Source organism: Vibrio sp. E150_011 (genome assembly GCF_053544015.1).
Map to the genome: position 1 here is coordinate 1 of NZ_JBHFOL010000021.1, position 57,671 is coordinate 57,671.

At 44.1% G+C, this 57,671-nt stretch carries 45 protein-coding genes (1 of these 45 running past the window's edge); 19 read left to right on the forward strand and 26 right to left on the reverse strand.

The genetic code is table 11. The features are described from left to right. Nucleotides 1-260 precede the first annotated feature (260 nt). The 3 genes from ACE1OE_RS21420 to ACE1OE_RS21430 form a co-directional block, all read right to left on the reverse strand. Nucleotides 261-2,273 carry an alkyl/aryl-sulfatase gene (locus ACE1OE_RS21420; protein WP_372061703.1) on the reverse strand — a complete coding sequence of 671 codons (2,013 nt, stop codon included), beginning with the start codon at nt 2,271-2,273 and terminating at the stop codon, nt 261-263. 202 nt (nt 2,274-2,475) lie between these two features. Then, nucleotides 2,476-3,504 (reverse strand): hypothetical protein, encoded by a 1,029-nt coding sequence (locus ACE1OE_RS21425; protein ID WP_449212221.1) that lies wholly within the window; start codon nt 3,502-3,504, stop codon nt 2,476-2,478. Beyond that, the gene (locus ACE1OE_RS21430; RefSeq protein WP_449212222.1) at nt 3,501-4,550 is read right to left on the reverse strand and encodes an HlyD family secretion protein; all 1,050 of its coding nucleotides are present in this window, start codon (nt 4,548-4,550) and stop codon (nt 3,501-3,503) included. The genes ACE1OE_RS21425 and ACE1OE_RS21430 overlap by 4 nt, the downstream gene beginning before the upstream one ends. Before the next feature lie 348 nt (nt 4,551-4,898). On the opposite strand from ACE1OE_RS21430, the gene ACE1OE_RS21435 reads away from it, so the two are divergent. Genes ACE1OE_RS21435 through ACE1OE_RS21445 form a run of 3 tightly spaced genes read left to right on the forward strand, consistent with a single transcriptional unit; the run spans nt 4,899 to nt 6,633 of the window. Continuing rightward, the gene (locus ACE1OE_RS21435) at nt 4,899-5,303 is read left to right on the forward strand and encodes a glycine zipper family protein (RefSeq protein WP_372061706.1); all 405 of its coding nucleotides are present in this window, start codon (nt 4,899-4,901) and stop codon (nt 5,301-5,303) included. A gap of 11 nt (nt 5,304-5,314) precedes the next feature. Then, nucleotides 5,315-5,638 (forward strand): DUF3302 domain-containing protein, encoded by a 324-nt coding sequence (locus ACE1OE_RS21440; RefSeq protein WP_102470341.1) that lies wholly within the window; start codon nt 5,315-5,317, stop codon nt 5,636-5,638. Further along, nucleotides 5,638-6,633, forward strand: a complete 996-nt coding sequence (locus ACE1OE_RS21445; protein ID WP_102470342.1) for an HlyD family secretion protein — start codon at nt 5,638-5,640, stop codon at nt 6,631-6,633. Before ACE1OE_RS21440 ends, ACE1OE_RS21445 begins: the two co-directional genes overlap by 1 nt. A 104-nt stretch (nt 6,634-6,737) precedes the next feature. On the opposite strand, the gene ACE1OE_RS21450 is transcribed toward ACE1OE_RS21445, so the two are convergent. From ACE1OE_RS21450 to ACE1OE_RS21490, 9 genes are all read right to left on the reverse strand, one after another. Continuing rightward, nucleotides 6,738-7,640: a LysR family transcriptional regulator gene (locus ACE1OE_RS21450; RefSeq protein WP_102470343.1), complete on the reverse strand. Its 903-nt coding sequence runs from the start codon at nt 7,638-7,640 to the stop codon at nt 6,738-6,740. A gap of 338 nt (nt 7,641-7,978) precedes the next feature. Beyond that, nucleotides 7,979-8,914, reverse strand: coding sequence for an AEC family transporter (locus ACE1OE_RS21455; protein ID WP_449212223.1), 936 nt, complete (start codon nt 8,912-8,914; stop codon nt 7,979-7,981). A gap of 64 nt (nt 8,915-8,978) precedes the next feature. Further along, nucleotides 8,979-9,752, reverse strand: a complete 774-nt coding sequence (locus ACE1OE_RS21460) for a DeoR/GlpR family DNA-binding transcription regulator (protein ID WP_449212224.1) — start codon at nt 9,750-9,752, stop codon at nt 8,979-8,981. Nucleotides 9,753-9,879: 127 nt separating this feature from the next. Continuing rightward, entirely contained in the window at nt 9,880-10,902 is a 1,023-nt protein-coding gene (locus tag ACE1OE_RS21465) for an aldo/keto reductase (RefSeq protein WP_449212225.1), read from the reverse strand. Nucleotides 10,903-10,947: 45 nt separating this feature from the next. Then, nucleotides 10,948-12,936: an ABC transporter permease subunit gene (locus ACE1OE_RS21470; RefSeq protein WP_449212226.1), complete on the reverse strand. Its 1,989-nt coding sequence runs from the start codon at nt 12,934-12,936 to the stop codon at nt 10,948-10,950. Beyond that, nucleotides 12,936-14,459 (reverse strand): sugar ABC transporter ATP-binding protein, encoded by a 1,524-nt coding sequence (locus ACE1OE_RS21475; protein ID WP_449212227.1) that lies wholly within the window; start codon nt 14,457-14,459, stop codon nt 12,936-12,938. The genes ACE1OE_RS21470 and ACE1OE_RS21475 overlap by 1 nt, the downstream gene beginning before the upstream one ends. A gap of 9 nt (nt 14,460-14,468) precedes the next feature. Next, nucleotides 14,469-14,891, reverse strand: coding sequence for an L-fucose mutarotase (fucU, locus tag ACE1OE_RS21480; RefSeq protein WP_449212228.1), 423 nt, complete (start codon nt 14,889-14,891; stop codon nt 14,469-14,471). A 12-nt stretch (nt 14,892-14,903) separates the two neighbouring features. Next, nucleotides 14,904-15,758 carry a tagatose-bisphosphate aldolase subunit GatY gene (gene gatY / locus ACE1OE_RS21485; RefSeq protein WP_449212229.1) on the reverse strand — a complete coding sequence of 285 codons (855 nt, stop codon included), beginning with the start codon at nt 15,756-15,758 and terminating at the stop codon, nt 14,904-14,906. Continuing rightward, a complete protein-coding gene (locus ACE1OE_RS21490) occupies nt 15,758-16,810 on the reverse strand; it encodes an alcohol dehydrogenase catalytic domain-containing protein (protein ID WP_449212230.1) in 1,053 nt (350 codons plus the stop codon). Before ACE1OE_RS21490 ends, gatY begins: the two co-directional genes overlap by 1 nt. A gap of 159 nt (nt 16,811-16,969) precedes the next feature. Between ACE1OE_RS21490 and xylB the strand changes: the two genes are divergently transcribed. Further along, a complete protein-coding gene (gene xylB, locus ACE1OE_RS21495; protein WP_449212231.1) occupies nt 16,970-18,454 on the forward strand; it encodes a xylulokinase in 1,485 nt (494 codons plus the stop codon). 82 nt (nt 18,455-18,536) lie between these two features. Here the strand turns inward: xylB and gatZ are convergent, their stop codons facing one another. From gatZ to putA, 4 genes are all read right to left on the reverse strand, one after another. Then, nucleotides 18,537-19,811: a tagatose-bisphosphate aldolase subunit GatZ gene (gatZ, locus tag ACE1OE_RS21500; RefSeq protein ID WP_449212232.1), complete on the reverse strand. Its 1,275-nt coding sequence runs from the start codon at nt 19,809-19,811 to the stop codon at nt 18,537-18,539. A gap of 384 nt (nt 19,812-20,195) precedes the next feature. Next, complete coding sequence (gene putP, locus ACE1OE_RS21505) at nt 20,196-21,689, reverse strand: sodium/proline symporter PutP (protein ID WP_449212233.1); 1,494 nt, start codon at nt 21,687-21,689, stop codon at nt 20,196-20,198. 83 nt (nt 21,690-21,772) lie between these two features. Next, a complete protein-coding gene (locus ACE1OE_RS21510; RefSeq protein ID WP_102470344.1) occupies nt 21,773-22,462 on the reverse strand; it encodes a 1-pyrroline-5-carboxylate dehydrogenase in 690 nt (229 codons plus the stop codon). An 11-nt stretch (nt 22,463-22,473) separates the two neighbouring features. Then, nucleotides 22,474-25,599: a bifunctional proline dehydrogenase/L-glutamate gamma-semialdehyde dehydrogenase PutA gene (gene putA, locus ACE1OE_RS21515; protein WP_449212234.1), complete on the reverse strand. Its 3,126-nt coding sequence runs from the start codon at nt 25,597-25,599 to the stop codon at nt 22,474-22,476. Nucleotides 25,600-26,001: 402 nt separating this feature from the next. Between putA and ACE1OE_RS21520 the strand changes: the two genes are divergently transcribed. The 6 genes from ACE1OE_RS21520 (at nt 26,002) to ACE1OE_RS21545 (ending at nt 32,905) form a co-directional block, all read left to right on the forward strand. After that, on the forward strand, nt 26,002-26,460 hold the full coding sequence (locus ACE1OE_RS21520) for a hypothetical protein (RefSeq protein WP_449212235.1): 459 nt from the start codon (nt 26,002-26,004) through the stop codon (nt 26,458-26,460). A gap of 258 nt (nt 26,461-26,718) precedes the next feature. Next, a complete protein-coding gene (secD, locus tag ACE1OE_RS21525; protein WP_449212236.1) occupies nt 26,719-28,506 on the forward strand; it encodes a protein translocase subunit SecD in 1,788 nt (595 codons plus the stop codon). Between the two features lie 2 nt (nt 28,507-28,508). After that, nucleotides 28,509-29,411: a protein translocase subunit SecF gene (gene secF / locus ACE1OE_RS21530; protein WP_449212237.1), complete on the forward strand. Its 903-nt coding sequence runs from the start codon at nt 28,509-28,511 to the stop codon at nt 29,409-29,411. After that, on the forward strand, nt 29,408-30,499 hold the full coding sequence (locus tag ACE1OE_RS21535) for a calcium:proton antiporter (protein ID WP_449212256.1): 1,092 nt from the start codon (nt 29,408-29,410) through the stop codon (nt 30,497-30,499). Before secF ends, ACE1OE_RS21535 begins: the two co-directional genes overlap by 4 nt. 65 nt (nt 30,500-30,564) lie before the next feature. Further along, nucleotides 30,565-31,218 carry a DedA family protein gene (locus ACE1OE_RS21540; RefSeq protein ID WP_449212238.1) on the forward strand — a complete coding sequence of 218 codons (654 nt, stop codon included), beginning with the start codon at nt 30,565-30,567 and terminating at the stop codon, nt 31,216-31,218. 298 nt (nt 31,219-31,516) lie between these two features. Continuing rightward, on the forward strand, nt 31,517-32,905 hold the full coding sequence (locus ACE1OE_RS21545) for a hypothetical protein (RefSeq protein WP_449212239.1): 1,389 nt from the start codon (nt 31,517-31,519) through the stop codon (nt 32,903-32,905). A gap of 181 nt (nt 32,906-33,086) precedes the next feature. On the opposite strand, the gene ascB is transcribed toward ACE1OE_RS21545, so the two are convergent. Continuing rightward, a complete protein-coding gene (gene ascB / locus ACE1OE_RS21550) occupies nt 33,087-34,535 on the reverse strand; it encodes a 6-phospho-beta-glucosidase (protein ID WP_449212240.1) in 1,449 nt (482 codons plus the stop codon). Between the two features lie 432 nt (nt 34,536-34,967). Between ascB and ACE1OE_RS21555 the strand changes: the two genes are divergently transcribed. The 4 genes from ACE1OE_RS21555 (at nt 34,968) to ACE1OE_RS21570 (ending at nt 40,299) form a co-directional block, all read left to right on the forward strand. Further along, entirely contained in the window at nt 34,968-36,272 is a 1,305-nt protein-coding gene (locus ACE1OE_RS21555; RefSeq protein WP_449212241.1) for an MATE family efflux transporter, read from the forward strand. Nucleotides 36,273-36,599: 327 nt separating this feature from the next. Then, complete coding sequence (locus ACE1OE_RS21560) at nt 36,600-38,336, forward strand: hypothetical protein (RefSeq protein WP_449212242.1); 1,737 nt, start codon at nt 36,600-36,602, stop codon at nt 38,334-38,336. Nucleotides 38,337-38,414: 78 nt separating this feature from the next. Next, entirely contained in the window at nt 38,415-39,275 is an 861-nt protein-coding gene (locus ACE1OE_RS21565; RefSeq protein WP_449212243.1) for a polysaccharide lyase family 7 protein, read from the forward strand. 58 nt (nt 39,276-39,333) lie between these two features. Next, on the forward strand, nt 39,334-40,299 hold the full coding sequence (locus ACE1OE_RS21570; protein WP_449212244.1) for a hypothetical protein: 966 nt from the start codon (nt 39,334-39,336) through the stop codon (nt 40,297-40,299). A gap of 80 nt (nt 40,300-40,379) precedes the next feature. Here the strand turns inward: ACE1OE_RS21570 and ACE1OE_RS21575 are convergent, their stop codons facing one another. The 6 genes from ACE1OE_RS21575 to ACE1OE_RS21600 are packed head-to-tail and all read right to left on the reverse strand — an operon-like array spanning nt 40,380 to nt 45,650. Next, nucleotides 40,380-41,042 carry an HAD family hydrolase gene (locus ACE1OE_RS21575; RefSeq protein ID WP_449212245.1) on the reverse strand — a complete coding sequence of 221 codons (663 nt, stop codon included), beginning with the start codon at nt 41,040-41,042 and terminating at the stop codon, nt 40,380-40,382. Nucleotide 41,043: 1 nt separating this feature from the next. Beyond that, the gene (locus ACE1OE_RS21580; protein ID WP_449212246.1) at nt 41,044-42,063 is read right to left on the reverse strand and encodes an ABC transporter ATP-binding protein; all 1,020 of its coding nucleotides are present in this window, start codon (nt 42,061-42,063) and stop codon (nt 41,044-41,046) included. After that, nucleotides 42,060-42,881, reverse strand: coding sequence for an ABC transporter permease (locus tag ACE1OE_RS21585; protein WP_372061723.1), 822 nt, complete (start codon nt 42,879-42,881; stop codon nt 42,060-42,062). The genes ACE1OE_RS21580 and ACE1OE_RS21585 overlap by 4 nt, the downstream gene beginning before the upstream one ends. Beyond that, nucleotides 42,868-43,770 (reverse strand): ABC transporter permease, encoded by a 903-nt coding sequence (locus ACE1OE_RS21590; RefSeq protein ID WP_449212247.1) that lies wholly within the window; start codon nt 43,768-43,770, stop codon nt 42,868-42,870. The genes ACE1OE_RS21585 and ACE1OE_RS21590 overlap by 14 nt, the downstream gene beginning before the upstream one ends. Further along, nucleotides 43,767-44,573: an alkaline phosphatase family protein gene (locus ACE1OE_RS21595; RefSeq protein WP_449212248.1), complete on the reverse strand. Its 807-nt coding sequence runs from the start codon at nt 44,571-44,573 to the stop codon at nt 43,767-43,769. Before ACE1OE_RS21595 ends, ACE1OE_RS21590 begins: the two co-directional genes overlap by 4 nt. 9 nt (nt 44,574-44,582) lie before the next feature. Continuing rightward, nucleotides 44,583-45,650, reverse strand: a complete 1,068-nt coding sequence (locus ACE1OE_RS21600; RefSeq protein WP_372061726.1) for an ABC transporter substrate-binding protein — start codon at nt 45,648-45,650, stop codon at nt 44,583-44,585. A gap of 221 nt (nt 45,651-45,871) precedes the next feature. Here ACE1OE_RS21600 and ACE1OE_RS21605 point away from each other — a divergent pair, with 221 nt between their 5' ends. Next, nucleotides 45,872-46,579 carry a UTRA domain-containing protein gene (locus tag ACE1OE_RS21605; RefSeq protein ID WP_449212249.1) on the forward strand — a complete coding sequence of 236 codons (708 nt, stop codon included), beginning with the start codon at nt 45,872-45,874 and terminating at the stop codon, nt 46,577-46,579. Nucleotides 46,580-46,630: 51 nt separating this feature from the next. Here ACE1OE_RS21605 and ACE1OE_RS21610 read toward each other — a convergent pair whose 3' ends face one another. Both ACE1OE_RS21610 and pdxH read right to left on the reverse strand, forming a co-directional pair. Then, nucleotides 46,631-47,431: a helix-turn-helix domain-containing protein gene (locus ACE1OE_RS21610; protein WP_449212250.1), complete on the reverse strand. Its 801-nt coding sequence runs from the start codon at nt 47,429-47,431 to the stop codon at nt 46,631-46,633. Nucleotides 47,432-47,714: 283 nt separating this feature from the next. Next, entirely contained in the window at nt 47,715-48,353 is a 639-nt protein-coding gene (gene pdxH / locus ACE1OE_RS21615) for a pyridoxamine 5'-phosphate oxidase (protein WP_449212251.1), read from the reverse strand. A gap of 359 nt (nt 48,354-48,712) precedes the next feature. On the opposite strand from pdxH, the gene ACE1OE_RS21620 reads away from it, so the two are divergent. The 4 genes from ACE1OE_RS21620 (at nt 48,713) to ACE1OE_RS21635 (ending at nt 54,871) form a co-directional block, all read left to right on the forward strand. Next, nucleotides 48,713-50,104: an HlyD family type I secretion periplasmic adaptor subunit gene (locus ACE1OE_RS21620; RefSeq protein ID WP_449212252.1), complete on the forward strand. Its 1,392-nt coding sequence runs from the start codon at nt 48,713-48,715 to the stop codon at nt 50,102-50,104. A 93-nt stretch (nt 50,105-50,197) separates the two neighbouring features. Beyond that, on the forward strand, nt 50,198-50,824 hold the full coding sequence (locus ACE1OE_RS21625; RefSeq protein ID WP_449212257.1) for a transglutaminase-like cysteine peptidase: 627 nt from the start codon (nt 50,198-50,200) through the stop codon (nt 50,822-50,824). Nucleotides 50,825-50,830: 6 nt separating this feature from the next. Then, a complete protein-coding gene (locus ACE1OE_RS21630) occupies nt 50,831-52,741 on the forward strand; it encodes a bifunctional diguanylate cyclase/phosphodiesterase (protein ID WP_449212253.1) in 1,911 nt (636 codons plus the stop codon). 15 nt (nt 52,742-52,756) lie between these two features. Next, nucleotides 52,757-54,871 (forward strand): type I secretion system permease/ATPase, encoded by a 2,115-nt coding sequence (locus ACE1OE_RS21635; RefSeq protein ID WP_449212254.1) that lies wholly within the window; start codon nt 52,757-52,759, stop codon nt 54,869-54,871. Nucleotides 54,872-55,011: 140 nt separating this feature from the next. Here the strand turns inward: ACE1OE_RS21635 and ACE1OE_RS21640 are convergent, their stop codons facing one another. After that, nucleotides 55,012-57,671, reverse strand: partial view of a tandem-95 repeat protein gene (locus ACE1OE_RS21640; protein ID WP_449212255.1) — the end only. Its footprint extends 5,728 nt past the window's final position; the window shows 2,660 of its 8,388 coding nt (coding positions 5,729-8,388); its start codon lies off the right edge, out of view — the gene reads right to left on this strand; the stop codon is at nt 55,012-55,014.

Here is a 57,671-nt window from a genome sequence, read left to right on the forward strand (position 1 = left end):
TATTCTGCTTTTAATTCCTTCAATACCGCTACAGAGGCGATTTTTTTTATGTCTAACATGATGATGTCCACTAAATTGGTTTGTCGTTTTTATTTGCCGAGCATAGATTCGCTTCACCCTGCTCTGGCGTCTTAATAACGAATATATTAACGCTCCGTACGGAGAATAGATTGAACAAAAACGACAACTGCAACTACATAGATAAACAAAAGCCCACTGTATGCATACAGTGGGCTTTCTTCTCTTAATTTCTAGGTTACTTATTTATTCATGCGCGGTTGAATCAAGTTGAAACTCGCAGGGATATTGCTATCGAGCACGCCCATAAACTTACCTAGCACACTCTGATCGCCCGTGACTTTCAACGCGCCGCTTGCTAAGGCGTCTTTAACCGTCACTTTGTGTCCAATAATACCAAACAGTGTCATATTGTCGGCTTTCACTGTCGCCGCTGAATCTTCTGGATGAAAGTTCAGCGTCGAATTCATCACACCATTTTCAACCTCAACACCAAATGACTGTCCATTGAGTTCAAAATCAAAGGCAATACGACCAGCATCTAGCGACTTTTGCGGAACGATGCGTGTGGCAAACACATCCATCATGAGATCGGACGGTATCGCTTTAATCACATCAGGGCCTGCTGAGTTTACAACCTGTGGTAGCAAGTCGTTACTACGTAGCTCTTTTGCTGCCATTAGATACCAGTTCCGATTAAGAGCCGTTTCTTCTTGGAAGCCTAGCTGTTCAAACGCATCTGCCATTAAATAATTCGCTTGAGTATTATCTTTGTTATATGCCTCAATATTATTAAGGAGCTGAACCGTAAACGCATAATCACCTTGTTGATAATAATCTAACGCTTTTTCAATAACGATACTCTCGCCACCGAAACTTTCTACGTAACGTTTACCCGTATCCGCATCAGTATGACGCGCAATCTCGACGGGGTTTCCATCGAACCACCCTAGATTATTCACGTACGTCGCAATCACATTGTTTTCAAAGTTGCCGTAGTAGTCGCGGTTGTTCCATTGCTTCATGATTGGATCTGCAATCTCAATATTTTTCGCTATATCACGAGGACGATAACCGTAGTTTGCTAAGCGTGTCGTTTGATCGTTAATGGCTTTGTACAAGTCACGCTGACCTTTCATGTAATTGATCACATCTTCATTGCCCCATGTTGGCCATGTATGAGGACCAAATAGCACTTTGGCACTGTCATGCCACTCCACAATCGCATTGTTGATGTACTTCGCCCACTTTCCTGCGTCACGCGTTTTTGCACCGCGCATCGTGTAGATATTGTGCTGTAGATGATTGACATCCTCAGCCATTGACACGGCGCCCCATTTTGGAATTTCAAAGACCATTTCTGATGGCGCTTCTGATTCAGGAACAAGACGGAAATCAAACTGTAAACCATCGATAGTCACCGACTCTTTTTGTTGTGTGATCTCATGAACGGTGGTTGGTAACCCGTTTGCCCCCGCTGCCACCAATGGACCTAATGCAGCAGTCGTAACGCCCTTCTCATTTTTTGGTAGCAAGAAACCATATTGATAGACAGCTCGACGGCTCATGATGTTGCCAAATAGAACGTTTTCGCCTACCGCATGCTCGACAAAGCCTTGTGGAACATAAACGGGAATCTTGCCGCTAGCGATGTCTTCTTCTGTTGCTAGCCCTGATTTAATGACACCTTCAATACCGCCATAATGGTCTGTGTGTGAATGCGAAATGATAATCGCTTTTAAAGGTCTATTCCCTCTGTGTTTAGCGTAGAGCTCATACGCCGCTTTCATCGTTTCAGGTGAATACTCAATATCATAAAGAATGATGCCGTTGTCTGTTTCTATGACGGTTAAGTTCGACACATCATTACCACGGACTTGATAAATTTTGTTGGGCAACACCTCATACAAACCACCACGGTTGACAAGCTGAGAATGACGCCAAAGGCTTGGATTTACTGTATCAGGCGCCTCTTTACCTTGGACAAATTGCATAGCTGGGACATCGGCAATGCCTTTGATTAGCCCACCATTTTCAAGCGGTGCAATAAAACCACGGTCCACTTCTTCAAAGGCTTTTTTATTGTCAAAATCAAGCTGCTTATACACCTCTTGATTAGCACTAGCCGTATAGGAAGACGCTTCTTTAGAGTTCGATGAAAAATCGTAGCTATCTAGCGGTGCTGCACTGATAGTTTGAGCGACGACCATAGTCAAAGGAAGAAGAGTAAACAGTGTTTTTGTGGATTGTTTCATGTGAACCTCGTTTAATTGATTGCTTGATTAAGCTGACGAGGTGAATATTAGCGAGGTCGCCTAAGACAAACGATGGCGCTACTTTCAGATGTTAACTGAATATAATTCAGTTAACAATATTACTTATAAATACAGACACTTAAACATCGTAAGCTCTATAAAAATTATCGTTTACTGATAATAAGCGAGGTACAATTAATTATTACGATGGTGATTTAACTCGCTTATTTTTCCAGTTAACAAACTGAGTGATGGCCAAGATAACGAACCAGAGCAACACAAAGGTCACCGCCATATCAAGTGCTCGATGAGCAAACTGGTCAGCGTTTATGCTATCCGCATGGCTATATAAACTAATCGGGATAAGTGTGGCCATAAGCAGTGATATTTCAAAATTTGGAATTTCATGATCGCGCGCTTCCTCACTCATCATTTCATGAATCAGCCAACCAATAAGTACAAAAAGTAACGCTCCCCAAGAAAGCAACCACAGATCAGGGCCAGAAGCCAAGACGTTTACCGCCAGGCCTAATAGGCAACCCGTTATTTGAATGGGTAGAATGGTACGCAGACTCTGATGCATCTGCTCTAAGCTCAAGGAAGCCATCGCCCCAATAACCACAACAGCACAAAAAATAGCGGTGTTCACTTCGAAATAAAGATAAAAGCCCAAGACTAAAGTTAATACCAACGTAAAGACACTCGCCTTTGATGTCGTAATTTTGATGGGTTTCACTGTGCTTTCTTGAGGCAACGTAGAGGAGGCATGGCTGGGAATCCATTGATAAAATAGCCAAGCGATAGGCAGCATAATCACAGTAGCGGTCACTAACCCTCGGACTGAATTTTCACCTGGAATATCATACGTGGTATTCACGATCGCCATGAAATAATAAAAAATAGGAGAGGCGTATTGTGGCAGTTTGTGTTCATGTGTTGCTTTGAGCGTGATGAGATAGAAAAAAAAGGAGGACAAGATAATCAACGTCAATTGATGTTGGTAGAATATTTCGCCAACAATGACACCCGTAATAAGAAACTTAAATTGCCTCGTTATACTTTTAGTAATAGGCGCTAAGTTAAACGTTGGCGCCATAATGAGAGTTGGTGCCAAGAGTACAAAGAACACCGGACTTGGCACATCGAGTATAAATGCGATGAGTATTGACAGCGTGATAAACCCAGTGCGACGCAGCCATACTTTATCCTTTTCTAACAACAGAGGGTTCAATAGACATACCTAAATAAAGCTGTCGAATACATGGTAATATTTGAAAAATATTGCCAAAAAAGGCTATCTTCTCGGTACACCATCACCGTCGCTAGCGAACCCGCTACCAATTGTTCTGGCCACTCATTGAGGCTAATTCTAACTTGAATATTTTGGGTTTTTCTTATCCAGCGACTACTTTTACTCGTGTCAGCGAGCTCACCTTCTGTGACATTATTGAGCGCAACCGCCGCATCTATACTCGCAACCTGTCCTTTAAATACCTTGCCCGGTATCGCATCAAAGACAACTGAAACCGTTTCGTCTTGCAAGCGCCCTAGCCCTTTTTCATTGAAGTTTGCCACCAGCCAATGACCTTTTTTAGAGACAACCACTAACTTAGTTTGACCTGCAGACGCAAACTCACCTTTTTGTAACTGCAGATTGGTGACAACGCCAGAATGGTCAGTATAAACCTGTGTCCAATCTAAGTTCAATTTGGCACGTTTTTGCTGGGCAATGGCCACTTGAAGCGGCGCATAAATGCCATCCTCTCCCAGTTTGGCTTGGGTTTCTTCAACTTGTGTGAGTGCAATAACATAATTTTGCTTGGCAACCTCAAACGCTTCTAATGTACTTTCGAAATCATCTTGCCCAATTTCCTTGCGAGCAAATAATTGCTTATACCGTTCATAGTGCGAACGAGCACGAGCGAGTTGCGCTTCATTTGAAATCACATTCTCTTGTTGCGCTTTCAACTGGAATTGCAGTGAGGATAATGCCTGCTCCGCATTAAGAACGGACATAGTTGCAGTCTCGAAATCAGCCTGATAACCCTGTGAATTTATCGTAAATAAAGGACTGCCGACCTCAACAAACATACCATTAGTCACAGACACCGTTTCGATTGGCCCAGATACGCGTGGGGCAACATTAACGATTTCACCTTGCACTTGCGCACTTGTCGTGTAGGGCGCGTGGATATCAGAAAGGATGAGGAAGACGGCAACAAAACTAAGAGAAGCCACAACAAACCAACGAACCACTCGAGACTTTTTATAAACCAAAAACACACCCCAATATCAATTAAACCATAATCAGCCCTGCTTAAATGACCGCCATAAAACCGCTGATGTTGCTACCTATTAACATAGAGTGCCCAGCGCTTATTTTCAATGTAGCGATGTATACACATGAAAAAAAAGAAATTTCAACTTTTCCTATGACCACATACCCCGTCCAAAACATCCATATTGACCAGTGAGTCACGCCATTTAATGGACTATGCAATAAAACTAAAACCTCTTTTCAACATCAATCAATAGTCCTAAATCGTGCCAACACTTAATATTCCCTCATCGAAACGGAATCAAGTTACTCAAGGAACGTTCACTACTCTTTTTCTGAGGTCTACCATGAAAACAACACCTTTAATCGCTGCGCTCTTCACTGTGTTATATACGAGTGCAAGTTTTGCCAATGTCATCGTCGATACTAAAGGCGTCGATATGGAAAAATACAACGCTGATATGTATGAATGCCAACAGCTCTCCAGTCAGGTTCAGCAACAAGCTGTAGCAGGAGTAGGACAATCCGTCGTAGGCGGCGCAGCACGCACTGCCGCTCTAGGCGCAGCGGGTACGGCAATTGCTGGCGGCCATGGGTCACAAGGAGCGAAAGTAGGCGCTGGTGTTGGAGTGGTAGGAGGGTTTCTACATCACCGAGCAGATGTGAGCCATAGCGAAGCGCAATATTCACAAGATGTCGATCAGGTTATGAAGCAATGCATGACCGGTCGCGGCTATAACGTCCTGAACTAGGAAGTAATATTATGAATTTAGTCTTAGATTACGGCTCCCTTGCCATCTTATTTTTGGTGTTATTAATTTTGGTTTACGGACTGATAGTCGTGCATGATATTCCTTACGAGATAGCAAAAAAACGCCAACATCCTCACGCCGATGCCATACATGTGGCCGGATGGATCAGCTTGTTCTTCTTACATGTTCTTTGGCCACTACTTTGGATCTGGGCCACCATGTACGACGGCAATAACCAGCAATGGTTAGGGGAGAAGTCCTCCGTTTCAAAACAAAATTATGAAGACCTACTCATTCGAATCAACGAGCTTGAAAAATCAGGCGGGGAGAAATAATGGAAACGCTCATCATCCTAAGTTATGCCGCCCTTTGCGTGATCATATTCCGAGTATTCCGCGTTCCTCAAAACAAATGGACAATTACAACGGCTTCCGTGATTGGTATGTTTATCGTTGGGTGGATCTTTCTCTATATGGCGATGTATCAACCTGTGTCAAGAATGGCACGAGTGTACAGTGTAACCACCCCCATTACCTCGCAAGTCGAAGGCCTAGTGACGAAAGTCTTTGTGAAAGGGAATCAATCGGTAAAAGCTGGAGACCCGCTTTACCAAATTGACCCAACACCGTTCAAGGACAAAGTTGCACGCTCTGAAAGTGACGTAAAAAGAACACAATCCGCCATCGAGTTTTATGAAACAGAGCTAGTTCGATACCAAAAACTTGGGCGTAAAGGGTTTTCTTCGCAAGAGAATATTGACAACATCGAGACGGAACTTCTGGAACAACAAGCTAATAAAAACAAGTATCAAGCTCAACTTGAATTGGCACAATTCAACTTAAGCAAAACAACGGTTACTGCCCCAACAGATGGCTATGTCACTCAAGTTGCATTGCGACCTGGGATGAAAAGCAGAGTTATACCATTTCAAGGTAATTTGACCTTTGTGCACAAAGAAGACAAGCAGCTATTTGCGGCATTTAAACAAGCGCCCGCTCGCTACGTTAAAGTAGGTTATCCTGCTGAGGTCACATTTAACACAATTCCAGGACACGCCTACAAAGCGCATGTCGTACAAGTCAATGATATATTTGCACAAGGTGCTATTGCCCCATCAGGCACAATGACTTACGCAGAGAAGATACCAGCAGGTGGACGCATCCCAGTAAAAATAGTGCTTGATAACCCAGAGCTTTTGAATGGCATGCCAATTCCTTCAGGCACCGATGCCCACGTTGCGGTGTACTCACCAAAATGGGAGATGTTTAGTGTGGTTCGAAAAGTGATTCTAAGAATGCAAAGTTGGCAAAACTGGTTGTTCGAAGGATAAATACCAAAAAGGAGAACATCGCTGTTCTCCTTTTTTTGCTTGGCTCATCATTCACACATTCAACGTTGTCGTCAAACTTTCAACCTAGACTTCACATCTACCTGCTACACGACACCAACTAGCGCTTCTTTAATCGCTTTTCTAAACCATTCGTGGCCCGTGTCATTTTTTTGTGACTGGTGCCAAGTCATATAGACAGGCACATTTTTTACCTCAAAAGGAACAGGAAATACATTAATCCCAAACTTATCAGCGAGGTCTTTTGCATGCCATTCACTGGTCACCGCTAGCCATTCTGTTCTAGACACAAGCTGCAATGCCGTTAAAGTAGACCCCGTTGAGTAAGCAACTTTTCGAGTTGGCAATAACTCTTCCATCACTACGGAATCAAGCGCATTAGTATTCAGTCTTTGCGTCTTCCATGTGACATGCTCTTCTTGCATAAAGTCATCACGTGTTAACGTGTCCTGAATACGAGGGTGTGTTTTACTTGCTACCACCACGAGTTTCTGTTCAAACAATAATTCATTATGATAACCATGCTCACTGAGCGGAATGGTTGCCAAGATAACATCAACGCGCCTACGTCTTAAATCATCCTGACGGTCTTGCTCATTAAGATGTTCAATATCAGCTTGGATAGTCACATGTGGCGCGTTCTCTTTTTTATAATGAGTCAGTGCTGGCACCAAAATTAGGTCTATATCTTTATGGCTGGAAATTCGGAATGTTCTTTGGCTCTGGCTAGGCTCAAAATCATGACGAGACGTTGAACTATTAACCAGCAAACTCAAGGGTTCTTGTATTTCAGAGTGAAGTTCTATTGCGAAGTTAGTGGGTGTGATACCTCGCCCTTTGCGAATAAAAAGTGGATCTTGATATTGATCCCTCAAACGGTTAAGCGTATGACTCACCGCTGGTGCGGTAATATTTAAGACTTCAGCAGCCTCGTTAACACTCTTCGATTTCATCACTGCGTCGAAGGTTTTTAATAAATTCAGGTCCATATTCTTTCTCACTACTCGTCATCTTGTAACCATAGTACATGATGTTAGCAATGCCTCGAGCTTCTCGTGCAACGCGGATTTTTTCTGAAGAAGAAAACGAATACTTGAAAAGAAAATTCACTCTTCTAAATTCATTACGAATCATAACCTCATTATAAATGACACATCAAACCAACAAGCCGAAAATAATGCAATCAATCTAGTTCATTGGTGTATTCAAATAATACAAAGCAATGAACTCATGTAAATAGCACTTTTCTCTTCGGCTGGCTGGCTGGCTGGCTGGCTGGCTGGCTGGCTGGCTAATATTAAGAACAGACTTGAATGGCTTCACACAATCATAAAAATACCAAAGCTAACGGCAACACAACAAGCGCAATGATGAAGCTCATTAGCCAACACGTACTCGCCAACGTATTGTCCAAATTGTAAAGTACTGACGGCAATGTCGACATAAATCCTGTTGGCATTAACGCTAAGAGTAGACAGACACTTGCTAACAGTCCGTAATCAAATGACCACAAGCCCATCACGGACAGTAAGCCCACCACCACACATAGCGCAAATACAATCCGTAACAACGACGAAAAAACAGCAAGCCTCACCCATTCTCGCCCTCCTTTTAAACAGAATGTCATGCCAACAGCCGTAATCATCAATAAACTACTCAACGGCACCGTAACCGCGATAATGCTTGCGACAAAGTCCGGTCTTGGAATTGAAAACGCATTAAGCAATAAACCCAGAAAGACCGCCGCGAGCGCTAACAAAAATACTGGGTCTTTGAAACGCGAACGCTGCCCTGTGTCGACTGTATCTAACGAAACGCTAGTCGAGCGAGAAAACGGAAATACCCAGCCAAAATAAATCAACTCTTCCGTTAGTTTGAATAATGCTAAATACGCGACCGCATTCTCGCCATACAAGATAAACACAATTAAACTACCTAATGCACCCAAGTTATAAAAACTGGACACCGGTAACAACGCGCCAAACTGTTTTGGCTTCAAATCAAATACACGCTGACTGATAAAACCTACAGCAATACCAGACACAATAACGGCGAAACCAATCAATGGTAGAGAAAGAAGTTCTGGATTGATGCGTGGCAATTGCCACAAAGAACACAACACACTAAACGGAAGCAACGTATATAAAGACGTTCGAGTAAAAAACAGGCTAAGCTGTCGATGAGGGAAAACAGCAACGCGTTGAATTACATTACCAACAATAAAACCAAATAGGATTAAAGGTAGCATCCAGACAATATTCATGATCAGTTCTCACTCGAGTAACGAGCTATGGGGGAAACACGTAACTCGAGTACAGCTATAAACTCTATACGATCAGAACTTCAACGCCAGTCAATTCAAACTGACGCTTAAACTCCGGTGAAATTCCACTATCAATCACCAAGGTGTCAATACGAGAAATATCAAGTACCTTGTTAAACCCAATCCGGCCAAGTTTAGAAGAATCGACAACGGCAATAACGCGTTGAACACACTTAGCCATGACATCGGTAATCGCAAAACCTTCGTTGAACGTGGTAATGCCTTTTTCAGGATCGATGCCATCGGCACCGACAAACAAAACGTCAGCTTGTACGCCAGTCAAACATTGTTCAGCTTGATATCCATGTAAGGATTTCGTTTTTCCGCGATAAGTACCACCAACAATAACCAGGGTGGTATCTGGAGCCTCCATTAAAGCCGAGGAAGCCGGAAGGTTATTGGTAACAATGGTATAGCCCCCTTCATGAGCAAGCTGCTCTGCTATAAGGTGAGTGGTACTGCCGCTATCGATAATGATCGAATCACCCTTAGACACCAGTTCAGCGGCGGCCTTTGCGATACGGTTTTTTGAACCTTTGTTGATGTCATATCGACTATCTAACTGCACTTCATCGTCACTTTGTGTGAGTGGCAAAGAGTTCATCGACTGAGCTCCACCAAAAAAGCGCTTGAGTTTCCCTTGCTGCTCTAACATTTTAAGATCAGCACGAAGTGTGACTTCTGAGGTATTAAAAAGCGCTGAAAGCTCCTTCACTGATACCTGTTCTTTTGTTTTCAAAAGTTCGAGGATTTTTTCTTTTCGCTTTAATGGATTCATTTACCAACCTTACAATGACAAACAGATAACTTTCGTTTCATTTCGATTCTAAGTAATTGCAGTCAACTTGAACATGATTTAAAGCAAACTGCAATTTAATTAGGTAAATAGACATGAATCAGATAGGTTACTTGGCAATCACTCCATCTAAGTCCCACAAGTCTTCCCAGCCTTTCGAAGCTTCCCAAAGAAACACTTGACCTTTAATTAATCGATTATTTGCGTCTATTTTCGAAATAGCCAGCATTTCTTGTTCTGAAAGCGGATTTTCTGTCACACACCTCAAATTAGATACGAATTCATTTTCTCGAACAGAGAAAGGAATAGGGACGTGACCACGCTGAACTGCCCATTTGATACACACAATGGCGGGGTGAACATTGAGGCGTTTCGCCGCTTCCACAATCACAGGGTGTTCAATATCGACAAGATCATCCTCTGTTTTATCACGATCAGGGCGAGCTGGGGAACCAATTGGACAAAAACCAACAGGAACAATGTCATTATCTCTTAGATAGTCGTACATTTCTTGTTGCTGAAATAATGGATGACATTCCATCTCATTGACAGCAGGTTGAATGCGGGCATCACGTATCAATAACTTCATTTTAGGCACTGTCATGTTTGATGTGCCAATCGCTTTCACAAGCCCCATGTCTACGAGTTGTTCCATCTGACGCCAAGTTTTCATAAAGCTTTCATGAATATACGGTTTTGCATCGGGACTACGAGAATCGACATTACAACCGATCGGATGAAAGTTAGGAAATGGCCAATGAACCAAGTACAAATCCAAGTACTTAACGTTCAGATCTTTCAGTGTTTTCTTACATGACGCAATCACATCGTCATGCTGGTCATTCCAAACTTTAGAATTGACGAAGAAGGCTTCACGAGGCAAATCCAAATCTACCATTGCCTTAGAAAGAACTTTACCTATGTGATGCTCATTGCCATATATCGATGCGCAGTCAAGGAATCGATACCCTGCTTTAATTGCCCCCATGACAGCCTCAGAGACTTCCTCAGGCCCAAACCTATCTGACCCAAATGTACCAAGACCAATAGCAGGCATTTGTGCACCCGTCCTCAATGTCTTAGTAGGGATTTTGTTGATTTCGACGGTATTCTCAAGTGTTGATAATGACATTTTAAATCTCCATATGCCCCCTCACCGAAATGAGGGGGAGCTCCATTAGTAAAGGACCGCTTGTGCTTTCTTGCTATCGATGTTTTCTTGTGTGACGTATACAACACCAGTATCGATGTACGATTCAGTGTTATTGCCGGCAAGGATTTCTGCAACGGTGACGACGCCCATAAAGCCCATACCATATGAAGACTGAACAACGGCTCCGTTTAATACACCATCACGGATAAATTTCTGGATATCCGCATTACCATCAAAAGCTACCGCTACAATTTTACCCGCATAGCCACGTTGCTGAATGGCTCGAGCCATACCAACCGCCGTTGGCTCATTTGAACCAAAAATACCCACCAAGTCTTCGGTAGAGGCAATAACATCAACAGTCTGATTCATTGCTGTTACCATGTCTGCGTTAGAGTAAAAAGGACCAACAACTTCATAACCTTCCGCTTCTATCGCGTCTTTAAATCCACCATCTCGCTCCATCGCTGACCCAGAGCCTGCAGTGAAGCTCATCATGGCTATTTTTCCTTTCTTACCATCTAACGCTTTGATCATTTGTTCTGCTGCTAATTTACCTGCCGCACGATTATCGGTAGACAAGAATGCTTGATGGTACTTATCATCATCATTCAGACCCGAGTCAATTAGAGCAACTGGGACACCACGTTCCCAAGCCATTTTTAGCGCAGGAACCAGTGCGTTAGGATCCGTTGGAGCAACGACCATGCCAGCGACACCACGGTTCAAAGCATTTTGAATCATGTTTACTTGCTCATCGACTGCCGTTTCTGCTGCAGGTCCTTGGAAGGTAATCTTGTATCCATCTAATCCATTTGACGCATCAACGGAACCACCTTTCACATTTTGCCAAAAGTTAGAGTTTTCTGTTTTAACGACTACTGCAATTTCTTTTTCTGCCGCAGAGACATCTGTCGACATTGCAGAGAAAGATAGGGCCATTCCGATAGCAGCAAAAGTAGCTAATTTATTAACTTTCATATTATTTGCATCCTTGTTGGATTTTTTTGTAGGGGTTTTGACTTTTGTTGTCCTATGCATACGGTATTGGTCGTATGCAACGGTTGCGATAATTACGCCACCAATGACAATTTGTTGAACAAAGTAACTCACTCCGTTCATGTTCAAACCGTTACGCAATACACCGATAATGAATGACCCGATAACCGCCCCGGTAACCGTGCCAACACCGCCCATTAAAGATGTACCGCCCACAACGGCTGATGCTATTGCGTCTAACTCGGCCATCACAGAACCATTTGGTTGTGCGGTAACCAGTCGACTTGCGATAATGACTCCGGCTAGCCCAGCAAGCATTCCCGACGCCATATACGCGGCTGTTTTCACTTTTTGTGTATCGATACCCGATAGACGAGCCGCTTCTTCATTCGACCCTATCGCATAGAGATATCGACCCAATCGCATCTTCGTCAATAAAAACGAAAACCCAGCAACAACAAGTAGCATGACAATCACCGGATAAGGGATTCCTGCAAACTTCACGATTGGAAACCCATTAGGTCCGATTTCAGCGACTCGAAACAGCGCTCCGTTACCAAGATAAGAGAACGATTCAGGCATGCCAGATACTGGCGCAGCGTTCGTGATATAAAGCGCAACACCACGAGCTATCATCATCATGCCTAACGTGGCAATAAATGGGGGAAGGCGAAGTTTCGACACGCACAACCCATTGAACAAACCACATAGAGCCCCTGTGAGTACACCGACCGACATTCCAATAGGGACAGGTAAACCTGCATTGACAGCAATACCGGCAGTAACCCCTGACAAGGCCATCACAGAACCAATAGACAGATCAATACCACCCGTTAGAATCGTCAGCATTACGCCAATACCGATGATTGTGATGGTCGACGTTTGCAAACCAACCGTCATCATGTTGTTCATCGTCATAAAATGTGGACTTGCAAGAGAAAATGCGATGAGTAGCGCTAAGAGCCCCCCTACCGAAGCCAATTTTTGTAATAATGCTTTATGGTTATCACTCATTAGATCGCCTCCTCATATAAAGGGAACATATTTTTCACTCCTGTTGCGTACTGCATAATTTCCTCCTGAGAGGTATCAGCTGTATTTAACATTGCTGTCATCTCTCCCTCTTTCATTACAATGACTCGATCAGACATACCAAGAACTTCGGGCAGCTCAGAGGAAATCATAATGACTCCCACTCCCTGGCTCGCCAGTTCGTCCAACAGTTCATAAATAGCGTACTTAGCACCGACATCGATACCACGAGTAGGCTCATCAAATATCATGACTTTAGCGTCTCTAAACAGCCATTTGCCAATCACGACTTTTTGTTGGTTACCGCCGGATAAATTCCCAACGAGTTGTTCAATCGTTGGCGTTTTTATTTCCATTTTGTCGATATATTCATTAGCCGCATTGACTTCTGATTTGTGAGAAATAACACCAAGTGGGCTACTGACCTTATCCATCGAAGCCATCGTGGTGTTTTCACGAATAGACATAGACACTGCGATCCCGTTTAGCTTTCGGTCTTCAGATAAGTACGCAACACCCGCTTTTATCGCATCTGAAGGCGTATTGATGGTCTTGCGTTCGCCGTGTACAAATAGTTCGCCATTACTCAGCCGATCAGCACCAAACAGTGCACGCGCAAGCTCCGTACGTTTAGCTCCGACAAGTCCAGTTATTGCTAATATTTCACCCTTTCGTAAATCAAAGTTAAGTGGCTTAAATACCCCATCTCGAGTGACGTTCATTGCTGAAAAAATCATATCGTCACAGATTTTTGCTTTCTTTTCAGGGAAATGGTTATCAAGCGTTCTGCCCACCATTTTTGCAATAATGTCGTCCATTGAAATTTCATTAAAGCGGTGGTTTGACACGTATTGCCCATCGCGAAAAATAGTGATGTGGTCACAAATTCGTTTTAATTCATCCATTCGATGTGAGATATATACAATGGCCACACCGCGAGATTTGAGCTTGTCAACGAGCTTAAACAACGCATCAATTTCTCGGTCTGTCAGTGCCGACGTTGGTTCATCCATGATCAAAATTTCCACATCAAAACTTAACGATTTAGCAATTTCGACCATCTGTTGTTTCGCCACAGAAAGTGTATTAACGATATCCGTTGGTTGAACATCGATATCAAACATTTCCAGTAATTTACCGGCTTCTCTTCTCATCGTGACATAATCGATGAGGCCATGTTTTAGAGGCTCACGAGCGAAAAAAATGTTTTCAGCAACCGATAAATGAGGGATCAGGTTAAGCTCTTGGAATATCATAGATATCCCTGCTTTCTGTGCTTCGAGCACAGAACTAAACTCAACATTATTACCCTGGTAAGTCATAAAGCCACGGTCAGCTTTATGAACACCGATCAGGACTTTCATGAGAGTGGATTTGCCCGCACCGTTTTCACCCATTAAGGCGTGAACTTCCCCTGCACGGAGCTGAAAATTAACATCTTGCAGAGCTTGAACTCCGGTAAATGCTTTATCTATTCCACTCATTGTTAATATTGGACTACTCATAACTATTCCTTAGTTGGTCGGAGTCACACCTTTTTTTAAAATCAAGTTGCCATACTTCCGGGTGGTACCTGTAACCACAACACAACTGGCGCGTTTTGCTCGTTCATAAAATGCAAATCTTTCGACAAAATGCATCTCAGTACCCACGGGTAGTTTCGACGAGTATTCTTCAATCAAACCTATCGGATAGTCATCACGACCAACGGTTTGCATCATTACTGCTTTATCATCGACATATTGATCGAGTTCAATGAGCTGGGTGATGGCTTCGGCAAGTTCAGACACCTCACACCCTCTCGCTTGAAGAACACAGTCATTAAATGAATGAGCTGGAAAATGAATATCCGATAAAATCACTTCGTCACCGTGGCCCATTTTTGCCAAGATATAGAGAAGTTCAGGTTCTATGATCGGGTTGATTTTTTTTAGCATATTATTAATCCTCTACAGACGACCCGAACTACGACATATATCTATTTTTTGTCGAATGACTTGTGCCATCGATTTTTTCGCTTCAATATTGTAAATCCTTGGATCATTTACCGTTGGGTCATTGGCAAAAACGTCTTTTAGTGTGTTGGCATAAGCGATTTTCAATTCTGTTGCGACGTTCACTTTGGTAATACCCATCGAGATACAGCGGGATACGTCATCCGCTGGTACGCCCGACGCTCCGTGTAACACAAGTGGAACGGTCACCATTTGAGCTATTTTCTCTAAACGCTCAAAATCCAGTTTTGGTTTTTCTTTGTATAAACCATGAGCGGTTCCAATTGCGATTGCCAATGAGTCCACACCGGTTTTATTGACAAATTCGACTGCTTGTAATGGATCGGTGTAAGGTTCATCAACAGAATCAACAACTAAGTCATCCTCTTGTCCGACCAGCTGTCCAAGTTCAGCTTCAACGCTACAACCGAAACGATGACATAATTCAACAACAGCTTTAGTGATAGATATATTGTTTGTGAATGTGTCGTGTGAGCCATCTATCATCGCGGAGCGAATTCCGGCTCGGACTTTCATCTCAATATCATCAATGTTGGTGTGGTGATCGAGGTGCAATGCGACCTGCATATTTCTATCCTGAGCCGCTGCACGAACTAGAGCTACCAACTCAGGGGTTCCTGCGTACTGATATGTTGAAGGGGTACCAGCTAAGATGACTGGGGATTCCATCTCTTTTGCTGTATCCAAAACACAGTGTACCGACTCAAGATTATGAATATTAAATGCAGGGACCGCATACGCGTTTAGCTTTGCATGTTCCAATAAAAATTTCGTATGTATTAACGACATTACTTTTGACTCCAATCCAACAGAATCTTGCCTGAAGGGCTTTGGCCATCCAGTTCGCTGACTCGTTCGACAAAATTGTTAGGGCTATATAAGCCATCAATAAGATCTTCAATATTTATCAGGCCACATGAGAATAAGTCCTTTGCGAGTTCCCATTCCTTACCTGGATACGGTGCTGAGTAATTCATCCAACTACCTAGCAGCGTTAACTCTTTACGCAGAATTTGTCCAAACTCTTGATGAGTCATCGTAAGGTCTTGGTGCAAGGTTCCAATCAAAGCAACGGTAGCTTTGGGCGCTGCCATGTTGATACAGAGCTTAACGGTCATTGGGCTACCTGCCGTTTCTAAAATAAGTTGAGGAGCGCTTTCCAACTCTGATTCAAATGCTTTCATTTGAACAACTGCATCTTCCGATTGAGAATTAATAACAAAATTTGCTCCCATCGCTTTCGCTTTGACCAACTTCGAATCATCAATATCAATAGCGGTCACACTAGCAGCACCTAACGCTTTTGCTGCTTGAACGGCAAGCAGCCCAATCGTACCAACACCGACCACCACCACATTTTTTCCTTCGCAGCCACCTGACATCAAAATCGGATGAAGGCTCACAGTCAAAGGTTCAAAAAACGCGCCCTCTTGCGACGAAACCGAATCACTTAATTTAAAACAACATTGGCTGGGTACCTTGACGAACTGTGCATTCCCTCCTTGTATTCGAGACCCAACAAAACTGTAATTTGGACAAAGGCTGTAATTACCCACTTTACATTGAGGGCATTCACAACAAGGAATTAAGGGAGCACAGGCAATACGATCTCCAATGCACAGCCCCTTAACACCTTGACCGACTTCGATTACTTCACCTGAAAACTCATGCCCTAAAACAATGGGATAAAAATGAGCTCCATCATAAAAAATTCGTGGAAGGTCTGACCCACATAACCCGGAGAAGTGCACCTTCACAATAACGGTGTTCTCTTCTACTTCGGGCTCTGTGATGTGGGCAACCTCTAGTTTTTTGTTTGATTTAACAGCAATACTTAGCATTCAAACGTCCTACCCTTAACTTGATTTCATAATCTTACTTTATCTTTCGATTTCTTATTATATTAGGTATGATGACTTTCAATTACCAACAATAGGTTTCAAATAACACTGTTTGATCACAAAAATAGTCTAATAAACAATCAAAAGAAGGACTTCGAAATGTATTTAGGCATCGATTGCGGAACTCAAGGAACCAAAGCTGTAATTTGGCATGAAGGAAAAGTACTTAGCAGTGCTTACACTTGTCACCCATTGATACAAAACGACAACGGACAGCGAGAGCAATCACCAGAATGGTGGGTCGACGCGATGGAATCTTCAATTAACCAAGCCTTCACAGGGTTTGAAAACCTGAGAAATACGATAAAAGGTATTGGAATATCAGGACAGCAGCATGGTCTAGTATTACTTGATCAGCATGACAACGTTATATGTAACGCATTGCTTTGGTGCGACACTCGACCAGAACATGAATTGAAAGAATTTGAAACCTCAAAAGACATCAATATCGCTAAAGAAATTGGTATTCACGTGCCAGTGGCGTTCACGATTTCCAAATTGCTCTGGATAAAACGACACAATCCCGCCGCATTCAGTCAAATTCACAAAATTCTATTGCCGCATGACTACTTGAATTTCCGCTTAACCGGTCGCTATGCCATTGAGGTCGGTGACGCATCTGGCACCGGATGGTTCAACACCAACAACAAAACCATTGAGCAACGTATATTGTCTCTGCTCAACTTACCAGACAGGTATCGTTTGCCAGAGGTATGCGATTCTCACGCTGTTTTTGGACGAATAACACCTGAGTTCGCTAATAAATTCGGCTTCAATTCGAATGTAATAGTGTCTAGTGGTGGAGGTGATAACATGATGGCAGCTATTGGTACAGGCAATGTTGATAGCGGGATGCTTACTATCAGCTTAGGTACATCAGGCACCGCTTTTGGGCATTCTCAAAAACAAATTGAGAGCCAAAACCACCCTGATATCAATGGGTTTTGTTCATCCTCCGGTGGTTATTTACCACTGGTAAGTACGATGAATGTCACTACGGCAAATAACCAAATCCTCTCAACGATAGGGAAGGGTCTCAATGAATTTGATCAATTGCTGGGCGCTTCATCGATAGGATCAGAAGGACTCGTATCACTCCCATTTTATAATGGTGCGCGGCTTCCAAACGTACCAAGTGCTACTGGTGCTCTTTTGAACATGACCGCTAACAACGTAACACAAGAAAATTTATTACGCGCGACCGTTGAAGGTGTGACTTATAACCTTTCAAGGGGTATTGATACGCTCAGACAAGCAGGTGTAAAATTTGACCGAGCATGCGTCATTGGAGGCGGAGCAAACAGTAGAGTGTGGCGACAGCTCATTGCGGATGTAACGGACCTAACATTACTAACCCCTCAATGTTCAGAAGCAGCGGCAACAGGAGGAGCGCTCCAAGCATTATGGGCTAAACAGCATGACGATGGGTACCCCATACCAATCAGCGATATTTGCCAGCGGTATGTGCAATTTGATAATACCGACACTATCACACCGAACCCGACGCATCATGCGCAATACAAGGTACTCTCTCAGCGCTATCATCAAACTGTTGACCAGTACTTAAGAACATCATTCACATAGTCAAACCTCAAGTCACACAATACAAAAAGGCTTGGTCATCAATACGGCCAAGCCTTGCAACATTTCTACTCCATCTTATTCGTTAAGCTCGTGGGTTTGGTGCACACGCATAATCGTATTGTTCCAATACTTCTTGGATCTTAGAAAAAATTAGTTTCAATGGCGTCGCATTGAGTTTTCCTGACAACACTCGTTCATACTGGTTAGGTAAGTATTGGCTTAGAAGCCCGAATGGAATGTTCACATTATCTAAGTTGTTAACCATTAAATTCAAAGCATCCACAATCCGGTCATCAGACCAATAATAACGGATACGATCAGACAAACTGAAACTCAATTGAACCTTCGCATCAGAGAATTTATCACTGTAATACTGTTCCCAGTATTTTTTATCATCCATCAGTATTTGATTAATCACTTCTTTCGCGTGGCTTTGCTTTGATGCATCAACCAATTCTTTCTCTATCTCTGCCAATGCGTAAATCGCCTCCCTCATTGCGAATGTTACCCACGGACCTACTTTTAATATTGCAAAATGATCATTCACCAAATGATGGAGATTTTCTTTCGTTTGGTAGTCAGTAGAGTGTGCTTCGTAAATATATGGGGTTGACTCAATAAACGTGGAAAGTTCTTTAGCTTGCTCAGGGTTATAATGAATCACATTCGAATGATCGAACTCCACTGCGGGTTGAACGACAATACCCACAACGCGATCGAGGGCGTGATAAACCCCCTCTTCTTCAAAGGCTTGCTTATGTGTTTCGATCGTCAAACGTGCACTGTCTATATCCGTAACGTGAACCGATTGAATTGCTTCTTTTTCACCACCGGGAACGGGGACCTCTGTACCAATGACATACGTGAGTGTTTCTTTAAGCTCATCAGAAGCGGAAGACTCTGCTACTTTTGCTAGCTGAGCAGCTCGGCGCGCGACCTCCATAGGATCCAAAGGAACCGGGTCATCGGCACAAGACATCGACGTGTCCAAATGTATTTTGCTATACCCAGCTTCTACATACGCTTTTATTAACGCCTTCGATTTTTCCATCGCTTCTGACGCAGGTTCTGACTGCCAGCAATTTGGACCAAGATGATCACCGCCAAGAATCAGTCTGTGTTTTGGAAAAGAAACCTGATCAGCAATTTGATACACAAAATCACGAAACTGAACAGGGTTCATTCCCGTGTAACCACCAAACTGATTAACTTGATTAGACGTAGATTCAATCAAAACAAGATTATTTGATGGTAATTCAAATTGTAGTGCGGCTTCGATGACCCAGGGGTGAGCAGAGCACACTGAGCATATCCCTATATTTCGTTGTTTTTTATGCGCTTCTAATATTCTTTTCATTTTCAGACCTTCTTGTTTCATTTTATTTTGATTATTATTGATCTAAATGAAAGCAATTGTAAGCCCAGAAGGGAAATAAATAAAAACAATTGAAAGCAAATGTGTGCTTTACGATGCCTAAAATACTCTAAAATTGAGACAACAGACCGTATTATTGCGTTGGAATTGAGAGGGAGGCGAATCACTGGCTGAACGTGCCAGACGAGTAGCAAGCTTAAGGTTTGTTACTTAGTGCTTCTCTCATACATATTTACGAAGGCATCGTTATCTTTTTGTAAGCAGAGGAGAAATGTAGTACATCACATAGAGGTAAATAAATGGGCAAAAAAAATCCCCGAACAGTCTTCGGGGATTTTTATGAGAGTGACAGTCACGCTATCCGAATCAATCTAATTCAATCAGATTCTTCTCAAACACATCATGTTGATCTTGTACGTCTTTCGAAGGGCCGCCAGTTAAAGCACTCACTGCAATGATTGAAATCGTAGAGAGAATGAACCCTGGAACGATTTCGTATACATCAAAAATCCCACCGCTGATTTGTTTCCAAACCACAATCGTAATACCACCCACTAGAATACCGGCAATCGCGCCATTTCGGTTCATACCAGCCCAATACAAGCTTAGCAATACCGCAGGACCAAACGCGGCACCAAAGCCAGCCCATGCATAGGAGACCAAACCAAGAACCGAGCTATCTGGTGTCATGGCGAGTACTAACGCAACAATAGAGATAGCAACAACACCAATACGGCCGATTTTAACCACCTGCTCAGATGTCGCTTCTTTATTAATGACTTGCTTATAGAAGTCTTCTGCAAGCGCAGAAGAAGACACCAACAATTGTGAATCCGCGGTACTCATGATCGCTGCCAGAATAGCCGCCAATAAGATACCCGCAATCACTGGGTGGAACATCGCATTGACCAGCAACATGAAGATTTTCTCACCATCCGCCAGTACGTCACCACCAGAGTTCGTCACGTAAAGTAAGCCAATCACACCGACCAACATCGCACCTATCATCGATAAAGCAGACCAAACCACAGCGATACGACGAGCGGTTGTCAGGTCTTTGTTGCTACGTGTTGCCTTAAAACGTGCCAAAATATGAGGCTGACCAAAGTAACCCAGACCCCAAGCGACAAGCGAAATAATCGCAATAGCTGACAATGGCTCACCTTTCGTATCATTCCACAATGTGAGAAGCTCTGGATTGATGGCATTTAAGTCATCGATCACTTGTCCGAAGCCGCCTTGCATCGCTGCAATCGGGACAATCATCAATGCAGCAGCCATTAATAGGCCTTGCACTAAATCCGTCCAAGACACCGCCAAGAACCCACCAAACAACGTATAAGAAACCACACATACGGTACCTATGATGACAGCCGTGGTGTAATCCAAGCCAAAGACCGTTTCAAACAGTTTACCGCCTGCCACTAAACCTGAACTGGTATAGAAAAGGAAGAAAAGCAAAATAAAGAACGCAGAAATAACCTGAATCATTTTCGAATTGTCGTTGAAACGACGAGAAAAATATTCAGGTAAGGTTAGCGCGTCAGTCGTAATACTGTAAGTACGCAGGCGCTTGGCACATAGTAACCAGTTAAGCCAAGTTCCCATTAATAAACCACCAGCAAGCCAAAACGCTTCAATGCCAGCAGCATAAGCGTAGCCTGGTAGACCAAGCAATAACCAACCACTCATATCAGACGCACCCGCCGACAAAGCCGCAGGCCATGGTCCTAATGAGCGTCCGCCCAGAAAGTAGTCGCTTGAGTTTGATGTGCGCTTATAGGCAATCACACCAATGGCAAGCATCATCGCTAAATACGCGATAAAAGTTGTCGTAATAGCAAAGCTATTTTGAATCATTATTATTTCCTCATCCTAGAATTCAGCCTTCACCCTGCGTTATCAAAGTGAAGGCCGATAGGGGGCATTAGCAAAAATACCGTTTAACTACCGAGTTCTAACAAGGTAGCGTTCCCCCCCACTGCTGTAATATTGATGGTTCGAGTTCGTTCTGTAATGAACCTCAATACTAAGTTTGGATCGTGTGACGTTAGCATGGACGTCAGATCCGTTTCAGACACCAATAAGCCGATCGCGCTATCACGATTCGCCAATTGGTGATTGACCTGCCATAGCGTTTCTTCCGAGCCCACCAAACCTACCACTCGAACATCTAAGTCGATAAAGGCACTGGCTTCTTCCAAAGGAACGATATGAACAAGCTGTGATGGCAGCTGAGAACGCTCAACCGCCGAAACTAAAAGTTGATTAAAGGCCGTGTTGTTTGAACTAACAATCACCCCATTACCTGAGATTAATGCCGCCGTGATTTGAGCCGTTGCAGCGATGCTTGCATGAGCGTCTTCACTTTCAACGACAATAAGCACTACACCACGACCCGCCGCATAAAGCTCGTTCGTTTCACCCGTTGGGCCTGGCATCAAATGAGGGGTAGCCAACAAAACATTCGCTTGTTGGATGTGATAAGCCATCACGCTTGCCAGCGTCCCGTTGACTTCGTTCATGTTGCGTTGAACGGACAGCACACACTCACGTTGTTGTGCAAATTCAGTGACGTTCCACTGCTCCCAAGCACTGTAAACATCAGAGAAAATCGTTGTGTTATTGACCATGGTTTTTCTCCTTATTTCGACACTTGGATAGCATCAGTAAAACGATATAGATAGTGAGGTCCGCCGGCTTTTGGACCGGTTCCAGAAAGGCCTTGCCCGCCAAATGGCTGAACACCAACCACTGCGCCCACTTGATCGCGGTTAATGTAGCTATTCCCCACTCGAGTGTGTTTTTCGATCCAGCGATAGGTCGATTCATTACGACTGTGGATACCCAGTGTCAATCCGAAGCCCGTTGCGTTGATGCGCTCCACCACATTAGGTAACTCTGCCGCTTTAAAACGAACAATGTGCAAGATCGGACCAAACTGTTCTTCTTTTAAGATGGAGATATCCTCAATCTCAAAAGCACTTGGGGCGACAAAATCACCTTCATCACATTCGTTACCTAATGACAATTGCGCCACTTTTTTGCCGTGAATATGCATCGTTTCAATATGGGCAAGCAGCTTTTCTTTGGCTTTTTTATCGATAACAGGGCCTACATCGGTGGAATGTAAGTAAGGTAAACCCACACTGAGTTCCGCCATTGCACCTTGGATCAGATTGATAACGCGGTCTGCAATATCGTCTTGCACAAACAACACACGCAGCGCAGAACAGCGTTGACCAGCAGACGCAAACGCGCTGCGTACAACATCACGTACCACCTGTTCAGGTAATGCGGTAGAGTCAACAATCATGGCGTTTTGGCCACCAGTTTCAGCAATAAACGGAACCGGAGCGACCTGACGCGCGGCTAGGGTGGCATTAATGCGTTGCGCGGTAGGCGTTGAGCCGGTGAAGGCCACGCCAGCAATCGCATCGTGAGAGGTCAGTGCATGACCTACGTCTGCGCCATAACCGGTGATTAACTGAATAACGTTGGCAGGGAAGCCCACTTCAAGCATGAGCTCTACGGCTTTAACCGCTATCAGCGAGGTCTGCTCCGCAGGTTTGGCGACAACGGTATTGCCCGCAACCAACGCGGCGGAGATTTGACCGAGGAAAATAGCCAGTGGGAAGTTCCACGGACTGATGCAGACAAAGACACCACGCCCACGACGAGTAAAGGTTTTCGACTCACCATCAAAACCGAGCAGTGACTGAGCGTCAAAAATATGAGGTTGTTTCGCGTAGTAGCGACAGAAATCAACCGCTTCACGAACCTCATCAATCGAATCATGAATGGTCTTACCGGCTTCTTGATGACATAACGCCACCAGCTCATGCAAGTTATCTTCTAGCGCATCCGCAAGGCGCAATAAACACTCGCCGCGTTGCTGATAGCTGACTTTTGACCAAGATTCAAACCCTTGCTCTGCGACACGAATGGCATCTGAAACCTGTGTTTGATTCGCCATCGCAACTTGACCAACCACCTTGCGACGATCGTATGGTGCGGTCACCGTATCAAGCGTGGCACCTTCCTTGATCATGCTTTCGTAAAGCGAGACTCCATTAATGATCGGTGCGCCTTTCCACTGCTTGCTCAGGAACGCGTCGACTTTATGTTCGTACTCTTTCACTTCCGATTCAATATCGACATTAATACCGATTGCGTTTTTGCGGTCAGCAAAAATAGTCGGTGGTAAATCAATCTGATCGTTATGCAAGACCGAATTAGCGTTCAAGGCATCCACGGGGTGCACCGTTAAGGTATCAACTGGGCATCGAGCATCAACAAGACGATGGACAAAACTGCTGTTCGCCCCATTTTCGAGTAAGCGACGTACGAGATACGGTAGCAGGTCTTTATGGCTTCCCACTGGAGCGTAAATACGGACCGGTTGTTTGTGGGTCTCCATCACATGGTCATACAGAGAATCACCCATGCCGTGTAGACGTTGGAATTCATAGTCCGTATGCGGTGCCATCGTAGCAATCGCCGTCACCGTATGTGCGTTATGACTCGCAAACTGAGGGAAGATGTTGCCGCGAACGTTATCGCTCAATAGGAATCTTGCACAAGCAAGGTAGGCGACATCCGTCGCTTCTTTGCGAGTAAACACTGGATAAGCATCATAACCGGCTTGCTGAGACCATTTTACTTCGCTGTCCCAATACGCGCCTTTCACTAAACGAAGTGGAATCAAATCCCCTTGTTGCTTTGCTAACGCATTGATCCACACAAGAACTGGCAAGGCACGCTTTGAATAGGCCTGAATCACCAAGCCAAACTTGCCCCAGCCTTTTGCAACGTCGCTACGGTACACTTTCTCGAACAGTTTTAATGACAGCTCAAGGCGGTCTGCCTCTTCTGCATCAATAGTGATCGCGACTTCCAATTCACGCGCACGGGTTAATAACTGAGTTAACATTTCACATAACTCCGTCAACACACGAGCTTCGTTCGCCACTTCATAGCGTGGATGCAATGCCGAAAGCTTGATAGAAACCGAAGGCGCAGGGCTCGTGTCTAGCCCGTACTTATCGCCGCCGACCGCTTCAATGGCCATCAGATAATCTTTGAAATATTTGTCTGCGTCTGCTCTTGTTAGTGCAGCTTCACCCAACATGTCGTAAGAATAAGTAAAACCGCGGTCTCGCATTTTCTTGCCATTTTTTTGCGCTTCGCTGATGCTGCGACCTAACACAAACTGATGGCCCATGACTTTCATCGCTTGATACATCGCCTTGCGAATCACGGGCTCTGAGAATTTGTTGACCAGTTTATTCATTGCATTAGCTGGGCTTTGTGCTTCTTGGTCACCCAAGCCAACCACTTTACCCGTGAGCATCAACCCCCACGTTGATGCATTCACAAAAACAGAGTCAGAGCTTTTTAAGTGAGACTTCCAATCTGCCACACTCAACTTATCGCGAATCAAGGCATCGGCGGTGGCAGAGTCTGGAATACGCATTAAGGCTTCGGCCAAACACATCAACAAGATCCCTTCTTGAGTATCTAGGCTATATTCCAATAGCAGCGCATCGATCATTTGAATCGCATTTTTATCGGCACGAATGGCCTCGATAAGCTGCGTGGTTTTTTGTGGGATTTGTTGGGCTTCGTCACCGACTGGTGCTGCCAAAGGCAAAAGCTGTTGTAACCATTGTGATTCATCCACCATGTATAGTGGAGAGATCAGTGACCAGAGTTGCTCAAGGGGTTGCTCGGCAAACTCTTTTTTAAGCACATCAGTTGCTGTAAACATGCGTCATCCTCAATCTCGCTCCAACCGCAATAGGCGGCAGGCGTACTACAATGGCAGGGAGTGTATTGTGAGTGCACGGCGATTACTTGTCAAAAACTCCGAGCTTTTTGCTGTTTTCTACGCTTATTAACAAAATTAATACAAGGTCACATCCTTACAAGCAAGACAGACGATTACAATTTGCAACTAGATTAACATATTGTTTCATTTTCAATATCGATGACAACGCCATGTTGTCTGCTCTCGCTCTCAATATCGAAAAGCAATGAGTGTATAAAGGACAAACTGGCCGCCACATTTGTAATATCCACTAACACTTCAACGAATAACTCTTCACCTAATCAGGACCACCATCCGCTATACTGTCTGCGATTAAAATCAGGTAAACCATATTAAATTGGGATGACATTGTTTAAACGCTTTTACCAACTCTTTATCGCTATCATCATTACAATGTGTACTCACTTTGTAAGCGCTGACGAGTACGTAACGTTTGAGCCATCAAGTTTAGATTCAAGCATCTCATTTGCTCTTGAAGAAAATAGTGTGTTAGACGAGTATTCAGACTCAATGACAGACGAAGACGGATCGGTGTTGAATGACAGCGCGGGCCCTTTATTTTTATCGGTCTCTCGACGCGCGATCACCGATGCCACTCAATCCGTTCAAGGGCTCATCCCAGACTATTATCTACTGATCGCATTTTTACCGCCGCCGCTATTGAAAATAGCGACGACGGCAACCTCCATGACTTCACCCCAACTGCATTGGACAAGCCGTATTAGTTCTGCTCCTTCTCGCCTGTCCGGCTGGAAAGACGCCAATACCTTGTACACCCACCAACACGCAAGATTTAGCTAATCCTCTATCAAACATTAAGAAACCACTCCCGATATCGTTAGGTTTTCATCACGTATAGCGTTCATTTTCGGCCTTTAAACGGGCGATAACGACGCTATGTTGATGACCGCTATGTGCTGATAATAACTTTGCGCTGATAAAACAATGCGCTGAGTTGCCATTCAACATTTGTCATACGTATGCATTTAATCATTCGTATACATTGTGTTTTCAGCGATCTCGAGAGTTCACTATTGATACGTTTTAGAGAATTTTCTTGTGAAAAAAAAGACCCAAAGCACCATTAATCGCTTCGCGAAATGGAAATACATTGTGCTCGCAATCAGCTTAATCATCATGCTGTTAAGTGCACTCCCCTCCTTGTATGGCGAGAATGCAGCATTGCATATTAATCATCGCGGACATACCGTGGATGCCCCCCAAATATCACAACGCCTGCAACAAGCTGGCATTACCCCGACTAGCATCGACCAGCAAGGCGACAGCACCATTGTTATCTTGTCGGACCCAACGCAACAAGCCCAAGCCCAGTCGGTCTTAAATCAATACCTCGACCCCTCTATCACCGTTGCACTTGCCATGGAAGCCGCTGCGCCAAAATGGTTGCTCAGCGCCGGGTTCTCTCCTATTGCCCTTGGTTTGGATTTGCGTGGCGGCGTGCAGTTCTTACTAGAAGTCGATATGGAACCGGTCTACCAAGCACACCGCCAAATGGTGATTGATGAGTTTGCCTCTGAAATCAGAGCAAGCCGTGGACGAGTCATTCAAGATGCTGTTCAAATTAACTTATATAACGACCAGGATGTCACCACTGCTCGTACGTTGCTGCGTAGTCAGTTTGCCAATTGGGACAGTCGTATTAGCGGCAATACCGTCACGCTTTCATTATCTGATGATGAAAAAATTGCATTGCGAACCCTTACCGTTCAACAAAATTTGCAGATCATGCGTGGGCGTCTTGCTGAACTTGGCATCACCGAAGCCTCTGTGCAGCGTCAAGGGGAAAGCCGAATTCGAATTGAATTGCCCGGCGTACAAGATCCTGCAGCAGCGAAAGATGTGATTGGTGCCACCGCATCCTTAGCATTTCATTCAATGCCTGACACGCAATCCAGACAATCTCTGACCTTACTTGATAACGATGGCCATACCGTTCATGTGGATCGTCGTGCCATTTTGGCGGGCGAGCACATTATCGACGCAAGAGCCGGACTTGGTGAGATGGGAACGTCAGAGGTAAACATCTCTCTTGATTCCAGTGGCGGACGAAAAATGTCGCAATTTACTCGCACCAACATCGGTCAGCCAATGGCAACGCTGTATAACGAATACAGCCGAGATGCCTCAGGAGAGAGCCAACAGGTAAGTAAAGTCATTAGCGTCGCAACCATTCAGTCTCAACTGGGTAGCCGCTTTCGAATTACCGGTGTAGGCAGCATGCAAGATGCCCAAGAACTTGCCCTTTTACTCAGAGCAGGATCGCTTACCGCGCCAGTGACCATAATAGAAGAGCGCACTATTGGCCCATCACTTGGTGCTGAAAATGTGAAAAACGGCTTTGCTGCACTCGCGTTAGGTCTAGCGCTTACATTGAGCTTTATTGCACTTTGGTATCGCAAGATGGGCTGGGTCGCCAACGTCGCTTTGCTCGCCAATATGGTGTGTTTATTTGGTCTCATTGCACTGCTTCCTGGCGCGGTTCTCACGCTACCGGGTATTGCTGGCATGGTATTAACTGTCGGCATGGCCGTCGATACCAATGTGTTAATTTTTGAACGGATTAAAGACAAGATGCGCGAAGGAAGAACCTTTGCACAAAGTATTGATAAGGGCTTTAACAGTGCTTTCAGCTCCATTTTTGATGCCAACCTAACCACAATGATCGTCGCCATCGCACTGTACACCATAGGTAACGGCCCCATTCAAGGGTTTGCCATCACACTTGGGCTTGGATTATTAACCAGTTTATTTACTGGTGTATTTCTGTCTCGCGCCATCATCAATCTCATTTGGGGGCGTGATCAGCGCCGTGAAGTAAAGGTCTAATTATGAAACTCTCTCAATACTCTTTAACTCACACTCGCTATGCTATGTCCGCTATTTCAATGCTGCTTCTACTGATGGCAACGCTGTTCATTACCTTTAAGGGATTTAATTGGGGACTGGATTTTACCGGTGGAATTGTCGCAGAGGTTCGTCTTGATGAAAGCCTAACGGCAACAGAGATCCAACCCTATCTAGATGAAGCATTAATGCAGGAAGTCCATATTGTCAGCTCAACAGAGCCTGGACGATGGATCCTCCGTTACCACCCTGTTGAGGATGAAACGCTGGCTTTGTCTCCGATATTAAAATCGTTCAGCCAACAGGTAGAAGTACTCAACAGTAGTATCGTTGGACCCCAAGTGGGACAAGACATGGTAGAGCAAGGGGGCGTCGCCATTTTAGCTTGCTTCGTGTTAACCATGTTGTATCTCAGCTATCGATTTGAATGGCGATTAGCGTTAGGTGCCCTTGTCGCATTAGTCCACGATGTCGTCATCGTCCTAGGATTATTCTCCGTCACTCAAATGGAATTCAACCTAACTATCCTCGCGGCCGTGCTGGCGGTACTTGGCTATTCGTTAAACGACTCAATTATTATTGCGGATCGCGCTCGTGAGCTGTTTAAATCGAAGCCTAAAAAGTCAGCCGACGCACTCATCAACCTCGCCGTAAAAGCAACGTTTTCCCGAACCTTGGTCACTTCCGGCACCACCCTCGTCACGGTATCCAGCCTGTGGTTACTTGGAGGCCCTGCCTTAGAAGGGTTCGCAATCGCATTGTGTTTAGGTATTGCATGTGGCACATGGTCATCCATTTCATTGGGGGTCACCTTGCCGCAAATCATAGGCATCAGCCCAATGCATTATCAAGTCACGAAACCAACCCCAGAGGAGGCATTGCCATAATGAGATTAATCAAACAAGAAGTGATGTTCTTACTGGGTCTGCTCACGGTAGTACTCTTCAAGTTTGGAGGGGAAAGCGTGTTGCAATCGCAGATGAGTTCTCCCGTTGGCTTATTGCTCACTGTCGGGCTGTTTGTTGTCGTGATGGCCGCAATATTTGCGGTCGTACGTCATTCCGACGCACTTGCGATTAAGTTAGGTGATCCCTACGGGACTCTCATTTTAACGCTGTCAGTGATTTTACTTGAAGTCGTGATGATATCGTCCGTTATGCTTACGGGCGATGCCAATCCGGTCCTCGCTCGAGATACAATGTTCGCCGTTATCATGGCCGTACTGAATGGTTTAGTTGGGATCACCTTGTTAATAGGGGGGCTTAAATACCACACGCAAAAATACAATCTAGACGGCTTAAAATCGTACCTTGTCGCAATTGTCCCATTGGCGCTGTTGTGCCTTGTGCTACCTAACTTCACCAGTGCTGATAAATCAGGAGCAATGTCAACCGCACTGATGACCATGCTTGTCTTCGCTTCTGTTGTTTTATATGGGGTATTTTTGTTCATCCAAACCCGCAGTCACACCCATTTCTTTATGGATGAAGATCATCAAGATGAGCATGAATTCCATGGGCCACTGGGCAGCAATTTATACCACTCAATCATGCTGGTGGGTTACTTACTCATTGTCATTTTACTGGCCAAGAGTTTAGCGATCCCAATTGATGGTACCGTGGGGTTGCTCGGTGCTCCTGCGGCATTAGGTGGGCTTATTGTTGCCATTTTAATTTTAGCCCCAGAGGCGGTGGGCGCTGCGAAAGCAGCGCTCAACAATCAGTTACAGCGAGCTATGAATTTGTTCTTTGGTTCGGTGCTCGCCACTATTGCTTTAACCGTTCCCGCCGTTTTATTGATCTCCACTGTCATTAGTCAGCCAATCCAGCTGGGTCTAGCTCCGGCAGAGATGGTATTGCTCGTTACCACATTACTCATGACTGGCATCAGTTTTAGTAGCGGTAGAACGAACTCTTTAAATGGCGTCGCGCACCTCATACTGTTCGTTGCATACATCGTTTTGATGTTCGAATAACACGCTTTATTTAACCTTGTGCGATCTCCGCACAAGGTCTTTTTATTCATATTGAAGGATTTTGTATGCTGGACATTTTTACTGCGATTTGGCACCACGACTTTGAAGCACTTCAGCAAATAAGTTCGTTAAACGGTTTTTTGATGCTGCTTGCTTTCATATTATTACTCGAATCAAGCTTTGTTTTCTTACCTCTACCCGGAGACAGCTTAGTCCTTTTCGTGGGTGGCCTGGTTGGGCTAGGGATCCTTGATTTTTATCCGGCGGCAGGCGCGCTTTGCTTCGCAGCCTCACTTGGCAGTATCAATGCCTACTTACAAGGTAGAGTGCTCCATAAAACACGCTTTGTGCCCTTTCTAAAACGAGTGTTACCCAATGATGCGTTACCCAAAGCGAAAGACTTACTCCATCGCTATGGCTTTCTATCATTGTTTATCTCACGCTTCATCCCATTTGTTAGGGTGCTCACACCGATGCTAATGGGGCTCTCAAAACTCAGTGTTTGGAGAACGGTCATCATTAGTACAACCAGCTCTGTATTTTGGTGTTTGCTACTAATGATATCGGGGAAGTGGTTAATGATTCACCCAAGGCTGAATGACTATCAAGAGCTTATATCTAAAGGGCTGCTTTTATTTAGCATGTCGCTGGTGGCAGTCGCGGTTATTGGGTTGGTATATCGCTACATGACGTCAAAAAATGAAAGTTGTAATTTTTAACTCGTATTGCTGGTTCAATATACAAATCTGAGCCAGCATCTCACCACCATATTTAATTGCCTCACCACATAAAACTGCACTTAAGATAAGTTTCTAACAATAGTTATTTTAAAAAAATATATTTTATCAACAAAAAACACATTAAATTTAAACATCAGAATTAATAATAACATAAGCATATTGTTGTTTATTTGAATTTGTGACATTAATCACACAGTAAGTGACATATATTGATACTCCCATTTATTTTTTTGAAATAGAATCACAAAAAAAATAAATCATAATAAAGAGAATAAAATTGAAAAAGACAATATTGAGCAGTGCTATATTTTCAGTGTTATTAATATCAGGGTGTGGCGGAAATTCTGACGATAATAAAGAAGCGATACCAGGTAAAATAATCACCGTTATTGACGGTTATATTGAACATGCCGAAGTCTGCGCAGACCGAAATGCGAATGGTGTTTGTGATAGTGGTGAGTCACTAGGTTTCACAAATGAAATAGGAAAGTTCAACATACCACATTCGGATTTGACTCACCCTATCATTACTCGTTCCATTGCAGGCTCTTCTATCGACAAAGACCGCATTGGGTATGTGGCACAAAGCTACGAAATGATTGCAGAGCCCGGCGCTGCTTTCGTTACCCCTTTTACGACGCTCGCAAGTGCAAAACAAATGACTGTAGAAGCCCTAGCAAACGAGCTAAGTCTTAACCACGATGTTATTTCTGGGGACTATATAGCAGCAAAAAGTGATGACGCAAACGGAGAAGACGCCATTGCTGCACACGCGCTAGCGCGTAGCCTTGTTCATGAATTACCATCAAGTGCATCTGAGCTAGATGGTGATGCGTTGTTGCAATCTGCGACCATAATTCAAGGTGCAATTGAAGATCATGTCAATGATTCTGGTACAGAAACACTAGAGGATATCGACTTTGTCCGCTCAGAGAGTGGAAACTACGAAAGTGTTGATGTTATCAATGACTTACAGTCTTACTTAGTCGGTAATAACACAACGGTAAACAACCCAGAAACGGTATGGAACATTGCAGGCTTCAACACCTATTGGGCAAAGAAAGAGGGCATATTTCCGGCCTGGCTCACTCATGACAAGCTTTGTATCGATGAAGATGACACCGTAAGTTGCGGGGAGTATTCAGTAAATAACCACACAATTTCTATTCCAGGTGATAGCGGTGACGAGCACAACGAGTTTATCTATACGTCCTCCAATCTATCTTTTGTTGTACCAGACCAAGGTGATCTTAACCTTTGGACAACAGAAGACTTAGTAAGCGCTAACCTTGAGTTCACTAAAGAAGATTTCGAGAACAAGACGTGGCACATAGTCTTTGATGACTCTAACAGTCCTGTTTCGCTGCCTACTTACGCTACATTCGATTTTAAAGGCTTCGATACAGCACTCAACAAAGGCGACGTTATAGTCATTGAAGACGGTGAAGAGGATTACGCCACCACTTGGAATCTTGACAATGGTAACTTGACCATTGTTTTTGATGAATACTCTAGTGAGAACAATATTGAATTACGTTATGCGACAACTGATGGAGCTATTATGATAGTGGCCGATTTACAGCATGACGAAAATGTATTTTTATTTATGACTCAAGATGGCGACCTTGCACAAAACATCACAAAGAAATGGAAAGAGGCTAAGTAATTAAAAATATCTGGCGTGTATTTATTACACGCCAGGTAAGTAAACACCTACAATATTTAAAATAATCAGACCAACCACTAATTTACACTCAAATACAAATAATCAAGGACAACATAAATAACCAGCCAGATATTTATAGCGACGATTGTTTATATCCAGATAACATAAATGTTGTCATAATTTATATATTGTTGTTATTTTCATCTAAATGTCGTCCATTAGACGCTATGACCTGCTTATACCAATAAAATGACTTTTTGCGAGTGCGTTCTAACGTACCATGACCCATATCATCTCGGTCAACGTAAATGAAACCATAGCGCTTACTCATTTCTCCGGTAGATGCAGAGACCAAATCAATACACCCCCAGGGGGTATAACCCATTAATGGCACACCATCTTCAATGGCATCAGCCATCGCTTCAATATGAGCTCGTAAATACTCGATTCGGTAGTCGTCATGAATCTCACCATTCTCATCAACGACATCTTTTGCCCCTAGCCCATTTTCCACGAGAAACAGTGGTTTTTGATAACGGTCATACAGCGTATTCATGGCTATTCTGAGCCCCATTGGATCAATAACCCAGCCCCACTCACTGGCTTCTAAGTGAGGATTTCGAATGGATTTAACGACATTCGCTTCGCTCGTATTTCCCTGATTCATATCAGCAGAGGCGCAGCGTGATGCGTAATAGCTAAAAGAGATAAAATCGACCGTATTCGATAGTATCTCAAGATCACCATCGCGGATATCAAGGACGACACCCTTATCATTAAAAGTACGTTGCGCATAAGATGGGTAATACCCTCGTGCTTGCACATCAATGAAAAATAGGTTTTCTCTGTCTTTATCCAGCGCCATTTTGACATCTTCAGGCTTACAAGAATAAGGGTAAAAATTGCCACCCGCTAACATGCAACCCACTTGATTCTCAGGGTTCATCTCATGAGCAATTTTGGTCACCAACGCACTCGCGACTAACTCATGATGAGCAGCTTGATACTTCACTTGTTCCTTGTTCTCACCTTCTTCAAACCGTAACCCAGCGCCAGAAAATGGACTGTGCAACAAGATATTAATCTCATTAAAAGTCAGCCAGTACTTCACCAAGCCATCAAAAGACTCGAAACACGTGCGGGCATACCTTTCAAAGAAACCAATCATTTCCCTACTACGCCAAGAGCCGTATTGATTGACAAGGTGCATCGGAACATCAAAATGACAAAGCGTCACCAGTGGCTCGATTCCGTGCTTTTGGCACTCGCGAAATAGGTTTAGATAGAAATCGATACCTTCCTGATTCGGCGCCAATTCATCCCCTTTTGGAAACAACCTTGCCCAAGCGATAGAGGTCCTGAACACCTTAAAGCCCATTTCAGCCAATAAGGCGATATCGCTTTTATATCGATGGTAAAAATCAATCGCATCGTGACTCGGGTAATAGTCGCTATCATCCAGATTGGCACAATGGTTCAATCCAAGCTTAATCGGCATACGATTATCCCCATATGGGATCATGTCGACCGTTGACAGACCTTTATTTCCTTCTAGATATGCCCCTTCAGCTTGATTGGCAGCTATCGCGCCCCCCCATAGAAATTTGTCTGGAAAAACTGACATTTTCATTCCTTAAACATTCATTAGCCTATCATGGCCCATCTTTAAATTAATTTCAGATATGCCATTTAAAATCAAACAGTTGATCATTGATATATCAGCCGTTTAATCATTTTATTGCCCATAAAGTTACCAGTAACACTATGACTGTAAACGACTATAAATAGAATATTTCAATTGTGCGGAATGACTCATAATTTTGGCTATAACGAAGAAACTTAAGAAAGAAAAATGCACCAAAATCAGTGAGGCTCATAATTGAACGTGACTCAGCTCATGCCATCGGGACTCGTTTTGTATTATTATATCATTCAAGAATAAAAGAGATGCCCCCTCCTCTTCCGTTTGACCCATGCTCAATAAGGTAACGCTTTGTCCTCCCATTCCTACATAAGAAAAAACTTTTCGCTTGCGTGGCCGCTCGCGTTTAACGCATTGCTGATGCAATCCATGTTAATGATCGATACCTTGATGGTGTCCCCACTTGGTGAGATCCCTCTTGCGGCAATGGGCATTGCGACCACCGTGGTGGCGTTTATTCTTGGTATTCAAATGGCATTGGCCAATGGTACTCAGCTGGTATTGAGCAGAGCCGTGGGATCGCAAACGTCAGGCGCACTATCGAAAGCCTTTTTATCAGGCATGATTATTAACTTGTCAGTCGCCTCATTATTTTGGTTACTGCTCACACTCTTTGAGCAACCGTTGCTGCACACCATTACTGATGATATGTCGCTACATACGGAAATCAGTGGCTACCTAGATGTTTCCAAGTATCTGGTCTTATTTACCTCGGTCACACAGGTTATCACAGCATTATTTAATAGCATGGGACGCACAAAAGTTCCGCTCAAAGGGTACGTCCTTGAGCTACCAATTAATACGGCTCTCTCTTATATCCTCATTTACGGAGTATCACTTTCTGAGGGGGTAAGCATTGAAGGAACAGGGGTTCAAGGGGCTGCATTAGGCAGCGTCATTGCCATTGCGATTCGTCTCATTTTCTTGTGCTTATGTGTGCACCTTGATTCCGCTATCACACTCAACATGCGCGACCAACTGTCGACGTTAAAGCGTAACATCCGCCTACATTTTGTAGAGATTTTCCCTGTCGCCGCCAACGTAACAATTTTGTCTATTGGTGCGACTACGTACCAACTCATGTACTCACAACTGAATATCAACGCCTATGTTGCCATCACGTTAGTGTTCCCTTGGATTCGAGCAGGAACACAATTTATTACCGCGTGGGCACATTCGTCTGCCATCACGATTAGCCAAGCAATAGGCTCTCGTAAAATGGATGATCTAACGAAAAACGTGGATACAAGTATTGACGTCGCGGTAGGCATTTCCGTTGTCTGCGCTGTGTTTTTTGCTGGGCTCAGCCTCGTCATTGCCAATGTGTATCCCGATTTGGATCCATCAACCTATGAAGCGCTTGCCATTATCGCGCCACTCTACATCTTTTTGCCTATTATTCGCGGTTACAATACCGTGCATGGACACGTACTGAGAGCGCTTGGCAAGACAACGGCTGTATTTAAAATCAACTTCACGGGACAATGGGTAATCTCTATCCCATTGTGTGCGCTTATAATTTTTGGTTTTGATGGTTCAATATTTTGGGCATTTGCTGTGCAGCCATTTGAAGAAATCGTTAAAGCCTTGCCTTTCAGAGCCCTCGCAAGAAAATCACTCAAAGAGTTCGATATGAAGAAAGCCGATGCGCTTATGTATGATTAATCAATAAACAATAAATCAATTAGACCGTCCTCTAAGTCCTAACTAATCCAAGTAAAAGAATCGCACATTGGTTAGGACTTATACCTTATTCTACTCTGTAAACTGCCACTCGTTCGGTAAATAACGCGACAAAATGACATATTGACTAGGTTATCCAGGCCTTTATTTCGATACCATTATCACTAACCGCTAAGTCAGTCACAATTTTTGACGATTATACTGTCTTACACGTGACGACCGTCAAGCTACATATTCTTACACCTAGAAACAAACTCTTAGATCATACAATATTATTGAATACTAAGTTCACGGATATGAAGAGAGTTTATGATGCGAATGACTAAGATTGCGGCTGCAATTACCCTTTCAGCAGGTTTATTGGTGGGCTGTAATGGTCCAGAGCTAGTTCAAGAGCCAGAGGTAACGCCCCCAGCACCGACTTCACCTTTAACTGGTGCATACTGGGATATTAGCGATTCCGGCTCAGCAGCCGCGACTGCAAGTGCGACAGATCTGCCGAATGTTTATGTTTTTGATGGTACTGATCAAAAATACTACGATGATGATGCTACTCCTGGCACATATAAAATATACACAACGACTTATACTGAAAACCTCGACGACGATACGATCGAGTTTACTTATTACAGTGCAGATGGCCCAACAGTTGTTAACGGTAGTTACTCTGTTTCTAATGGTACATTGTTGACTATTACAGATACTAGTTACGGTGATCTATCTGGTTCAGATCAAGCCCAAAATGATGACGTCAAAGACGCTGTTCAAGCTGCAAATGATGAGTTAGGCCTCAATAACGCCGTGCAAATTCTCGATACTACTGGCAGCACCATTGATCCTGAATTTAAAGGAGACACAGGGAAGCTTCGCTTACAGTTGGAGGACCCAGCAGCCATCACTTCAGGAAAAATTACTGTTGACTTAGTCTATGAGGTTGATGAAAACACTGAACAGGAAGCCGATGGTTCGGGAGATAGCGCCTATATATCACTCTATGCAGGCGGAACCTCAAATAGTAACCTTCATGGCGAAATAATTTTGACCAGCAGTGGCAGTATTAAGTTCCGCGATGCATCAGGCACTCAAGTCGATACTGGAGGAACATTCAAAGAAGGTGAAAACTTGGCTGTCGAAGCCAGCTGGGCTGATGATTCCTTCACATTCTCAATCAACGGAGTGTCATACGACGGCCAAGTAAGTGAAAACGCACCCGTCCAAATTATATCCTTAAAACTAGGTGATAATGGCAACACAACTAATTATCGACTAGTTGCTGACAACCTAAAAGTTTACTCTAACGATGTTGAAGCCGATACTCTTGTTTTCGAAGATGACTTTGAAAGCTATTTAGTAGGGAGTTCATTATCCGACAATCTAAATTATGCAGATAGCTCAGAAGCAACTGTCATTGGTACCAATGATGACACTACCGAACCTGGTGATGTGACTGATGACTTTGAGTCGTATGATATTGGTGAATCGATAGATGTTGCGAGTCAAAACTTATGGTCAGTATCAAATATAGTTAGTGACAGCAACGGTTCTACATCAGCAGTTGTCAGTAAAGGACCTCTTGCTGATGATTCACAGACGCTGTTTCTAACAGATGCTAGCTCTGATACCAAGCCATTTGCAATGCGTAGCTTCTCTGGTGCAGCTGCGACAGGTTCCGTATCACTTGATGTTTACACTCCAGAAACAAATGAAAAAGCAACATACATTCACTTAGGGGTTGGTAAAAACAATTCTGATCGCTACTTCGAAGTAAAACTCTCTGGTGGCAACCTAAATTACTCTACTTCTAGTGAAGGTGATCAGAAGATAACTGATGCCGCTCAAGGTCAATGGCACGCCCTTACGGTTGATTGGAGCAATGGGCTTATTGATGTGTCTCTCAATGGCAGCAAAGTAGCAACTGGTATTTCGCAAGCAGATACAGGATTCTCTGCTAGCAACATTCCAACGCAACTAACTTTATACACGGGTGACAACAGCAATATGACAAACACAGCTTACTTCGACAATGTCGATTCGGACTTGTTCTAAGCTGAAACCTTTCTTCACTAAATACAGCTCGGCCTTTTGGTCGAGCTTTTTAATTCGATTTAAATAAGGACGCCCTCGATGGTATTTAAAACGATTAAATTTACTTTCCTTGCTGCGGCTTTTACAACACCATTTTTCGCCACCGCGGTCGAGATAAAACCCGCCACGGGCGAACAAATCGCTCCGGTAAACTACATTCAGTTTCAGCACATTCTCAGCGAGTCTAAGCTCCAAATATCGGATCCTGCAGGCAAAGCCGGCAACAAAAAAGACGTCGCGCTCGATAGCGACTTTACCGGTATCGTAAACGAAAATTTTTATGTTGATAAAGGTTCTGAGGCCTTTGTTTTTAAAATGAATGGATTTAAAAAACGCAACGAATTACGCGTATTAGAAAACTTCAAATCCAATGACCCCAACACGTTCTACCGCCTTAGTGCTGATCTCATGCCGATTCATCCTCGCGAAGCCGTGAAAGATAGCGAGAAAAAACGGGACGAAATGACCTTCTTGCAAGTACACAACAAAGGCACATATGACGACGGAAATCACGGCACAGGCTACATTCCTCATCCACTACTTCGTGTCGTTTATGACGCTGACCGTCAAGGTAAGCAAGATCACTATTGGGCTGTAATTAAGAATAACGCCGTCGACTGTGGTTCGAAAAGCGGCAATAAAGGTAGCGTTGAGTGCAAAAGTGCCTATCTTCGTGTTGATCTTGGTCCTATAAACCAAGATGCTCCTACACATTTTGACATCATTGTTGGCGACCAAAAGTTGGTCATCAATGTTGACGGTGAAACCAAGCTTGATCATGACATTACTTATTGGAAACACATGCTGAGTTACTTCAAAGCGGGAATCTATAACCAGTTTAAACATGGTACCGGTGAAGTGCACTTCTATAGCCTTGACTATGCTATTGATAAGAAGTAAGCATTGTTGTTTTAGGGCACGTAGGGTGCCTTTTTTTATTTAGATTTGAGTGACGAATATGAACCGTAAACCCTCGATTCTTCAAGCTGCCATTGTTGCCTATTCTTCCTTATTATTGTCCGCCTGTGGTGGGAGCAGCAGTGAAGACACACCATCAGATGTATACAACCCTCCTGTTGATGATTCCGGGCAATATTATGTAATCAGTAGCACGGATCTTATCGCGGATGGTGCCAATGGAATGGCAACCTATGACTTGATAGAGAGCATACTCGGTACCGGCTCTATTGAAGCGCCTGATCTCTATGGTGACGCTAATCATCAGCACATTGATCATATCACGGAAGACAATGACAACATGGTCGGTAACTACTTCCGTTTTGTCTTACACAGAGATGAAGATAAGGACCGCGATAAAGACTATACCGATAGGCAACGTAACGAAATTAAGGTGTACGATAAGTCGGATGACTCTCTAAAAGGAGTAATGGACAAAACCTTCGAATATCGTTGGAAGTTCAGGGTCGGGGATGACCTCGCGGTCACCAGTCACTTTACCCATTTATTCCAGCTTAAAGCGGTAACCGATGGCAGCGATCCGGTCAGTCAACCGCTGGTCACGATTACCGCCAACACTAAGAGCGGTGAAAGTGGGCTCGAAGTGAGACATGTTACGGCCGATAACACCAAAACCATGTTATTGCATACCTCTCAGATGGATATTGACTGGGCAACGCAGATACAAGGCCAGTGGTTAGAGGTCATGGTGAGAAGCACATTTAGCGAAAAAGGCGCACTGTACTTATCGGTAACACCGCTTGGTGAGCAAACCCCGTTGTTTGCCGTTAATGAAAGTAATATCGAATTGTGGCGCTCCGCGAGCAATGCGAGCGACGGTAATTTTGTCAGACCAAAATGGGGAATCTACCGCTCTCTGAACGATATCGCCTCTCTCAACGAGGGTGAAGACGAGGTTTGGTTTGCTGATTTCTCAATTAAAGAAGTAGAGAAAATCACGGAGTAAACCGTGTCAGAAATAACGGAGTGATTGGCATTGTTCATACCAATCACTCCGATAAATACCAAAGTCGTCGTTTTAACGCACTAAACCGACCACTCTAATACCTGCCAATTCTCTCTATCACTCAATGCTTTGAGTTTCGGACATGGGTTTACTAAATAAGCAAAATCCGCATATTCACATAAAGGAAGGTCGTTAATCGAATCCGTATAGAAATGGATCGAGGTGTAATGTCTATCGCCTGCTTCCAACCATTGCTTTAGCCTTAAGACCTTACCGTCACGATAGGTTGGAATGCCTTTAATCTGTGCGGTATAGGCATTTTTGTCTTCGATTAAATCAATGCCCATCGCCGTATCAATGCCTATGCGTTGACCAATCGCTTGGACAAGAAAACTAACGGAAGCAGAAATGATAACCGTCTCAATCGCATCACGCTTTAGCTCAGCCAATCGTGCTTTTGCTTGCGGAAAAAAACGCGGCATAATTTTTTCATCGATGCACTCATTCACTAAACTTGCGACTTGAGACTTACTCACACCCTGCAGCGGTGCCATGGAAAAAGAAAGGTAGTCTTCCATGTCCAGTTCCCCCTGAGCGTACAGTGTCATCAAGCGCTGATCTTGCTCTAGGAAATCCACTTGTATCGCGATCCCTTTCTCGACCAAAAATTCATTCCAAAGCATGGCACAATCCGCATCAAATAGCGTCTCATCCATATCGAATACATAAAGGGGTTTTGACATTCTAAGCTCTCACAGGTTGAATTTCGTTTAAATTGAATAACAGTTCTAGCTGACTTCCCACCGCCAACAAACGCTCTGAAGATCGATTTAACAAGTCGACCGTCAGCTCACAATCGTCGATATCAACTTGATAACGAATGACATTGCCAAGTAACTGATGATGAAGAATCGTGCCGAATTTAGGGGTGGATATATGCTGACCGTAATGTCGTCCCTGTTCTTTTACGTAAATCGATTCAGGACGAATCGCGACTTTCGAATCCACATCAATATTGAACAATGACTTCGCTTTTTGTGCATCAACAAGGTTGTAGTGCCCCATAAATCCAGCAACGAATTCATTAACAGGGTGCGTATAGATATGCTCTGGCGCGCCTTGCTGAACAATCTCCCCTTGGTGCATCAAAAAGATACGGTCTGACATAATCATGGCTTCTTCTTGGTCATGAGTGACAAACACGGTGGTCAAGTTCAATTCTTTTTGTATTTTCCTAATTTGTTGGCGCAAATTCTTTCTGATTTTAGCGTCAAGGGCCGACAATGGCTCATCGAGCAGCAAGATACGCGGCTTCACTACCAAGGCCCGAGCAAGCGCGACACGCTGTCTCTGCCCGCCAGACAACTGATGGGGATATTGCTTTTCTTTGCCGTCTAACTCCACCAGCTCAATGACTTTTGCCACCTCTAATGAAATAGTCGCTGAATCAAGGCGCTGCATTTTTAATCCGAAGGCAATATTGCCTTCCACCGTCATGTTTGGAAATAACGCGTAGGATTGAAACACCATCCCAATGCCACGCTGTTGTGGCGCTAAATGGGTAATATCGACACCATCAACCCAGATCTCTCCACCTTCGACAGGATTGAGTCCGGCAAGGCTGCGCAGTAACGTTGATTTACCACAGCCACTCGGTCCCAATAATGTAATAAATTCACCTTGCTCGATATTAAACTCAATATCCTCAAACACGGTATTGGCACCAAACCGTTTGGTAAGTTGCTTAACATTGACATAACTCATAAGCCGCCCTTTTGTTCGCTGTGACTAAAACGACTGGCAAGCCAAGTCAGTAAAAAAATGAAACTGAAGTAAGTCATCACTAACGCCGACGTGAAGTGTCCGCTAGTCTGACGCATGTTGTAGAGATAAATTTGTAGCGTCTCAAAACGAGTACCCACCAGAATATTGGCAAAGACAAATTCACCGAGTAAAAAGGAAAAAGACAAGAACAAGGAGGCCAACAAGCCCTTTTTAAGATTCGGAACGATGATCAAGAGAAAGGCTTGGGTCGTACTTGCGCCCAACAGGTGCGCAGCATCCATTAAGTCGTTAAGATTGATCGCCTCAAAGCTGTTCGAGATTGCTCGATACATAAACGGCAACGCAATGGTGAAGTAAGTACCAATCAAAATCCACGGAGTGCCAACCAGCGGTATCGCACTATCAGCATAGATTTGCAGTAATCCTACTGAAGACACCACTGGAGGCACCGCAAACGGTAGTAGAATCAACACATTCATCAGCTTGTCTAATTTAGGGAAATAGTAAAATACGACGAAAATAGCGGGAAGAATAAGAGCAATACTTAACGCCAATGCGGCAAAACAGACCAATAATGAACGCCCAAACGCCGCGAGAAAACGCGGGTCAGTCAGCAACTTTAAGTACCAATCAAGGGTAAAGCCGTCAGGTAGAATCGTCGCCCCCCACTTAGATGAAAGTGAGTAGACCAAGGTCGCGATAATAGGCACCAGCATAAGGCCAACGATGCCATAGACAATGAACTTGTGATAGTAAGTGCTAACATTACGTGTATTAGAATAATTACTTTGAGGCATGATAACTCCTCGATAGCAGCCACTGATTGATAATGGTAATAAACGCCAATATCGCCATCAGTATCACCGAGATCGCAGCGGCCAGATTGGGCTCCAAAAACAAGTCACCCGATACCAAACTGGCAATTCGAACGGTGATAACGTTATAGTTTCCTGCCGTCAACGCATACACGCTCGCATAAGCGCCCATCGCGTTCGCAACTAATATAATCAGGGTACCCAGCAACGCAGGGGAAAGAACAGGAAAGCCAATCTGCGTCCAATATTGCCATGTTTTTGCCCCAAGCAAAGCGGATGCAGATTGCCAATCATCTTGCAGTGCGTCAAAGGCGGGATACAACAACAGCACCCCTAGCGGAATCTGGAAGTAGATATAAATAACCAACAATCCCCATTTCCCGTAAAGGTTAAACTCTTCAATAATGCCGTACTGCTTAAGCAATAGGGTCACTGCACCATTGACGCCAAGGATGATGATAAACGCGAAAGCAAGCGGAACACCGGCAAAGTTACTGCTCATATTCGTAAAGGCGATAACGCCATCACGCAATTTACTGTCCACACGACGCAATGATGACACCAGTAAGGCCGCTATGGACAGTCCGATTACACTTGACCAAATAGCAAGCCAAATACTGTTGCTAAACGCTTGCATCATGAAGCTAGAATCAAATACTTCCAAATAGTTTTCGAATGAAAACTCACCGTCATACTGAAAGCTGTTTAAGAATACCCAGCCCATTGGAGCAAGCTGAAACCAGTAGAAAAACAATGCAAACGGGACTAATAAAATCGCCTGCTTCAACGCCTTCCAACGTCGCTGTTTATGCTGTGAACTCTGATCAATTGCAGATTCTGACCGTGACGGCGTGAGTGTTGAGGAATTCATAAGGCGATAAACTCCGGTGGAAAAGGCTTGGAATGTTGAAGACCAAGTAATTGGCAGCACATTCCACATATTTCTGTCTGCTTGAGATCGATAGAGGCATGAGTAAACGCATCGCCAATCACAAACAAAGGTACCTCCCGTTCTTCAGGCAAAATACCACCATGTGACAAATCATCATTCATCCCATGATCGCTTGTCACCAGGATCTGATACCCCTCCGCCAGCCACTTTTCAATATAGTTAGATAAGTAAATGTCAGCATGACGTGCTGTATTACGATACTGCGAAGAATTTAAGCCAAACTTGTGCCCAGCATCATCAATATTCATAGGATGAATCAGTAGAAAATCCGGTTGATGTTTTTGTCTTAACGACTCGGCGTCAAGAAACAATGCCTCATCCGGGTAGTGATCCCAATGATAGAAATGACCGTGTTGTATGTTCAATTGCACATCATCGGTAAAGCGATCGCGCACGGCGTCATAGGGTGCACGATTATACAGTTCACTGACCCAATGATAGGCCGCTGCGGCGGTCACTCGGCCTTGTTCTTTCGCCAAACTGAATACCGAATCATGCTTAGACAAGCGCACTATTTGATTGTTAACAATGCCGCTAAGAACCGGTGTAACACCCGTCAAAATACATTCATAAAGAGGCCGAGACATGGAGGGAAGCTCACACTGCAGCGGATATAACGTTGCTTTTTGTTGCTCGATTAACCCATTCAAGTAGCCCATGCAATCGCGGGCTACTTGATAATTGAGGCCATCGAGAACAACAAGGATAACCTTATTGCTCATGTTCAACCCTTATTGCTGGTGGATAAGCACGTTTTCTTGCCATTGACGAGGCAAGCGACGAGCAGACTTTTCCCATGCTTTAAAATCTGTCACAGGGTGAACGTTGTTGTACTGGTCGTTTGCAATCAATTTAGCTTGCACAGAATCAGGCAGGGTGACATTGCTGCGAATCGGACGAGCGTAGCCTTCGGCAAGGTTGATTTGACCGCGGTCACTAAAAATATGCTCACGTGCCAGCTTTGCGGCATTAGGGTTTTGAGCAAATTTGTTGATGATAGTGGTATAGCCAGAAATAACCGAACCATCTTGAGGAATCGTCACAGAAAAACGATCACGGTCGATTTGATCGCGATAATTAAGCGCGTTAAAGTCCCAAAGAATAGCGACTTCAACTTCCCCTTTTTCAAGGTTAGCGATGTTCGGATCGTTAAATGATAAGCGACCTTGTTTAGCTAATTTAGAGAAAAATTCAATCGCAGGTTTTAGATTACTTTCATCACCGCCATTAGCAAATGCTGCAGCCAATACGGCATTATTGGCTTGCGCCGCAACACCGACATCCCCAACAGTGACCTTGTAGTCCCCATCGAGCAGGTCTTGCCAAGATTTAGGGGCATCTTTGACTAGGTTACTGTTAGAAATAAACGCAATAGTCCCAGTATAAGCTAATGCCCAGTGACCGTCTTTATCTTTCGCCCAATCCGGAATATCATCCCACGTTGTGGGTTTATAGGATTGCGTTACACCCTTTTGAACCGCGACGCGTGCAAATGCAAAACCTACATCACCAATATCAGCCGTTGCGTTTTTCTTTTCCGCTTCAAACTTTGCAATTTCTTGCGCCGAGCTCATATCCGTATCTTGATGTTTCAAGCCATAAGTAGACTGTAAATCGCTCCATGTATCTTTCCAGTTCGCCCAGCTATCGGGCATGCCGACACTATATACAGCCCCTTCTTTTTTTGCCGCTTCGACTAAAGTTTGAATGCTGTCTTCTTTGGCAAATGCCGACGACGATACCGTCGCGATCAACAACGTTGTTGCAGAAAGTTTTGCGCAATTTAGCAAAGTTTTCATTGTCTGTTTCCCTTTGGACTAGGTCAGTAAGTTCACTTTTTATGCTATGTCCAAAATGTGACAATTGGTGGGCGCTAATTTGACGCTTTTATTTAAATTAGATGGCAGATTCATGTCACTTAAACCAATTTTTATTACAACAACATCATAAGATGCCTGTCATTAAACTGTTACGCAGTTCCAGTAGCTTGTTTAGAATCGGATTCTTGGACTAGATCAGCATGCATGCCCGTACCCAGCTTGGTAAAATTAAAACCACTCTTCGATCCCAAATTGAAGGTGATATTCTCGTTGCGGGGGAAAAGCTCCCCTCAGAACGAGAGCTCAGTGAACTCTTTTCGACGACTCGTATCACCATTAAAGATGTCTTGACGTCACTGGAAACGGAAGGCTTGATCTATAGAGAGAAACGCCGTGGGTGGTTCGTATCGCCACCTAGGATAAGGTACAACCCATTGTCTCGCTGTCATTTCCATCAAATGATCCGCGATCAGAATCGAATTGCAGAAACCAAACTCGTCAACACTCGAAGTGAGCTTGCCAGTGGAGAGTACGCCAGGGCATTGATGGCTGAAAAAATTACGCCAATCCACGTCATTGAAAGGTTGAGATACATTGATGGGCGAGTCGTGTTGTTTGTCGAAAACTGTTTAGTCGCGACATTATTTCCAGGGATTTTAGACGAGAATTTGACGTTATCGTTAACGAGTTGCTATCGAGATAAATACCAGTACATCACACAACGTTCCCATTTTGATGTCATACCAACATCCGCGCCAAGCCATGTTGCCCAAGCACTCAACCTTGCTGAAGGGCAACCGGTTCTAAAAATTTGTAGAGTCAATTACAAACAAGATGGGCAACTGATGGATTGCGAATTTGAGTACTGGCGGCCAGACGCCGTGATGATCTGTATCGACAGCGAATGAAAACGTACAAAAATTAAAATAAGATCGAAACAATATGCGTATAAGCACTATTCAAGAAAAACGTTTCCTGTAGCGAGAAGGCGAGACACCTTGCAAGCGAGAAAAAGCATGCGTGAATGTGCTTTGTCCAGAAAACCCGGTTAACTCAGCGACTTGACCAAGGTTTAAATGACCTTGCTCAATCAGCCTTTTTGCTGCATCCACGCGCTTGTTCAAAACATATTGGTGAGGTGTGATACCGAGCTGTTCCTTGAACAACATATGAAACTGACTTTCTGCCAAAAACACACTACCTGCTAGTTGTGAAACAGATATTTTATGGCATAAGTGCTGATCAATATAACGATCGATATGCTCAAGATCGAAGCGCGAATCGCGCATAGACGTTTTTAGCTCAGAAATATGACGCTGCAGAAGCGCAATCACAGTATCGTTACACGCACGACTTAATAATAAGTCATCAGGGCTACTGGTCATCTCCGCTACCAGCATCCGGATCAGTTTCTGAATCTGTGTATCCAGCTGAAAGTACGTTCGATTATGAGATAACTCATTGATACGATGGAGCAATACGGGGTCATCATCGTTGGGTATAGGTAGGTTGAGAACCAAAATATCGGGTTGATCAATGACACCACCGAAAGCATGATCAAGGCCTGAAGTCACCACACAACCCTGCCCTGGTCCCACCAAATTCCCAACGCCACCCACATCAAACTCAGCATGACCTTTTAAACCGATCACAACTTGCGAATAATGATGCTCATGAGAGTCCATATGTGAGGGTAGACGGACAATTTCAGCCGGTTTTGGGGAAGCATGATCAAGAGGATGATTTGATTTATTCGGCATGTTTCTCGATGTCACTGTTCGCGGTGTAGAATCCGTGAGTATAGCGATTTACCTCTATATTGGAAAAGATATTCACCGTCGATTCACCGAAACCGTTATAAATGCCCATTATTCAGTCCATTATGCACACTCAAAAAGGATCCTCACTTGATCAAGCTTCCGGAACCATGATCATGAAGCAGTAACTTACGGTGGTTGTAATTTGAACTATTTCACATTTTAGTTATAAAAAAACCGCGGTGATCGCGGCTTTTATTGTAGTAATAGTCTTATATTTCAGTCACTAAGGGGCCAAACGCTCGATATCCCAATGCCCTTCATTATCATCTGTAAAGAGAAAGCGATCATGAAGTCGATGCTCTCCACCTTGCCAAAACTCGATCGATTCAGGGCGGATTCGGTAGCCTCCCCAAAATGATGGCACAGGGATCTCACCTTTTTCGAACTTCTTCTTTAGCTCAAGGTACTTACCTTCCAGGACACCACGAGCCGAGATACGACTGCTTTGTTTGCTGGCAATTGCCGCGAGCTGACTGTCTTTAGGGCGTGACGTGAAATACTTCATATTTTCCAAGGTAGACAGTTTTTCTGCGGTCCCCGTAATATGCACTTGTCGCTCTAATGGATGCCATGGAAAATGCAGGCTAACTTTCGCATTTGCCTCAATATGCTGAGCTTTACGACTGCCTAAGTTGGTATAAAAGACAAACCCACTTTTATCTACATTTTTAAGTAGTACGATACGCTGGAATGGCTGACCGGATTCATCAACCGTTGCAACGGTCATCGCCGTTGGGTCTGTCAATTTAGCCTCAACAGCCTGTGCTAACCATGCATTAAATTGATCGATCGGATCTGCTAGTAAATCCTGACGGCGCAACCCACCCTTTGAATATTCGCGGCGGATATCTTCGAGTTCCATAACCATTCCTCTACGTTTTTTTGAATTTTGCGCTTATCAGCACGAGAAAACAAGCCTCTATCGGCCAACTCATCATCGATTTTCGTCATTGATGTTCTAGTTTATCTCTATAAAACGTATCAACCACTCAAAGAAGACAATATTTTTATATTTCATAACTTTGCATTCACAAAAGTAGTACTAAACTTTACTATGTCTATGCAGACACAATCGCTTACTAATTTAATGATACTCAGTAACCTTCGTCGTTATTGCAAAGTAGGTCGAGTCTTCACAACGCAACGGTTACAATTTGACCACTGTAATAATAGTATTAAAACGATTGGATAGATTCGTCCAATGTGAATCGCGGATAGAGCATGAATAAAAGCGAATACAACAAGGTTTCTGACGCCGAGATCGATTATATCGATGACAAAACCGCGGCTCTACTACTCAACACGCCCACCAGCGCAAGAATAATGCTGTGGATTGTGGTGCTGTTTTTCATTTGTGCGGGCATATGGGCATCTTGGGCGGAGATCGATAAAGTCACTGTAGGTCAAGGGAAGGTCATTCCCTCATCTCAGATCCAAGTCATTCAAAACTTAGAGGGTGGCCTGGTCAAACAGATCCTTGTAAAGGAAGGGGATTCTGTCACCGCAGGACAACAACTGCTTCTCATCGATGATACGCGCTTTCGCTCTGACTTTAGAGAGCGAGAGCAGCAAGTACTCAATTTAACCGCCAATGTTTTACAGTTATCGGCATCCTTATCCAGTGTCATCATTAATGAAGATGTAGATAGTAATAAATGGCAGCAATCTGTCACTCTCGATACGACAAAACTGGCGTTCCCTCTTACATTTGAAACCGACTATCCAAAGCTTGCCAGCAGACAGAGGGCCGAATATCAGCAAGACCTCAATGAGCTTAGGAACCAACTTTCTGTCGTTGATTACCAAGTTCGTCAAAAACAGCAAGACTTGGTTGAGATTCAAGCAAGGGTTCGCAGCCTTAGACAAGGCTATAACCTAGCGCGAGACGAACTCAATATCACGAAGCCTTTAGCCGATGAAGGGGTAGTTCCCAAGATTGAGTTGCTAAAACTGCAACGCCAAGTGAACGACACAAGAAGGGAGCTAACCTCGACCGAACTAAAAGCGCCCGCATTGCGCTCAGCTATACAAGAATCAATGTTAAGCCGAATCGACATTGCTCAAAAGTTTCGCTCTGAACAGCAAGAGAAGCTCAATCAAGCACAAGATAAGCTGTCCTCAATGACGGAGTCTGCGGTTGGTCTAGAAGATCGAGTGAATCGAACCAACGTCGTCTCTCCTGTAAATGGCACCGTTAAAACACTCAACGTCAACACCGTGGGTGGCGTAATTCAGCCGGGTATGGACCTGGTCGAGATCGTACCGACGGAAGACACCTTATTGGTGGAAGCAAAAATTGCCCCCCAAGACATCGCCTTTTTACGTCCTGATTTACACGCGATCGTTAAGTTCAGCGCGTACGATTTTACTAAATATGGTGGATTAGACGGCGTACTCGAACACATTAGCGCTGACACCACACAAGACGAAGAAGGCAATAGCTTTTACATCGTAAGAGTGCGCACCGAAATTACGAACTTTGGTCAAGGCGAGGAGCTACCGATCATTCCGGGTATGACGGCTTCCGTCGATATCATCACTGGCAAACGTACGGTATTAGATTATCTATTAAAACCGCTTATTAGCGCTCAAAATAACGCGCTGAAAGAATAAAGGCGAACGGTGCTAAATAATACGCGGACAGGACGTCTGCAAAAAAGACTCCAGCGATGTGTCATCAGTATCACTACCGCAACGTGTTTAGTCGTGGCAGGCTATTCTGGTGCATACTCCAAGCAAGAGCAGGTGTGGATTAATACGGTATCGAAAATCTATGGTGCACGCGCAGGAAAACGGGTAGAAACATGGCGAACCGTGCTGTCGGATTTGCAAGGACAGCCTGAAAAAGTGCAACTGGAGAAAGTAAACGCATTCTTTAACCAACTTAATTTTGTTGATGATATTAAATTATGGGGAAAGAAAGATTATTGGGCGACACCATTGGAGTTTCTGGGAAGCAATGCAGGTGATTGTGAAGACTTTACCATCGCCAAATACTTCTCTCTTTTAGAACTCGGCGTCTCCGACAAAAAGCTTCGCTTGGTATATGTTAAAGCCATTGAACTGAATCAATTTCATATGGTTTTGGCGTATTATGAAACCCCTCGTGCACAACCTTTAATATTGGATAACCTAATCGGCGAGATTAAACCCGCATCAAAAAGAAATGATCTACTGCCGATATACAGCTTTAACGGTCGCAACCTTTGGGTGATGAAAACCACACAAGGGAAACTGGCTGGTAAGTCGTCGAGACTGAAATTATGGAATGATTTGCGATCGAGAGAGCGCTCATTGAAGTTAAGGAAACCTAAGGTAAATTACGACGAGTAAACAATTATGACACTATACAGACAGCTAGTGGTTAGCATGATAGCGGTATTTATCCTGCTCTTGACGTCGGTGTTTATCATCGAGTTTAACACCACAAAAAACTTCCTTGAGCAGCAACAACGTTCTGAAGTCAACAATACCATCAATACCGTCGGGTTAGCACTTGCGCCTTACCTAAAATCACATGATACCGTTGCGGTAGAGTCCGTCATTAACGCTTTATTTGATGGCAGCACCTACTCATCAGTGAGCTTGGTTTTCCTCGAAACCGACCAAGAAATTGTTCGTAGCTACCCAATTAAGCCTAATGGTGTTCCAACGTGGTTCACAAACCTTGGCATATTTAGTCCAATACAAGATTCTCGAGTCGTGACAAGTGGTTGGTTGCAATTAGCAGAGGTAAAAATCATTAGCCATCCTGGGCACGCTTACGCTGAGCTATGGCTTGCCTTAGAACGCTTGGTTATCGCTTTTGTGACTATCTTTGTTCTCGGTATGTTGGCTATAGCCCTCATTTTGCGCCGAGCACTAAACCCTCTGAGAGCCATCGTTGAGAAAATGGAGCAAGTTGCCCATAAACAATTTGGGGACCCGTTAAAACGGCCAAAAACCAAAGACCTTATTGCGGTTGTTGACGGCATAAATAGCATGTCTGAACACGTGGAAGAATCGTTTAAACAGCAAGCAAAAGAAGCGCAAAAACTTCGCGAACGTGCCTATATGGACCCCGTTTCTCATCTCGGAAATCGAGCGTTCTATATGGGGCAATTGAATCAATGGCTATCAGAGTCATCACTTGGTGGGGTTGCCATTCTTCATGCAGAGTTTATTAAACGAACCTATAAGGCAGAAGGATACGAGGCAGGGGATGGGTTAGTGAAAGAACTGGCTGATTTGTTGTCCCTCAGCATCAATATTCCTAATACCGTGATCGCACGTATTTCTACCGATGAATTTGGGTTCGTCTTCCCTAGCATTGATGAGAGTGAGCTTAAGCTTGTTGCCAGTAATATTGTCAGCTGCGTACAAGACCTAAACTCAGACCCAACCGGCCTGAGCAAAGCCAAGTCTGCTCTGGGTGTTGTTTTTAATGAAGAGCGTAAAAATTCGACCCAAATACTGTCTGTATTAGACAATGCCTTAACAAAAGCTAAATCTGATCCAGCACTAGACTACGGCTATGTATCTAATGAAATTACGGGCTCGATTCTAGGTAAGCAGCAATGGCGTAGTATGGTCGAAGAAGCGATCAGTAATGATTGGGTGACATTCCGCTTTCAAGCCGCCAATAGCAGCTGGGGAGAGACTTACCATAGAGAAGTATTCTCAGCTATCGAAAAAGACGGTCAACGCTTTACTGCCAACCAGTATCTTCTGCCCTTAGAGCAACTCAATGCCAGCCATATCTTTGATGAACATGTGATTGTATCGGTGATTGATAAACTCGAAAAACAAGAGATGTCAGATCCGATTGCCATCAATATCGCGCCAACCAGCATTGCTCAACCAAGCTTTATCCGTTGGATCACTCAAACATTGTCGAAGCATCGCAGCATTAACGAGAAGTTGCATTTTGAGATACCAGAAACCTGCTTTATTAATAACCCTCACCACACTGCATTATTCTGTAATGCGCTGCGAAGTGAAGGCGCAAAATTTGGTGTAGATAACTACGGTCGAAATTTTCATTCGTTGGAGTATATTAGCGAATTTAGGCCCGACTATGTAAAACTCGACTATCTCTACACACATCAATTAGATGATGAAAAACAGAAATTTACCCTAACGTCAATTTCTCGAACCGCACACAACTTAGGTATAAAAACTATCGCCTCTCGAGTGGAAACGCAGACTCAGTTAGACTTTTTATCTGAGCATTTTGTGGATGTATTCCAAGGCTTTATCGTCGATAAATAACAAGGTGCCGATAGCATGAAGGACCCTTTACTGAATTCGCTGATTTATATCAGCCGATACTACGGGCTAGCCAACTCCCCTGAGGCGTTGATCAATGGCTTGCCGCTGTCAGAAGGTAAACTGACACCATTTTTGCTTCCCAGAGCTGCTGAACGAGCAGGATTGGTCGCAAAAGAGAACCGCTCAAAGCTTGACGGAATTCCGTCTATTGTGTTCCCTGTCGTTTTATTATTAAAAGGCGGAGATGCTTGTGTCCTAAACAGCATTGATGCCGAGAACAATGCAGCAGAAGTCATCACGCTTGAATCTGGTTTAGTTCCTATTTCAATTCCTCTTGATGATCTTGTCGAACAGTTCATCGGTCGCTACTTCTTAGTGAAGAAGCAGTTTCGCTATGATGAGCGCTCTCCCGAGGTATTAAAAACTCGTGATGGCCACTGGTTTTGGGGCACCATTTGGGAATCAAAACACATCTACCGTGACGTATTAATCGCCTCGCTTGTTATTAATATCTTTGCTGTCGCAGCCCCACTCTTTACTCGGCTTGTCTATGACAAAGTCGTACCCAACCTAGCGTTCGAAACACTATGGGTGTTGGCTGCAGGTATCTTTATTGTCTTTGGTTTTGATTTAGTACTCAAACTGATGCGGAGTTACTTCATTGATGTCGCGGGGAAAAAGTCGGACATACTTATTTCTTCTAAACTGTTCAGTAAAGTAATGGGAATCCGCATGGAATCTCGGCCACCGTCTGTTGGGGCATTCGCTCGTCACCTGCAAGAATTTGAGTCAATACGAGAGTTCTTTACCTCAGCGACCATTGCGTCTCTCATCGATCTCCCCTTTGCACTACTATTTTTGCTCCTCATTTGGTTAATGGCTGGCAACTTGGTGATTATACCTATTGTAGGCGTGGTCATTCTGATCATTTATTCCTTACTTATCCAAGCGCCTCTTCGACGGGCTATCGAGGAGGGATCTCGACTCGCTTCTCAAAAATACGCCAACCTTATAGAGAGTCTAGCGGGGTTAGAAACTGTCAAGATTTTTGGTGCGCAAAGTCAGTATCAATACCGCTGGGAAGAAGCCGTCGCACACATGGCTAACTGGAATATCAAAAGTAAGCGCATTACTGATGGCATCCAAAATACCGCTGGCTTTGTTCAACAATCTTGCAACGTGGGGATGGTTATTCTCGGTGTCTATCTGATCTCGGATGGTGAACTGACCATGGGCGGACTGATTGCCGCAACGATGCTAAGTAGCCGTGCCATCGGGCCGTTGGTTCAACTTTCATTGCTATCTACCCGCTATAATCAAGCTAAATCCTCCATGACGATTATTGAACAAGTAATGGCGATGCCTGATGAGCAAGAAGAAGGTAAGCGTTACATTCACCGTCCAATCATCCATGGCAAGATAGAGCTGGATCGCGTGACCTTTCACTATCCAGACTCACCAATGGCCTCAATTAGAGATTTAAGTTTAACCATCGAGCCTGGAGAAAAGGTCGCGATCATCGGTCGGATCGGTTCGGGTAAAACGACGCTTGAGCGCCTAATTATGGGTTTGTATCAACCGACTGAAGGACATGTACGCATTGATGAAACCGACATTGCACAGCTTCATCACGTGGATGTGAGACGAAACATTGGTTGTGTACCTCAAGACTGTAACCTGTTTTTTGGTTCTATTCGCGACAACATCACTCTTGGCCGACCATTGGTTGACGACCGAGATGTTATGGACGCAGCAAACCGCGCAGGGGTAACGGTGTTTACTCAGCAAGATCCTGCAGGATTAGAACGACAAGTGGGTGAGGGTGGATTATTGCTTTCAGGCGGTCAAAGACAAGCGGTGGCCATCGCTAGAGCTTTGCTAGCACGTCCACCAATCCTAATTATGGATGAACCCACAAGCGCAATGGACAATCGCTCTGAGTTACATATCAAGACTCAACTAAAACAACTTAAGGATTCTGAAACACTGATTTTAATCACGCATAAAACCTCAATGCTCGATGTAGCAGATCGAGTTATCGTGATGGAAAAAGGGGCCATTATTGCGGATGGTCCAAAGGCGAAGGTTCTCAACGATTTAAGGCAAGGAAAAGTGAAAGCGGCCGGTTAACTTTGTACCGCAACGTTCACACCAAGCTAACATAACCAACAGTTAACATGACTCAAAACGACCATAACTAACGTTACCAAAAAAAAGGTGCTGTCTTTAAAAGACGCACCTTTTTTCATCAATGACACTGACCATCGATCTTAACTGTCATGAATAATCACGATATTGTTGAGGATACTATTATCAACACCAGTGACGCCTTCAAGCTCGATTGTCACGGTCTTACCTTCGCCCTTGTCGACATTGATAAAGGTATTCCCCCCCTCTTCCGTGACTTCTATGATGTTACTATCAAGCAAGCCCTGCAACGTATCGTCATCTTCAAACAAGTCAATAAAATCAATCACATCTCTATTGCCGTCTTGTTGCGAGAAGTCGGTAATCACATCATGGCTGCCATCTAGGTCAGAGCTGGTCCACTTGAAGGTGTCATCGCCTAAGCCACCGGTGAGTCTGTCGTTTCCTTGACCACCAATAATTAAGTCATCACCATCAGTGCCTGTGATGACCGTTACACCGCTTCCTCCTTGCACCGCATACTCAACATCATCAACATCTTCAACATTACCATTAGGAACAATATTGACGTCAACCGTCGCCGTCTCTGTACTTGCCAGTCCTTCAGAATCAACCGCACTGTATTCAAATTGGTCCGAAACCTCTGCATCGACAACATCAACCGATTGCAAGACGAATCCAGCCTTTTTGCCATTGTCATCGACGGCTATTATCCGCATTTCATCAAATGGTAGATCAGAAGAAACGGGGATAGAGGCCTGATGATCAACAATCGAATTGGTGTCCATCTGAATAGGCACATTAGTGACAAGCTCACCAGCAGCATAGAGGTATACGAATATTTTCGCTTGTCCGCCACCATTAACGCTTGCGCTAAATTGCCCGGTAAGACTTCCTACCCCAACCAATGCTCGAGTCATTAAACCAGGTGTAAACTTAACTGACATGTACTCTTTCGTCTGAGCTTCGGTCTCTTTGCCTTGACCATTTTCATCGGCACGCTTGGTATAATAACCTCTTTGTTTCGCCGCTCCAGCGCCATCAAAAGCAATGGATTCCAGCTCAGTATCGACATGAGGTAGGTTCCCACCATAGGTTCCCCCAGTAACGACAAGCCCTTGGTCAGCTAAATCACTGAGGCTCGATCCATAACCTTGAGACGTCGCATCAAAACCAACATCAAGGTCGTAATACACGTTAACGCTGTCCTCTATCAAATCACCGACATCGAGATCAAAGCGGTCCCCAGAACCACTCAAGAAGTAAAGCTGTCCAAACTCTGGCTCATCTTCAATTTTCACCAATGTTTGCTTAGCCGCGCTCAAATCATCTTCAGCATCTGTCACAAACTCCGCAAAATTAAGCGGAATCGTATCGTCTTCAGCAAACGTTTCGAAATCAACAACGTTAGGTGCCGTGTTAGCACTAGGACTTGGGCGTTCAGCCACAACCAACTCTATCGATTCGGAAACAACCTGATCCGTTGTAGGATGAGTGTTATCGTTTTCCGACGATATTGCTTCAACCGTGAGCGGATAAGTACCCACGTTGTCAACGAGTACCTGAAGTTCTCCTAATGACTGCCAACCAGACAGGTCAACTTCTAGTGAGTCGCTTACTTCAACGGTTTGAATTCCATTAGTGACAATAGTGCCTTCTGGGAGGCCCTTGAGAAGTAACGTCAAAGACTCGGAGCCATCATAATCCGTCAATGCGGATGTAATATCACTCAGGTCGATGTAGGTATCTTCATAGCCATAATTATGGCGAGAACTTAACGTAATGTTATCAAGCAATGCCCCGTAGCTATCGACTTGGTTCGACTCAAATAGGACGCGATAATTGCCATCATCTGGTGTTTGGAACACAAGACTTTCGGAGTTCCACTCTCGATTAACGCTATCATCAAACGTATACAATTCCGTTCTAACATCTTGATCATCAACTAAGAACACCTGAACAGGTGAACCATTTACTGCGCGAGCAGCGATGTCAAAAGACAAGGTATAGAACGAACCCGCTGTCCCTTCAAAATCAGTATATAAAGAGTCATCAGTATGACGGCGACCTTCAATCTCAAAGATTTTATTATCACTATCTGATGACAGATCACCTAAATACACCCCTTCTCGACCGACTTCGCCAACAAAACTGGTGTTTTCTGTCCCCCAGTCCCCAATAGAACCATTGCTATTGAGCTCTGCATCCGAGACATTACCACGCCATGAGCGCCCACCAAGATCCACATTCTCAAAGTTAATGGATGCAAGAATGTCCTCTCCAGATACTTGCAGAATTGGCACATCGGTCACAGGTTTCACTGTCACATTCAAATCACTTTGCTCGATAAGCGTGTTGTTTTCATCAAGTGCTTCAACTCGCAATGTAAAATCTACATCACTGTGCTCTTTCGGCTGAATAGTCAGTTGACTTAGCTGATCCTTATCAAGCATGACTGCGTTGTCATTAATGGCGATTTCATTGATTCCAGAATAAAGTTTCGCACCATCAGGTAAATCACTGATTGTTACTTTCACGGCATCGCTGTCAGCAGGGAGCGTGATATGTAACGGTATACCGCCTTCTTGGTCCTCAAAACCCGTTGAAGGTGACACGATAACATCGGCAATAGATTCAACAGAAATAGTCGCCACTGCGGTATTCGATGGTTGTAGTTCATCATCAAAAACCGTAATTTCAACGATGCGATCAGTTTCATCTGGGGTCTGGCTTGTGTTCGTGAATGAGATCAGTGATAGCGCGGCTTCATAATCATCACCAC

Bases quoted from the DNA above. Each gene is read 5' to 3' on its own strand.
- ACE1OE_RS21600 (WP_372061726.1), bottom strand. From the start codon at position 45,650: ATGAAAACTTTGCTAAATTGCGCAAAACTTTCTGCAACAACGTTGTTG.
- ACE1OE_RS21520 (WP_449212235.1), top strand. From the start codon at position 26,002: ATGACATTGTTTAAACGCTTTTACCAACTCTTTATCGCTATCATCATT.
- ACE1OE_RS21575 (WP_449212245.1), bottom strand. From the start codon at position 41,042: ATGTCAAAACCCCTTTATGTATTCGATATGGATGAGACGCTATTTGAT.
- ACE1OE_RS21465 (WP_449212225.1), bottom strand. From the start codon at position 10,902: ATGTCATTATCAACACTTGAGAATACCGTCGAAATCAACAAAATCCCT.
- gatZ (WP_449212232.1), bottom strand. From the start codon at position 19,811: ATGAAAAGAATATTAGAAGCGCATAAAAAACAACGAAATATAGGGATA.
- ACE1OE_RS21435 (WP_372061706.1), top strand. From the start codon at position 4,899: ATGAAAACAACACCTTTAATCGCTGCGCTCTTCACTGTGTTATATACG.
- ACE1OE_RS21540 (WP_449212238.1), top strand. From the start codon at position 30,565: ATGCTGGACATTTTTACTGCGATTTGGCACCACGACTTTGAAGCACTT.
- ACE1OE_RS21450 (WP_102470343.1), bottom strand. From the start codon at position 7,640: ATGGACCTGAATTTATTAAAAACCTTCGACGCAGTGATGAAATCGAAG.
- secF (WP_449212237.1), top strand. From the start codon at position 28,509: ATGAAACTCTCTCAATACTCTTTAACTCACACTCGCTATGCTATGTCC.
- ACE1OE_RS21475 (WP_449212227.1), bottom strand. From the start codon at position 14,459: ATGAGTAGTCCAATATTAACAATGAGTGGAATAGATAAAGCATTTACC.
- ACE1OE_RS21585 (WP_372061723.1), bottom strand. From the start codon at position 42,881: ATGCCTCAAAGTAATTATTCTAATACACGTAATGTTAGCACTTACTAT.
- xylB (WP_449212231.1), top strand. From the start codon at position 16,970: ATGTATTTAGGCATCGATTGCGGAACTCAAGGAACCAAAGCTGTAATT.
- ACE1OE_RS21590 (WP_449212247.1), bottom strand. From the start codon at position 43,770: ATGAATTCCTCAACACTCACGCCGTCACGGTCAGAATCTGCAATTGAT.
- ACE1OE_RS21610 (WP_449212250.1), bottom strand. From the start codon at position 47,431: ATGCCGAATAAATCAAATCATCCTCTTGATCATGCTTCCCCAAAACCG.
- ACE1OE_RS21455 (WP_449212223.1), bottom strand. From the start codon at position 8,914: ATGAATATTGTCTGGATGCTACCTTTAATCCTATTTGGTTTTATTGTT.
- ACE1OE_RS21560 (WP_449212242.1), top strand. From the start codon at position 36,600: ATGATGCGAATGACTAAGATTGCGGCTGCAATTACCCTTTCAGCAGGT.
- putP (WP_449212233.1), bottom strand. From the start codon at position 21,689: ATGATTCAAAATAGCTTTGCTATTACGACAACTTTTATCGCGTATTTA.
- fucU (WP_449212228.1), bottom strand. From the start codon at position 14,891: ATGCTAAAAAAAATCAACCCGATCATAGAACCTGAACTTCTCTATATC.
- ACE1OE_RS21445 (WP_102470342.1), top strand. From the start codon at position 5,638: ATGGAAACGCTCATCATCCTAAGTTATGCCGCCCTTTGCGTGATCATA.
- ACE1OE_RS21420 (WP_372061703.1), bottom strand. From the start codon at position 2,273: ATGAAACAATCCACAAAAACACTGTTTACTCTTCTTCCTTTGACTATG.
- gatY (WP_449212229.1), bottom strand. From the start codon at position 15,758: ATGTCGTTAATACATACGAAATTTTTATTGGAACATGCAAAGCTAAAC.
- ACE1OE_RS21595 (WP_449212248.1), bottom strand. From the start codon at position 44,573: ATGAGCAATAAGGTTATCCTTGTTGTTCTCGATGGCCTCAATTATCAA.
- ACE1OE_RS21490 (WP_449212230.1), bottom strand. From the start codon at position 16,810: ATGCTAAGTATTGCTGTTAAATCAAACAAAAAACTAGAGGTTGCCCAC.
- ACE1OE_RS21580 (WP_449212246.1), bottom strand. From the start codon at position 42,063: ATGAGTTATGTCAATGTTAAGCAACTTACCAAACGGTTTGGTGCCAAT.
- ACE1OE_RS21510 (WP_102470344.1), bottom strand. From the start codon at position 22,462: ATGGTCAATAACACAACGATTTTCTCTGATGTTTACAGTGCTTGGGAG.
- ACE1OE_RS21605 (WP_449212249.1), top strand. From the start codon at position 45,872: ATGCATGCCCGTACCCAGCTTGGTAAAATTAAAACCACTCTTCGATCC.
- ACE1OE_RS21635 (WP_449212254.1), top strand. From the start codon at position 52,757: ATGAAGGACCCTTTACTGAATTCGCTGATTTATATCAGCCGATACTAC.
- ACE1OE_RS21565 (WP_449212243.1), top strand. From the start codon at position 38,415: ATGGTATTTAAAACGATTAAATTTACTTTCCTTGCTGCGGCTTTTACA.
- ACE1OE_RS21570 (WP_449212244.1), top strand. From the start codon at position 39,334: ATGAACCGTAAACCCTCGATTCTTCAAGCTGCCATTGTTGCCTATTCT.
- ACE1OE_RS21555 (WP_449212241.1), top strand. From the start codon at position 34,968: ATGCAATCCATGTTAATGATCGATACCTTGATGGTGTCCCCACTTGGT.
- ascB (WP_449212240.1), bottom strand. From the start codon at position 34,535: ATGAAAATGTCAGTTTTTCCAGACAAATTTCTATGGGGGGGCGCGATA.
- ACE1OE_RS21620 (WP_449212252.1), top strand. From the start codon at position 48,713: ATGAATAAAAGCGAATACAACAAGGTTTCTGACGCCGAGATCGATTAT.
- ACE1OE_RS21630 (WP_449212253.1), top strand. From the start codon at position 50,831: ATGACACTATACAGACAGCTAGTGGTTAGCATGATAGCGGTATTTATC.
- ACE1OE_RS21460 (WP_449212224.1), bottom strand. From the start codon at position 9,752: ATGAATCCATTAAAGCGAAAAGAAAAAATCCTCGAACTTTTGAAAACA.
- ACE1OE_RS21470 (WP_449212226.1), bottom strand. From the start codon at position 12,936: ATGAGTGATAACCATAAAGCATTATTACAAAAATTGGCTTCGGTAGGG.
- ACE1OE_RS21440 (WP_102470341.1), top strand. From the start codon at position 5,315: ATGAATTTAGTCTTAGATTACGGCTCCCTTGCCATCTTATTTTTGGTG.
- putA (WP_449212234.1), bottom strand. From the start codon at position 25,599: ATGTTTACAGCAACTGATGTGCTTAAAAAAGAGTTTGCCGAGCAACCC.
- pdxH (WP_449212251.1), bottom strand. From the start codon at position 48,353: ATGGAACTCGAAGATATCCGCCGCGAATATTCAAAGGGTGGGTTGCGC.